General features: G+C 69.2%; 52 protein-coding genes, 1 tRNA gene and 3 pseudogenes. 41 read left to right on the top strand and 15 right to left on the bottom strand.

Annotated elements, in window-relative coordinates:
* Positions 1 to 259 precede the first annotated feature (259 nt).
* A complete protein-coding gene (locus ACFVWD_RS44125) occupies positions 260 to 892 on the top strand; it encodes a DUF2461 family protein (protein WP_389603666.1) in 633 nt (210 codons plus the stop codon).
* Positions 893 to 1440: 548 nt separating this feature from the next.
* Here ACFVWD_RS44125 and ACFVWD_RS44120 read toward each other — a convergent pair.
* Positions 1441 to 1977 (bottom strand): hypothetical protein, encoded by a 537-nt coding sequence (locus ACFVWD_RS44120; RefSeq protein WP_389603664.1) that lies wholly within the window; start codon positions 1975 to 1977, stop codon positions 1441 to 1443.
* A 617-nt stretch (positions 1978 to 2594) separates the two neighbouring features.
* On the opposite strand from ACFVWD_RS44120, the gene ACFVWD_RS44115 reads away from it, so the two are divergent.
* The 5 genes from ACFVWD_RS44115 to ACFVWD_RS44095 all read left to right on the top strand — a co-directional run bounded on the left by ACFVWD_RS44115 (position 2595) and on the right by ACFVWD_RS44095 (position 7514).
* Complete coding sequence (locus ACFVWD_RS44115; protein ID WP_389603662.1) at positions 2595 to 3095, top strand: MarR family winged helix-turn-helix transcriptional regulator; 501 nt, start codon at positions 2595 to 2597, stop codon at positions 3093 to 3095.
* Positions 3086 to 4342, top strand: coding sequence for an MFS transporter (locus ACFVWD_RS44110; RefSeq protein WP_389603660.1), 1257 nt, complete (start codon positions 3086 to 3088; stop codon positions 4340 to 4342). The genes ACFVWD_RS44115 and ACFVWD_RS44110 overlap by 10 nt, the downstream gene beginning before the upstream one ends.
* Before the next feature lie 274 nt (positions 4343 to 4616).
* Positions 4617 to 5423 (top strand): S1 RNA-binding domain-containing protein, encoded by an 807-nt coding sequence (locus ACFVWD_RS44105; RefSeq protein ID WP_389603658.1) that lies wholly within the window; start codon positions 4617 to 4619, stop codon positions 5421 to 5423.
* 315 nt (positions 5424 to 5738) lie between these two features.
* The gene (locus ACFVWD_RS44100; RefSeq protein WP_389603670.1) at positions 5739 to 6413 is read left to right on the top strand and encodes a TnsA-like heteromeric transposase endonuclease subunit; all 675 of its coding nucleotides are present in this window, start codon (positions 5739 to 5741) and stop codon (positions 6411 to 6413) included.
* A gap of 663 nt (positions 6414 to 7076) precedes the next feature.
* The gene (locus ACFVWD_RS44095) at positions 7077 to 7514 is read left to right on the top strand and encodes a hypothetical protein (RefSeq protein WP_389603672.1); all 438 of its coding nucleotides are present in this window, start codon (positions 7077 to 7079) and stop codon (positions 7512 to 7514) included.
* Here the strand turns inward: ACFVWD_RS44095 and ACFVWD_RS44090 are convergent.
* Positions 7466 to 7939: pseudogene (locus ACFVWD_RS44090) on the bottom strand (hypothetical protein); the annotation flags it as partial. The gene ACFVWD_RS44095 and the pseudogene ACFVWD_RS44090 overlap by 49 nt on opposite strands.
* Positions 7940 to 8194: 255 nt before the next feature.
* Here ACFVWD_RS44090 and ACFVWD_RS44085 point away from each other — a divergent pair.
* Positions 8195 to 8268: transfer RNA gene (locus ACFVWD_RS44085), tRNA-Met, on the top strand.
* Between the two features lie 251 nt (positions 8269 to 8519).
* Here the strand turns inward: ACFVWD_RS44085 and ACFVWD_RS44080 are convergent.
* The 3 genes from ACFVWD_RS44080 to ACFVWD_RS44070 form a co-directional block, all read right to left on the bottom strand.
* Complete coding sequence (locus tag ACFVWD_RS44080) at positions 8520 to 8882, bottom strand: fic family toxin-antitoxin system, toxin component (protein ID WP_389603656.1); 363 nt, start codon at positions 8880 to 8882, stop codon at positions 8520 to 8522.
* 11 nt (positions 8883 to 8893) lie between these two features.
* On the bottom strand, positions 8894 to 9115 hold the full coding sequence (locus tag ACFVWD_RS44075) for a hypothetical protein (RefSeq protein WP_389603654.1): 222 nt from the start codon (positions 9113 to 9115) through the stop codon (positions 8894 to 8896).
* A gap of 647 nt (positions 9116 to 9762) precedes the next feature.
* Complete coding sequence (locus tag ACFVWD_RS44070; RefSeq protein WP_389603652.1) at positions 9763 to 10056, bottom strand: hypothetical protein; 294 nt, start codon at positions 10054 to 10056, stop codon at positions 9763 to 9765.
* A gap of 179 nt (positions 10057 to 10235) precedes the next feature.
* On the opposite strand from ACFVWD_RS44070, the gene ACFVWD_RS44065 reads away from it, so the two are divergent.
* The 5 genes and pseudogenes from ACFVWD_RS44065 to ACFVWD_RS44045 form a co-directional block, all read left to right on the top strand.
* Positions 10236 to 10436, top strand: a complete 201-nt coding sequence (locus ACFVWD_RS44065; RefSeq protein ID WP_389603650.1) for a transposase — start codon at positions 10236 to 10238, stop codon at positions 10434 to 10436.
* A complete protein-coding gene (locus ACFVWD_RS44060; RefSeq protein ID WP_389603649.1) occupies positions 10433 to 11113 on the top strand; it encodes an IS3 family transposase in 681 nt (226 codons plus the stop codon). Before ACFVWD_RS44065 ends, ACFVWD_RS44060 begins: the two co-directional genes overlap by 4 nt.
* A 485-nt stretch (positions 11114 to 11598) precedes the next feature.
* On the top strand, positions 11599 to 12696 hold the full coding sequence (locus ACFVWD_RS44055; protein WP_389603648.1) for an HIRAN domain-containing protein: 1098 nt from the start codon (positions 11599 to 11601) through the stop codon (positions 12694 to 12696).
* Between the two features lie 251 nt (positions 12697 to 12947).
* Complete coding sequence (locus ACFVWD_RS44050) at positions 12948 to 13112, top strand: hypothetical protein (RefSeq protein ID WP_389603647.1); 165 nt, start codon at positions 12948 to 12950, stop codon at positions 13110 to 13112.
* Positions 13085 to 13249, top strand: a pseudogene (locus ACFVWD_RS44045) (transposase); the annotation flags it as partial. The gene ACFVWD_RS44050 and the pseudogene ACFVWD_RS44045, both read left to right, overlap by 28 nt.
* Positions 13250 to 13558: 309 nt before the next feature.
* On the opposite strand, the gene ACFVWD_RS44040 reads toward ACFVWD_RS44045, so the two are convergent.
* Entirely contained in the window at positions 13559 to 13708 is a 150-nt protein-coding gene (locus ACFVWD_RS44040; protein ID WP_389603646.1) for a hypothetical protein, read from the bottom strand.
* Entirely contained in the window at positions 13705 to 16227 is a 2523-nt protein-coding gene (locus ACFVWD_RS44035) for a hypothetical protein (RefSeq protein WP_389603644.1), read from the bottom strand. Before ACFVWD_RS44035 ends, ACFVWD_RS44040 begins: the two co-directional genes overlap by 4 nt.
* 1228 nt (positions 16228 to 17455) lie before the next feature.
* Between ACFVWD_RS44035 and ACFVWD_RS44030 the strand changes: the two genes are divergently transcribed.
* Together ACFVWD_RS44030 and ACFVWD_RS44025 are read left to right on the top strand one after the other, a co-directional pair.
* The gene (locus ACFVWD_RS44030) at positions 17456 to 18103 is read left to right on the top strand and encodes an HAD family hydrolase (protein ID WP_389603643.1); all 648 of its coding nucleotides are present in this window, start codon (positions 17456 to 17458) and stop codon (positions 18101 to 18103) included.
* 4 nt (positions 18104 to 18107) lie between these two features.
* Positions 18108 to 18950 carry a DUF1932 domain-containing protein gene (locus tag ACFVWD_RS44025; protein ID WP_389603642.1) on the top strand — a complete coding sequence of 281 codons (843 nt, stop codon included), beginning with the start codon at positions 18108 to 18110 and terminating at the stop codon, positions 18948 to 18950.
* A gap of 1 nt (position 18951) precedes the next feature.
* Here the strand turns inward: ACFVWD_RS44025 and ACFVWD_RS44020 are convergent, their stop codons facing one another.
* The 4 genes from ACFVWD_RS44020 to ACFVWD_RS44005 all read right to left on the bottom strand — a co-directional run bounded on the left by ACFVWD_RS44020 (position 18952) and on the right by ACFVWD_RS44005 (position 22124).
* Entirely contained in the window at positions 18952 to 19521 is a 570-nt protein-coding gene (locus ACFVWD_RS44020) for a guanylate kinase (protein ID WP_389603640.1), read from the bottom strand.
* Complete coding sequence (locus tag ACFVWD_RS44015) at positions 19518 to 20555, bottom strand: AAA family ATPase (protein ID WP_389603638.1); 1038 nt, start codon at positions 20553 to 20555, stop codon at positions 19518 to 19520. The genes ACFVWD_RS44020 and ACFVWD_RS44015 overlap by 4 nt, the downstream gene beginning before the upstream one ends.
* Positions 20556 to 20813: 258 nt before the next feature.
* Positions 20814 to 21578, bottom strand: a complete 765-nt coding sequence (locus tag ACFVWD_RS44010; RefSeq protein ID WP_389603636.1) for a GntR family transcriptional regulator — start codon at positions 21576 to 21578, stop codon at positions 20814 to 20816.
* A 3-nt stretch (positions 21579 to 21581) separates the two neighbouring features.
* Positions 21582 to 22124 (bottom strand): GntR family transcriptional regulator, encoded by a 543-nt coding sequence (locus ACFVWD_RS44005; protein WP_389603635.1) that lies wholly within the window; start codon positions 22122 to 22124, stop codon positions 21582 to 21584.
* 341 nt (positions 22125 to 22465) lie between these two features.
* On the opposite strand from ACFVWD_RS44005, the gene ACFVWD_RS44000 reads away from it, so the two are divergent.
* From ACFVWD_RS44000 to ACFVWD_RS43910, 19 genes are all read left to right on the top strand, one after another.
* On the top strand, positions 22466 to 23266 hold the full coding sequence (locus ACFVWD_RS44000; RefSeq protein ID WP_389603633.1) for a hypothetical protein: 801 nt from the start codon (positions 22466 to 22468) through the stop codon (positions 23264 to 23266).
* 211 nt (positions 23267 to 23477) lie between these two features.
* Positions 23478 to 23981 (top strand): ATP-binding protein, encoded by a 504-nt coding sequence (locus ACFVWD_RS43995; RefSeq protein ID WP_389603631.1) that lies wholly within the window; start codon positions 23478 to 23480, stop codon positions 23979 to 23981.
* Entirely contained in the window at positions 23978 to 24166 is a 189-nt protein-coding gene (locus ACFVWD_RS43990; protein WP_389603629.1) for a hypothetical protein, read from the top strand. Before ACFVWD_RS43995 ends, ACFVWD_RS43990 begins: the two co-directional genes overlap by 4 nt.
* Before the next feature lie 165 nt (positions 24167 to 24331).
* Positions 24332 to 24643, top strand: a complete 312-nt coding sequence (locus ACFVWD_RS43985; protein WP_389603627.1) for a WhiB family transcriptional regulator — start codon at positions 24332 to 24334, stop codon at positions 24641 to 24643.
* Positions 24644 to 24824: 181 nt separating this feature from the next.
* Positions 24825 to 25016 (top strand): DUF5999 family protein, encoded by a 192-nt coding sequence (locus ACFVWD_RS43980; RefSeq protein WP_389603669.1) that lies wholly within the window; start codon positions 24825 to 24827, stop codon positions 25014 to 25016.
* A 128-nt stretch (positions 25017 to 25144) separates the two neighbouring features.
* Positions 25145 to 25342, top strand: a complete 198-nt coding sequence (locus tag ACFVWD_RS43975) for a hypothetical protein (RefSeq protein ID WP_389603626.1) — start codon at positions 25145 to 25147, stop codon at positions 25340 to 25342.
* 223 nt (positions 25343 to 25565) lie between these two features.
* On the top strand, positions 25566 to 25835 hold the full coding sequence (locus ACFVWD_RS43970) for a hypothetical protein (protein ID WP_389603624.1): 270 nt from the start codon (positions 25566 to 25568) through the stop codon (positions 25833 to 25835).
* Complete coding sequence (locus ACFVWD_RS43965) at positions 25832 to 27577, top strand: DUF2637 domain-containing protein (protein WP_389603622.1); 1746 nt, start codon at positions 25832 to 25834, stop codon at positions 27575 to 27577. The genes ACFVWD_RS43970 and ACFVWD_RS43965 overlap by 4 nt, the downstream gene beginning before the upstream one ends.
* Before the next feature lie 357 nt (positions 27578 to 27934).
* On the top strand, positions 27935 to 29959 hold the full coding sequence (locus tag ACFVWD_RS43960) for a hypothetical protein (RefSeq protein ID WP_389603620.1): 2025 nt from the start codon (positions 27935 to 27937) through the stop codon (positions 29957 to 29959).
* A gap of 133 nt (positions 29960 to 30092) precedes the next feature.
* A complete protein-coding gene (locus tag ACFVWD_RS43955; protein ID WP_389603619.1) occupies positions 30093 to 32534 on the top strand; it encodes a DNA translocase FtsK in 2442 nt (813 codons plus the stop codon).
* An 11-nt stretch (positions 32535 to 32545) separates the two neighbouring features.
* Entirely contained in the window at positions 32546 to 32854 is a 309-nt protein-coding gene (locus ACFVWD_RS43950; protein ID WP_389603617.1) for a hypothetical protein, read from the top strand.
* A 119-nt stretch (positions 32855 to 32973) separates the two neighbouring features.
* Positions 32974 to 33621 carry a hypothetical protein gene (locus ACFVWD_RS43945; RefSeq protein WP_389603616.1) on the top strand — a complete coding sequence of 216 codons (648 nt, stop codon included), beginning with the start codon at positions 32974 to 32976 and terminating at the stop codon, positions 33619 to 33621.
* Positions 33622 to 33731: 110 nt separating this feature from the next.
* Positions 33732 to 34478 (top strand): hypothetical protein, encoded by a 747-nt coding sequence (locus ACFVWD_RS43940; protein WP_389603614.1) that lies wholly within the window; start codon positions 33732 to 33734, stop codon positions 34476 to 34478.
* Between the two features lie 914 nt (positions 34479 to 35392).
* Positions 35393 to 35968 carry an RRQRL motif-containing zinc-binding protein gene (locus ACFVWD_RS43935; protein WP_389603668.1) on the top strand — a complete coding sequence of 192 codons (576 nt, stop codon included), beginning with the start codon at positions 35393 to 35395 and terminating at the stop codon, positions 35966 to 35968.
* An 18-nt stretch (positions 35969 to 35986) separates the two neighbouring features.
* A complete protein-coding gene (locus ACFVWD_RS43930) occupies positions 35987 to 36235 on the top strand; it encodes a hypothetical protein (RefSeq protein ID WP_389603612.1) in 249 nt (82 codons plus the stop codon).
* Positions 36232 to 36525, top strand: a complete 294-nt coding sequence (locus ACFVWD_RS43925; RefSeq protein WP_389603610.1) for a hypothetical protein — start codon at positions 36232 to 36234, stop codon at positions 36523 to 36525. Before ACFVWD_RS43930 ends, ACFVWD_RS43925 begins: the two co-directional genes overlap by 4 nt.
* A 97-nt stretch (positions 36526 to 36622) precedes the next feature.
* Positions 36623 to 37114, top strand: a complete 492-nt coding sequence (locus ACFVWD_RS43920) for a hypothetical protein (protein ID WP_382274948.1) — start codon at positions 36623 to 36625, stop codon at positions 37112 to 37114.
* A gap of 130 nt (positions 37115 to 37244) precedes the next feature.
* Positions 37245 to 37580: a hypothetical protein gene (locus ACFVWD_RS43915; RefSeq protein WP_389603608.1), complete on the top strand. Its 336-nt coding sequence runs from the start codon at positions 37245 to 37247 to the stop codon at positions 37578 to 37580.
* Positions 37581 to 37946: 366 nt separating this feature from the next.
* Positions 37947 to 38411, top strand: a complete 465-nt coding sequence (locus ACFVWD_RS43910) for a Pycsar system effector family protein (protein WP_389603607.1) — start codon at positions 37947 to 37949, stop codon at positions 38409 to 38411.
* A 231-nt stretch (positions 38412 to 38642) separates the two neighbouring features.
* On the opposite strand, the gene ACFVWD_RS43905 is transcribed toward ACFVWD_RS43910, so the two are convergent.
* From ACFVWD_RS43905 to ACFVWD_RS43895, 3 genes are all read right to left on the bottom strand, one after another.
* Positions 38643 to 39635 (bottom strand): hypothetical protein, encoded by a 993-nt coding sequence (locus ACFVWD_RS43905; protein ID WP_389603605.1) that lies wholly within the window; start codon positions 39633 to 39635, stop codon positions 38643 to 38645.
* Positions 39636 to 40126: 491 nt separating this feature from the next.
* The gene (locus ACFVWD_RS43900) at positions 40127 to 40627 is read right to left on the bottom strand and encodes an RNA polymerase sigma factor (protein ID WP_389603604.1); all 501 of its coding nucleotides are present in this window, start codon (positions 40625 to 40627) and stop codon (positions 40127 to 40129) included.
* A gap of 431 nt (positions 40628 to 41058) precedes the next feature.
* A complete protein-coding gene (locus ACFVWD_RS43895) occupies positions 41059 to 41415 on the bottom strand; it encodes a hypothetical protein (RefSeq protein ID WP_389603603.1) in 357 nt (118 codons plus the stop codon).
* Between ACFVWD_RS43895 and ACFVWD_RS43890 the strand changes: the two genes are divergently transcribed.
* The 8 genes from ACFVWD_RS43890 (at position 41402) to ACFVWD_RS43855 (ending at position 44976) form a co-directional block, all read left to right on the top strand.
* Entirely contained in the window at positions 41402 to 41587 is a 186-nt protein-coding gene (locus ACFVWD_RS43890; RefSeq protein ID WP_389603601.1) for a hypothetical protein, read from the top strand. The two genes, ACFVWD_RS43895 and ACFVWD_RS43890, sit on opposite strands and share 14 nt — an antisense overlap.
* 170 nt (positions 41588 to 41757) lie before the next feature.
* Positions 41758 to 42009, top strand: a complete 252-nt coding sequence (locus tag ACFVWD_RS43885) for a hypothetical protein (protein ID WP_389603599.1) — start codon at positions 41758 to 41760, stop codon at positions 42007 to 42009.
* Positions 42010 to 42111: 102 nt separating this feature from the next.
* Complete coding sequence (locus ACFVWD_RS43880; protein WP_389603597.1) at positions 42112 to 42414, top strand: hypothetical protein; 303 nt, start codon at positions 42112 to 42114, stop codon at positions 42412 to 42414.
* 94 nt (positions 42415 to 42508) lie between these two features.
* Positions 42509 to 43186 carry a GGDEF domain-containing protein gene (locus ACFVWD_RS43875; protein WP_389603596.1) on the top strand — a complete coding sequence of 226 codons (678 nt, stop codon included), beginning with the start codon at positions 42509 to 42511 and terminating at the stop codon, positions 43184 to 43186.
* Entirely contained in the window at positions 43183 to 43623 is a 441-nt protein-coding gene (locus ACFVWD_RS43870; protein WP_389603595.1) for a hypothetical protein, read from the top strand. Before ACFVWD_RS43875 ends, ACFVWD_RS43870 begins: the two co-directional genes overlap by 4 nt.
* Positions 43620 to 43907, top strand: a complete 288-nt coding sequence (locus ACFVWD_RS43865; RefSeq protein WP_389603593.1) for a hypothetical protein — start codon at positions 43620 to 43622, stop codon at positions 43905 to 43907. The genes ACFVWD_RS43870 and ACFVWD_RS43865 overlap by 4 nt, the downstream gene beginning before the upstream one ends.
* A 23-nt stretch (positions 43908 to 43930) precedes the next feature.
* Positions 43931 to 44110, top strand: a complete 180-nt coding sequence (locus tag ACFVWD_RS43860) for a hypothetical protein (RefSeq protein WP_389603591.1) — start codon at positions 43931 to 43933, stop codon at positions 44108 to 44110.
* A gap of 11 nt (positions 44111 to 44121) precedes the next feature.
* Positions 44122 to 44976: a histone-like nucleoid-structuring protein Lsr2 gene (locus tag ACFVWD_RS43855; RefSeq protein WP_389603590.1), complete on the top strand. Its 855-nt coding sequence runs from the start codon at positions 44122 to 44124 to the stop codon at positions 44974 to 44976.
* A gap of 20 nt (positions 44977 to 44996) precedes the next feature.
* Here the strand turns inward: ACFVWD_RS43855 and ACFVWD_RS43850 are convergent.
* Positions 44997 to 45107 (bottom strand): annotated as a pseudogene (locus ACFVWD_RS43850) (GNAT family N-acetyltransferase); the annotation flags it as partial.

The following is a 45107-nucleotide window of genomic DNA, read 5'->3' as shown; positions in this document are numbered from 1 at the left end:
GCTTCACCGGAATGGTCACCAGGCCAAAGGAAATGGCGCCGCTCCACAGCGGTCGGGGCATCACAGACCTCCACGACAACCCCGAGCCCCACCAGTGTGGGATCTCAAGTTCGGCTGCACAATCTCACCGCCCGCTTCATATCGACGGCACTCTCGACTGGCCGACGAACCCCGCCGCAGCACCTCCCACCTTGTCTGAGGTCACGGCTCCCTACCCGTCTCACTCTCCGCGCGCGGATGGGTGAGCTAGCCTGCCCGCATGCGCGGACAGTTCACCGGCTGGCCGGAGCAGGCCATGGACGTGTTGTGGCAGCTCCAGGGCGAACCGACCCACGCGACCCGCGAGCGCTGTCGCGCGGACCGCGAACGCCTGGTCCGGCAGCCGATGATCGCCCTGCTCAACGCGGTCGCGGACACCGACCCCCGATACGAGGACTTCTCCGTCTGGCACTACCGCACCGACTCCTGGTGGTGGCAGCACCAGAGCGCGGTGATCCGGCTCGGCCGCAAGATCGAGATCGGTCTCCGGTTCGCCCTGGACGGCCTGCGGGTCCAGGGCGCCTGGTGGTACCCCGATCCCGGCCAGGTGGACATGTTCCGCAAAGCCGTGGCCTCCGAAGGGAGCGGCCGCGAACTGTCCGCCATCGTCGACGACGTGCGGAAGAAGGGCTACGACATCTCCGGGGACCTGATGAAACGCCCCCCACGCGGCTATCCGACGAACCACACCCGTACGAACCTGCTGCGCCACCGTTCGCTGATAGCCGCCCGTCCCCTCGGCTGCGAGGAATGGCTGCACACCCCCGAGGCGGTCGACCGGGTCCTCTCGGCAGCCGCCGACCTGGACGCCCTGCTGATGTGGCTGGTCCGCCACGTGAAACGCGCCCCCTGACATCACGAGGGCGCCGCGCGGCACGGGAGGAACCACACCCGTGCCGCCAAACCAGGCGGGGATGCACCGAGAGCCGAGACAACCGCAGATGAAGCAGCGTGAGGCACCGCGAGAAGCCACAGGTCACAGCCTTGGTGGATCTCGACGGCGAGGCCGTCATCACTTCTCCGGCCTCTGAAGAGAGTCACTTCTTCCCCTCCCGCACTGAAAACCCCCACCCCGGGGAAACTGCCTGATTGTGGCAGGCCCTGCACAGGGCAGTGACCCTGAGCCCCCCTTCAGCTGCCCCTGACCTGTTACTCAGCGTCATGGAGCGGCGGGCGTCAGCCCCGAATACGCGATACCTCGAGATGCGACCTCGCCAGTCCCGAGGACGGATCCAGGCCTCGCCCCTCTGGGGGAGTTCGGCCTCGAGGTCCCGGTGAGCCGGGACACGATAGTTGGAACCGATGTCGCTATGGGTGGGGCAGGCCCAGCCGATGTCCCGCCCCGGAGCCCGGCGCGGGACGGATCACTTCGCGGTGCGGTTAGAACTTACCGCCGCATGGTCAACAGGGCTTCACCCACCAGACCCAGGTCCAGTCGGCGGAGTCATCGGCGCTGAAGGCGCCCGAGTCGCGCCAGCGCGTCACCCCGTCCGGGCCACTCTTGAACTGCGCCACCGTCCCAGGTGTTTGGTTGTTGACCCATGAACCGTAGCCGGACCAGGGCATAGACTGGTCGATGCAGCTCGTCCACGCCTTGACGTCGCCGTCGTAGGACACCGACTGGTACGCACAGAAGTATTTGTAGGGGCAGTTGTACCCAGCTGCCGTTGACGACGAGATGTCTCGTGCCTTCTTCTCGCCGGGCAGTGCCAGCAGGATGAAGCTCCCTTGATCGTCGACGCGGATCTTGTTCACGGCTACCTGCGACCCACCGACTTGCTTCAGGTATGAGTTGACACGCGATTGCAGTGACTGCGCCTGCGTTGCCGTCAGCCCAAGCTCTTCGGCCTGCTGGTTGAAACGCGCGTGCTGCACGCCCTCTGTGTCGGCACGTGAAGTTCCCGCCACCGCGATGACGACGAGAAAACTCGACACCATCGCGACCAGGATCCTACGAAGCACGGATGAATCTGAGAAAGTTCGCTCGGACACGAAAGAACCTTTCCACTCTGCTGCATACGGTGACTCAATCGGTATTGCTGCTACCGCGGCACACTCCGGTCGCCAGACAAGAGGTATGGGCCTCTTGTGGAGAACCAGGCATAGTCAGCATTTGGGTAACGAGCACCACCGGCAAGCCTTTCGATGACCGTCGAAGTGTCAGGCCGGACGCGACCTCCAGCAGCTCAGACTGAGACAGGGCCATCGTGCACTCCCACCGCATGAACTGGCGTTTTAGCAGGGAGAGTTGCACGATGGCCCGCCTTTGGTCAGGGAGCGGCCACCCGCATCAGGTGTGCGCCCCGGGCAGACGCCCGCGCACTCCCACACCTTGATCGGCTACACCACGACAAGGGGCACGATCATGTGGCGAGGTGACCTGGTGGTCTTGACCTACGGGGACACGCTTGTTGGAACCATCTGGTCACGCTTCTTGCGACGTTCGGCGCATCGCCATTCATGTTGGAACCAGTTCCGGACATCTCGGGCCTGAGGCGTCCGCGGTCCGCCTCCAAAGCAACAGCACTTATATAAGCACTGTTATGATGCCTCTCATGGCCGACCCTCATGCACTCGACCCGACGCGACAGAGCCTCTGGCGACCCCTGCGCCTGCTCCAGGCGTCAATGGACGCCGACATTGCCCAGGTCTACTCCGAGCAGCAGATCGACGGGCTCAAGCCCAGCTATGTGATGGAGTTGCTCCGGCTTCACGCCTGCGGCCCCATGACCATCGCGGAACTGGCCGAGTCGGTCCAGCGCACGCATTCGGCACTCAGTCAGAAGGTCGCCGCGATGCGCACGGCCGGCTGGGTCCAGACCGTCGTGGGCGACGACGCGCGCACCAGGAAGGTGACGCTCACCGACAAGGCCCGCGGCGTCGTGGATCGCCTGGCGGCGGAATGGCGGGCCACCGAGGCTGCGGTCGCTGAGTTGGAGGCGGAGATTCCCTACCCGCTCTCCCAGATCGTCACCGATATCGAACGGGCTCTTGAGCGTAGGAGTTTCCACGACCGGATCGCTGAGAAGCTGGCGGAGGATCCTGCGTGGGGTTGAAGCGCACGCTGATCGACGTGACTCCGTTACGGTCGGCACCACCGTTCCGGCGGTTGTGGATCGGGCAGACCCTGTCCGGTTTCGGCGGCCAGATGACGCTCGTCGCCGTCATGTTCCAGGTCTGGCAGATGACGGAGAGCACCACGTGGACGGGTGCCGTCGGGCTGGCCCAGGCGGTTCCGCTCGTCGCGCTCGGGCTGTTCGCCGGCTCGCTCGTCGACCGGGTGGACCGCCGGAAGTTCTACCTGCTCACGATCAGCGGACAGGCCGTGTGTTCGCTCCTCCTCGCATTCCAGGGCTTCCTTGGGCACGTTCCTGCCGCCGGTGTTCTGGGGCTGGTCGCACTCCAGTCCTGCTTCGGCGCAGGCAGCGGCCCCGCCTCGCGCACCTTCATTCCGCACCTCCTGCCCAAGCACCAACTGGCCGCGGGTCTGGCGCTGAGACGAATCGCCTTCCAGGGCGCCATGCTCCTCGGTCCCGCACTGAGCGGACTGATCGTGGGCGGGCTGGGAGTCGGCGCCTGCTACCTGATCGACGCCCTGACCTTCGTCGCCGCGCTCTACGGTGCGTTCGGCCTGCCGAAGATGGACCCCGGGGACGAGCCCGCACGGCCCGGCCTGCGCGGAGTACTGGACGGTCTGGCCTTCCTGGCACGCACCCCCGTCATTCGCGGGGCCCTGCTCACAGACCTGGCCACCACCGTGCTGTCCATGCCCATCAGCCTGTTCCCCTTGATCAATACCGAACGGTTCGGCGGCAACCCACGCACTCTCGGGCTGTTCCTCACAGCCATCGCCGTCGGCGGCGTTGCAGCGTCGCTCTTCTCCGGGACCTTCACACGGTTCCCCCGCCCCGGCCTGGCCATGCTTGGCGGATCCGCCACCTGGGGCGCAGCGTTGACATTGTTCGGCTTCTCGCCCAACCCATGGGCCGGTTTGGCCTTCCTCGTCATAGCCGGCGCCGCCGACACCGTCTCCGTCCTCTCCCGGAGCACCGTCGTCCAGATGCACACCCCGCACGAACTACTCGGCCGCGTCAGCGCTGCCGAACAGATCGTCGGGCAAGCGGGACCCGACATCGGCAACATGCGCGGCGGTCTCGTCGCAGACGCCACCTCGGGAGCAGCAGCCCTCGTCAGCGGTGGCCTGCTATGCCTCGGCGCCGTCGTTGTGGTGGGCGCCACCACGGCAGACCTGCGCAGATCCTCCGCACCGCCCCATCCACATACAGCCGCAGCTAGCCCATGAGTCTTGCTCCGAGGCGCGCAGTCACTGATTCCAACTCTCGTGACCAGGTTCCAACTAACGTGTCACGGCTCACCCGGACCTACCACCAGGGCGCCTTTGTGGCCAAGTAGCACTGCGACTGGCCAACTATCGCTGCTGTGACGGAGCACGACAGATTGCGAGTGGAGCACGCCAACCTGCGAGTCGTACGGCCGTCGCACTCCGTAATTCCGGGTCGCGGGATGGCCGCTGGGAATCCGCCGTGGAAGGTCCGTGCAGAAGTTAGGCTCCACCCATGTCCGAGTCCGTCCCCGATCCTCGTCTGCAGTCTCTGATCGACAAGCTCCGGCCGGGTCCCGTGAGGAGCGTGACGGTCGCAGGGTTCGACGGAGCGGACGTCCTTGTCCTCCTTGGGGAGTCGGGCGAGGAGGACAGCGAAGTCGCCCGCATTCCCCGAAATGAGGTGTCGACCCGTCGCGCCGATCACCCGTCCGAGGTCTTCACGGTGGGCCAGCAGATCGAAGCCGAGGAGATCGGACGCTGGCGAGGGCAGCTGAATCTCTCGGCCCGTGCCTGCGAGAACCCCGAGCTACGCGCCTTCCTGGTGGCCATTCTGCCTGGACAGATCGTCTCCGGGACCGTGTCAGGGGTTCACAATTTCGGGGTCTTCGTTCATCTCGACGGCGAGCCCCAAGGGCTCTGCACTGGGTTCATTCGCGTGCCCGATCTGACGTGGGACTGGATCAATCACCCCTCGGAAGCAGCTGAGGTCGGCCAGCGGATCACCGGTGAGGTGATCATGTCTGAGACGCGCAGCGCCCAAGTCACGATCTCCCTGAAGGCCCTCCTGGAAGACCCCCTCGTGCGGTTCGCTGATCAGACAGGTCATGTCCTCACCGGGATTGTCACGAAGATCGTCCCGTTCGGCGTGTTCGTGCGACTCGCCCCCGGCATCGAGGGGCTTCTGCACGTCTCCGAGATGACCGACTCGCCAGTCGAAAGCCCGGACCAGCTCGTGAGCGAGGGCGACCAGATCACGGTGCGGGTTGCGGAAGTCGACCTTCAGCGACACCGCGTCAGGCTCTGTGCCCACGACTCCTGAGTTCGGGTCGCTGGGTGACGTTGGTCAGTGACCGGGGCTGACGACCTCTGGGCAGAATCGGTCGGAGTGGGGTAATCGGCTGGTCAGTTCGCGTCGATTCTCTGGCAGTTGCAGTGTTTCGCCCGCCAGGGGGAGAAGACATGGTGATCTGGTGGGGTGGGCAGCTCTGCGGCGGCTTTGATTAGGTCCGATTCATGCGGCCTGGAGGAGTTGATCATCCCCTTCGAGGGTGGATCTGGCATGCGGGCTCGCCTGAGGCTGGACGGGGACTGGTCACGGCGGTGGAGTGGGTCCTGGCTGATCGGCGAGGGGCTGGTGGCCTGGCCGATCAGCGACATGGCCACGGTTCCTTTCGGGTCAGCGAAGCCGGTCCGGCGCTTCACCTGGCGGGCCCGGCAGGGACACCGACCGGGCCTGCTGTTCATGGTCTCGACCGGGCGGCATCACGGGTTCGAATCGCTGGAGGAGATGCGGCTCCTGCTGGCGCTCGACTTCCTCGCGGTCGTGGATGTTCTGGCCCAGCCGTTCGAGCTCGACTTCGAGCACACTGCAGGCCGCGGCCGACATACCCCGGACTTCCTGGCAGTGCTGCCCGGTGGCGTGTGGTTGTTCGATGTTCGGCCCGGAGATCGGATCGAGGAGTCAGACGCCCTGAAGTTCGCCGCCGCCGCGGAGACGGCGGCGGTCTGCGGCTGGCGGTATTCGGTGGTGACTGGCTGGTGGCCGCACGTCTGGAGTGGGGTGGACCATCTGTCGTCGCAGCGGCGTTCGCTGCAGGATCAGGTGGGATTGGCACCGGAGCTTATGGCTGCGGCCCGCCAGGGTCCGACCAGCTTCGGAGACTTGGCCGCCACTACGAGGCTGCCGGTGGTCGCCCGCGCCCACGCGGTCCATCTGCTCTGGCACCGTCGGCTCGGGATGGACTTCGGGACACCATTCACGGATGCCTCGTTGGTCTGGGCAGCCGCCGACGCAAGGGCGCGCGAATGACGACGGGCAGGAGGTTGAGCAAGCTCGCGGTGGGAAGCCGGCTCGCGCTGAATGGGGTTGAGTGGACCGTCGAGTCGATCGAGCCGCAGTTCGGCCTGCTCCGCCTGGTCCATGAGGACGGACGGGTCGACGAGCGGTCGATCCGCTGGCTGGTGCACCACCCGGATGTCCGGCCGCTCGGGGCCCGGCAGCCGGAACAGCGGCAGCAGCAGGCCGGGCAGATGCGGTCCCAGGAGGACCTGACCGACATCCAGTTGCAGCGGGCCATGATCAGGGCCGAGCACGTCCGGGAGGCTGCGACCGGCTTCCGGGATGGCCATCCGTCGCGGGCCCGGCCGGGAGAACCGAGGTCGGCCTACGATCCGGACCGGACGACGTTGACCCAGCGGCGGCAGGCGAAGGTTGACGAGCTCAGCGCGATTCCCCCGCACGAGGCGGAGTTGCTCGGGCTGAAGGGCCTGGGCCTGGGCACGCTGCAGGGCTTGACCGCCCTGGAGGGCGAGAGCCTGCTTCTGGCCTGCGCGGACGGCCGGTGGACCCGTCGACGCGGCGGGCATCCGAGTATCACGCAGGAGATCCGCGAGGCGATTTTCGCAGTCAAGAGGGAGTGCGGGCCCCGGGCCCGGATCGGGATGCCGGCCAAGCACCGCCTGCTGCATCAGTATGTTCGCGAGACCTTCCCCGAGTTCCCGGTCGAGAAGATCCCGTCGCGCTGGACACTGGCCCGGGTCTGGCAGGAGTGGTTCGGGCCGGGCGGCAGCCGTCAGCGCTACCTGCGGACCGCCGAAGCCGCGGCGGAGGCCGGGGTCGGGCGGCGGTTGGTGGTCCACCGACCGGGGCAAGTCCAAGTACGACCGCATCCACGGCTGTCTGCAGGCCGGTCTCACCGAGGACCTCACCGAGACCGAGCTGCTGGCCGGCCTGCTCGTCGTCCGCGCGCTGCGCGACAAACTCCTCGAGGACGAGGCGCGGCTCATCGCCGCCGCCCGCCGGCGGTTGGCCTCCGCGGCCGAGCCGGTCATCTGGTGCAGCCACAACCCGTACGCCACCGACTCCATCTGCTCCGGCGTCAGATACAGCCGCCACCGCTTGATCCCGTGATCACACGAGGCCGTACGGACCTGCTCCGCCAGCCCGTCGACCGGCGGCACCTGGAGCTGGCCGGTGAGGCCGACGAACACACGCAGTGCCGCCATCTGCGACGGGATCAGCTCCACCGCCTGCCGGTCTGCTTCCTGCTCGCCGGGCGGGGGCTCGGCGCGGGGGCGGGACTGGCCGTAGGTGAGGGTGTCGTGGCCGTACGGCGTCGGCCGGGCCGCCCACCGCACGGGCCGACCCTCCAGCTCCGACAGCTCCGCACGGTCCTCCCTGGAGGCGAGCTCCACCAGGCCCTGGTTCTCCAGGGCGTTCACCTGCTGCTGATGCGGCGGAAGGAGCTCCGTGTCCAGCGTCCAGCCGTGCCCGGCCGCCTGCCCGCGCTCACGCAGCGCCTCCAGCACCGACAGCGCCCTCTCCCAACTCCTCATCCCACTCCCCCGCCGTGTGCGCCGCGCCCGTACGCGTTAGCCGACCGTAGACGTCGATGCCGGTCCACGCGGCGCCAAGGCGGGGATGGCCAGCCCATCGCGGGAATCCGTCCGACGCTCGGTACACGCTCGGTCGAAGCCCGCAGAATCACGGCCTGGCCGCCGAGGCGGGAGCATGACGGCCGACCACCCTGCGCCAGGTAGGCGATCATGGTCTCCGGGGCGGGATGGTTGGCGTAGGGTGGGGGAATCCGACGCGGGGTGGAGCAGCTCGGTAGCTCGCTGGGCTCATAACCCAGAGGTCGCAGGTTCAAATCCTGTCCCCGCTACTGATGCCTGAGGGGCTGGCACGATGTGCCGGCCCCTCAGGCATGTCCAGACGCGAGTCACGCGGCGGTACGGCACGTACGTCAGGCGAGCCGACTCGCGCCGTGGGCGTGAAGGGGCGCCGGCAAACAGGACGTCACGCGCTTTGCACCACCGACCGGCACACACAGGCGGCCCCGAAATGCCACTGCTGTGGTGCGGGCCCGGCTGGCCCCGTGGTCTGAGGGCCGATCCTCTGCGGCGTCTTGGCTGATCAGCCCCAGTTCTTCAGCGCATCGGCGACCTGACGCACATCGCGGCGTCCCTCGATGACGTCGCTGACCACCGCGATCGCCTCCTGGCTGCCGACCTTCACCTGGATACCGCTGGCGTGGAGGTAGGCGTAGGCAACCTGCGCGGCGAACAGCTCGTTCGAATGCTCGAGGGCCGGAATCCGCGCGAGGGCATGCAGGAGCGCAGCGGCTCGGTGGTGCACAGCCGGGTAAACCAGGGTCCCCATGACCTCGTGCCGATGGCGGGCGACGGCGGCGGCCAGCGCGCCGTAGTCCGTGACATCGGGGTCCCCGGGCACGAGGTTCTGCGCGATATCAAGCAGCCACCGCTCGTCGATGAGCACGACGGGCGGCATCAGGCGGCGTGGCTGCTGGAACCGGTCCCGAAGCGGTCAGCGAAGGCCTGCCCGTGCTCCTCGACGAAGGCCTTCGCACCCTCGAGGAACCGGGTGCGCGCAAGGTCGGTGGTCAGCCGCCGGCTCGCGTACTCATCTGGGTCCTCATGGTCGCCTGCGGCGAGACGCTGCAGCTCCTGGTACGTCTCGTCGTCGACCTTGATGCGGATTTCCTTCGACATGCCCCCACGGTAGCCCGGCACGGCCACCGGCGGGGAGGGTTGATCTGGAGTGGTCCACCACGAAGACCAGCCCACGACCACGCGTCGGCGATGTCTTCGTACTCTGTGGGGTCGGCGGGATCCGGCAGGTAGCACATCCGGTCATCGACACCGGGAAGCTTGTCGTACAACTCCCGCATCAGGAATGGCCGCGGCGTGCCCGATACGCAGGGTGCCCATACTATGACAAACTGCGACAGGTCAGTGGGTTCCGGGACACCGTACGGCGCCCGAAACGCGCTGGTCCCGCGGACGAGGGACCAGGCGGAACTGGTCAGCCCCGGCCACTGCTGGCCGGACCGGTCGTGCCCAGGGCACAGCCCCTTCCCGAAGCGCTCAGCGCGGGTCGTGTGCCGACGGCAGCACTTCGCGCAGTGGGTCGGCAACCGAGCGGCTGTGCCCGGTCGTCCTTCGAACGTGTCACACCCGAGCCCGACCCCGTCCTCAACTCCGCCGGACTGGCCTCACTGCGCCCATGGCGCCACCCCGGAGGCACCGGTGGGCTGCCGCGGCATCCGTGTGGCCAGCTACACCGCGTGTCTCGCACACCTGTCTGCCTCCGACCGCGACGCCTATCTAGCCAGCCTGGCCCCCGGTACCGACATCGATCACCGCGGCACCAGCTTCACCCAACGTCTCCTCAACGACCTCCTCGATGCGCTTCGCGACCCCACCACCAGGTATCCCTGCTTTGGCGCCGCCTCGTTCGGGTCGGCGATCTTCACGACCCCCGCCACGTTCGGGTCGGCGACCTTCACGGCCCACACCGACTTCAGGGCGGCGACCTTCCAGCACGATGCCCATTTCGGGCGGGCGATCTTCCAGAGCTCCGTCGGATTCGTCTCAGCGACCTTCCAGGGCCACGCCGCCTTCGAGGCGGCGACTTTCACCGACAGCGTCACATTGAGGTTCCCCCGAGATGCGGAGTGTGTTGACAGAGGGTCAGATGGGACTCATGAGAGGAACATCGACCATGGCTGCTCCCAGGAAGTACTCGCTGGAGTTGCGTGAGCGCGCGGTACGGATGTATCGCACCTCCGACCCCAAGCCGCAGATCTAGAAGCTCGCGGTCGATCTCGGAGTGCATCCGGAGGCCCTGCGCGGCTGGATCCGTCAGGCCGAGGCGGACGCCGGCGAGCGGGATGACCGGCTGACCACCGAGGAGCGAGCGGAGCTCGCCGCGCTGCGCAAGGAGAATGTCCAGCTCAAGCGGGCGAACGAGGTCCTGCGGACGGCTTCGGCGTTTTTCGCGGCGCAGCTCGACCCGACCCGGCCCAGGTGACTGCGCTCGTTGACGAGCACCCGCACCTGGGGGTCGAGTGCGTACTCCGGGAACTTTCCATCGCCTCCTCGACGTACTACCGCTGGCGTCGTGCCGAGCGCGAGCCGTGCGAACGCCGGCGCCGGGACGTGGAACTCACCGAGCAGATCAAGGAGATCCACGCCGACTCGGGCGGGATCTACGGCTCACCGCGTGTGCACGCCGTGCTCAAGCGCGAGGGCGTCCACGTGGGGCGCAAGCGGGTCGAGCGGCTGATGCGCGAGGCCGAGATCGCGGGGATCAGCCCGCGCCGGGGCGGCTTCACGCGCCGCGATCCCAAGGCCACACTCGCCCTGGACCTGGTCGAGCGGGACTTCACCGCACAGGCGCCGAACCGGCTGTGGGTCACCGACCTCACCATGATCACCACCGGTGAGGGGCCCTTGTGGCTCTCGGCGATCCTGGACGCGTTCTCCCGCCGGGTGGTCGCCTGGGAGACCTCCGCCCGCGCGGACGCCGACCTGGTCCTGACCACCCTCGAGTACGCGCTCGCGAGCCGGGAAGTCGAACCGGGCAAGCTGATCCACCATGCGGATCACGGCTGTCAATACACATCCGTGAAGCTGACAACTCGACTGCTGCGAGCGGGAGTTGACCTTCCGCTCCAGCCGAGCAGCCATCCGCGCAGCTGTCCATGAGTTGTCCGACGCCGACCTGCCCGGCGTCGGTGATCTGCTCGCGGAACGCGACGCATCACCGAGGAGGCCGGACTGCCGCACGGCATCTGGAACACGGCCGGGCGGGCCGGCCGCGCCGGACGGGAGACCGAAGGCCACGTCATCCTGATCGCCAAGAACGCTGACGCCGCCCGGGAACTCCGCAGCCGCTACCTGAACCGGGACAAGATCGAAAACGTCACTTCTACGATCGCCTCCCTCTACTTCATGCTGGTCATCGCCCGCCTGGGTAGACGGCCCGTGGCCGGCCGGGACCTTGCTGCGCTGGACCTGCCTGACCCCAACCCCGGTGGAAAACTTGCCGAGTGGGCGGAGGGATTGGACATCCAGCTCCTAGCCCTGCTCGCCGAAGAGGTCGTCGACACCCCCGACCAGCACCTCCTCGAGCAGGCCGCCCAGGCACTCCTCGCCGACACCCTCGCCGGACACCAACTCGGGTCCCAGGAATGGTCCCTGGCCCTCTGGCCCGCTTCTCCGCTCGCCGCGTTGCCGCCATCGCCCAGCGCCTGCCCGACCGCCGAGCGCGCGCCGCGATCGTCCGCACCGGCCTCAGCGTTCAGGGCGGCATGGACGCACTCGCTGCCGCCGAGCAGATCTACGCAGCTATCAACGACCGCCCCGAACTGCTCACCTCCGACAACTGGCCTCACCTGAAGCGCCTAATCCTGCGCCTCGCGGTCAACGTGCAAGAAGTCCAGCGCAGCATCCGCCAGAAGGAGGTCGCGGATCACGCGCTCGTTCCGGTGGCTTCCGACTGGATCGCCGGTATGTCGGCAACCGACCTCCACCAAACGCACCAGGGGGAGCTGCTCACCCGCGACATAACCGCGACGATCAGTGCGATCGACAAGATCATTGTCCAAGACCTCGCCTGGGTCGTCTCCGCGCTGCTCCAGTTCTTGGAACTCCGGCGCGGTATCCCCGCCGAGGGGCACCTGTCCGCTCTCCCCGCCATGTTCAAATATGGGGTTGGCAGCCCCGCTGCCTGCTACGCCTCCAGTATCGGCATCCAGGACCGCGCCGCAGCGACCGCCCTCGCTGCCAACTGCCCATACCCGGAGCCGACCTTCGGGCAGTTCCTCGACTGGCTCAGCCAGCTCATCGCCGAAGAGATCACCAGGTTCACCGACCCCGACACCGCGCGCCTCCTCATCCGCAGCACCGAACGCCGCAGCCCCCGCGCCGCGCAGGCCACGATCCTCGGCGGCACCGGGACCTTCACCTGTCCCCTACGCGGCGTCCGCCATGCCGGCAACGCCACCTACCTCGCTCAGCTGCCGACCGGCACCCCCCTCGAACTCGTCCGCGACCACAGCAACAAGGCTGACCCGAACGCCGTCCAAGTCCAGCACCAAGGCATGTTCCTCGGATGGATCGCTCGAGAGATCGCCCGCCCGCTCGCCCTCGTCCTCGCCGACGACTCCGCACCCCACACGTATACGCAGCTGAGCACCGCCCCTCGCTCCCTTGCACTTCAGAACGGAACCGACCACTTCTCCGTCCACAACGCGATCACTCTGACCATCATGCTCACCCCGCAGTGACCACCCTCGCTGTACGCTCCGTCGGCCGCATCACCAACGGTCTGGCCCTGCCCGGCATCAAGGCCTGATCAGTACAAGGACTCGAAGTAGTTCTCGGCCGCGATCTGCCACCGGATCTCCTCGTTCTTGAGTTGCGGCGAACAGTCCCGGCAGGCGGTCTGGGCTCCAACGGGGTGTGTCCTGGGCTTTATGTTTGGCTTGATGTGAACCGTGTTGGCATGAGATGAGGTCTCTGCCAGGAAGGATCACAGATGGGCAGCATGGATGAGCAGGGCGGCCCCCGCGAGAGCGAGCACCAGGTACGAACGGGGGCCGAGTTGGCACGAGTGGTCGAGCAGAACCGTGAACTGGCCGAGGAGTTGGTGGAGCGCGCCCGCCGGGACGGGCTCCAGCTGATGGGCGAGACGGCCTGCTGACCGGGCTGGTGAAGCCGGTCCTGGAAGGCGCCCTGGAAGCAGAGATGGCCGAACACCTCGGCTACGAGAAGGGCGACCGGGCCGGTGCTGGCTCGGGGAACTCCCGCAACGGCACGAGCCGCAAGACCGTGCTCTCCCCCTCGTCGTCGTCCCCTCCGCGGGGTTGTCAGTATTGGTGCAGCGCTTCTTCTAGATCGTGGCCGTCGCCTGCGAACGGCGGCCAGCTCACCGACCACATCAAGTCGGCGATTGACCGCTCTCCTGGCCACGTAACTGCGAAGCAGGTAAAGGAAAATGGGCACTCTTGCTAGCATCACCGCAGGTCAAGAAGTGTCGTCCCCGCGCCCGCGGGGGTAGCTCTGTTCACTACTTGCAACCGGTTCACGCAGATCCGTCGTCCCCGCGCCCGCGGGGGGAAGCTCGCCCGCTGCTGGCTGCGTCGAAAGTCACCACCTGCGCGTGGTCGGCCAGTTCGGGCGCAGTCGCAGCCAGGATGCGTCGAAGCCCGATTGCCTCCCCGAGCGCGAGCGGATCCGCCCGTCGCGCCGGGCTACCCGGGCCAGGTCGAGGCCGGTCGGCTCAGCCTGCTGGGTCACGTGACCACCCTCACGTGGTCGTCGCTGATTGGCAGGGCAGCCAGCGGAGCGAGGCGCTCAGCCCACCGCCCGCGCGGCTTCGGAACGGCCGCCTCGGTCGCTTTGGAGGTAGCTGCTTCGGCAGTGGCGCGTAGCTGCTGAAGCCGTGTGTCCAGCAGGTACTGGGAGGTGCGCTCGCGTGCCGCGTCGGTCGCGTCGCGAGCGGCGGTGGGCGTGGTCTCCCCGTCGGGGTTCCAGTGGTGGCGGCGCTTGCGGAGCTCGGCTGTGTGCGCCAGCTCGGCCTCGGTCTGGGCCTGGGGCGAGCGGGCCAGGAACCTCAGCGCGCTGCTGCGGTACTCATCGGCGGCCTGGCGTACGGCTTGCAGGGCGGTGAATGCGAGGGCGGAGGTCAGCTGCTCGGGGGTGTTGTGCACTGCGTGGTGCGTGTTGATCAGGTCCAGCAACTGCTGGCGGGCGGCCGCGATCTCGTGCTCCAGCTGGCCACGCACGTGCTCGGTCACCGCCTGGACGTCGGCCGCGTCGTCAGTGTCCGCCGCTCCCGCCACCGCGACCAGCACGGTTTTCTCCACCAGGGCCTGCGTCTGGCGCTGGTATCCGCACGCCTCGCACAGCCCGGCCGACCTTGCCGTCCCGCAGTCCGCACACGGGCGAGCCCGACGTACGGCCTCGGCGGCGGCCGCAGCCTCCCGCTCGGCCTGGACACGGGCCTCGGCCGCGGCGCGGACAGCCTGGCGGCGGGCCCGCTCGGCCTCGGCCTGCTGGCGGCTCCGCATCAGGTCCTCCGCCTCAAGCTCGGCCCGGTGGCGCAGGCGCTCCTCGATGGCGGCCTTCCGCTCCGTCGGATCGGCGCTGGGCATGGCCGCATCGACCTCAGCGGTGATCCGGGCCCGCCAGGCACGCCGGATGTGGAGCACATTGGCGCAGTTCTCGCAGTCGGCGCCAGTGTCGAGCCGGATGCCGTCGTCACAGCGGCGATCCGAGCACGCCTGGCGCTGGACCAGGCCCCTCCTCAGCAGCCAGCCCATCGGCTCACGCACCAGGGCCTCGCCGCGGACCTCCTGCAGCCGGTCGGTAAGCCGGTCGGCAAGCAGTTGCGGAGCAGCCTGCGGGGAGGAGATTCCCTCCAGCACGTCCAGTGCCCGGCTGACGGCCCGGCTCGCGACCTTCTGCTGCCCGCGGCTGAGCTGAGACCACAACCACAACACCGGTGCCAACGCCACCCGCAGCCGCAAATCGGGCAGGTCAGCGACTCCCCGCCCCTGCTGCTGCCTGCCACCGTCCACGACGGTCAGACGAGCCCGGCTAGCAGCAGCCACCTCAGCCTGTACTCCCACCTCAGCAGCCGGGGACTCCTTCGGCTGTTCCCCGCGAAGCGGGCCACCCTCGCCACTGCTGGCGGGCAACTGGTCACCGGCAACGGAGTCCGGGGCCTGGTCCTCGCCCGTACACGCGCGCTCCGGCCGACGACCGTTCCCCCTACGGCCTTCGCCGGAAAAGCCACCAGCAACAGCAACTCCACCGATTTCACTAGCCACAGAAGTGTGATCAGTGTGAAGGGCTATCGGAACGTCGGGCTCTGCCATCTCCGCCCCGACCTCCTCCTGAACCTCACTGACCTGGGCATCCGCGGCCGCGCCAGGAGCGTCAATACGCCCTGCCGCAACATCGGGCTCTGAGGGATCGGGATCCACAGTCGTCGCGCGATCCTCCTCGCCGTTGGCAACACCGCCACGACCGTGCGCAGCGGTCACCGCTGGCACCATCAACCGCGAGCGATGCGCCAGACCCGACGCCGTCCGCAGACGGATCCGCCGGACCAGACCCCGCTCCTCCAGCCGCTCCAGCACCCGCTCCCCCGTCGACGCCCGGCAACCCAGCAGCCGTGCCACCGTCGCGGCCGCACGACCGCGCTTGGTGTCGACCAGGCCGCCGCACTGCCGCACCCGTCCCGTCTCCGTCGCCTCCAACACCAGCAGCAGCAGTGCCAGCCGGTCGGTCGCGGCCCCGCACCCCGTGCGCGACCCGAGCAGCCCGGCCGGGGTCACTGACCCGTCACGGTGCATCCAGCCGGGTGCCATCACGGCCTCCAACAGCCTTAGCAGCGTCGCGAGTTCCGCCTTCCGCAATGCCAGTGGGTGCCCGGCATCGCCCCTCGCCGCCCACATCGGCAGCACCTTGCACTCCAGACCCCGGTCCTCCCCATACTCGCCGTGCGCTGTCGCAACCTCCACCACACCCGAGCGGCGCAGCCCCGGCACAACCGAAGAGGCAACGGACGACACCGACATCCCCAGCCACCGGCCCAGCTCCCCCGACCGGATTTCCACCACTCCCGTCGCCGACGGCGTCCGCGCAGCCAGCACGATCACCGCCAGCCGCACCGGGTCCTTCGCACCCTCCAGTCCCGGCGCCTCCAGCATCGCGCGCACCGCACCACCCAGCCGGCCTCGAGCATCACGGCCCAGCGCCAGCGGACGCCCCGGACCACGAACCGGTGCCGGACCCGCCTGCTCCGGCACCGACCGCAGCACACGATGCCGCGGTCGCGGCACCTGAGGCCTTACCGCGGTGGCCGCCGCCACCCCGGTCATCGGACCACCCGGCACGGAACGCGAGGCGGCATGCTGCCGTCGCGGACCGCTCCGCGATCCAGTGGCCACGACACGACACCGAGTGCCCGGAAATCGTCGCGAACAGCGGGACATACCAGATGAATCGGGCTGTGAGATTGCTCGAGATGGGACATCGCAGGTCCGCAAATGCGGATGAAACGGGCATAAGTGGGCTGGCGAAAGCCCAAGACGTCGTGCAGAATAGCGACGACCCCCTTCTCTGAAGGTGGGCACAACGAAGCCCCCTCGGGGTGCTTCGGGTTCTGGGAGAACCAAGTTCGAACCGCTCGCAGCCGGCTGGCACCGGGGCGAGCAGCTCCTCCAGCAAGGCCCTGGCAGGCCTCACGGAGAGCAGGTGGGGACTGATCGAGGCGACTGGCATCACCTCGGAGTCAGGCCCAGGGCGGCTAGAAGTCCTGCACTTGCAGGCGCCGCCCTCTGACGGTCTACGTCATCGCGGCCCCCTCGACATCAGAGGTGCGGGCTGCGGCAGAAAACACGAACACCCCGCCGAAGGGCCAGCGTGCGATCACTCGCTGCTGGCACCACGGCGGGGTGCTGTATGTCTGAGGCAGAGTACGGGTACCCTGATCCACGTCGATCATCTTGCTCTTGCTGAAAAGGGTGGTCGGCTGGCCGTCGGACTCCTTCCACAAAGTCCGTTGGCCCGCCCCCTCGACTTGTTCAAGGTCGTGGGGGCCATTTTTCTTTTGATCAAGCTCGGGGACACGATACTCCCCCAGTGCGCCCTGTGGGGCAGTCGGGGCGGACGTTTCGTCAGGGAGCTTAAGCAGCGGCCCGACTGGCACGGAACCAATCCCAAGACCACGTCGCCGTACGGTCATTTGCTGCACCTCCCGTTGTCTTGTCGCGAAGCCACCCGCAAAGGATCGCCAGTGACTCAGGAAATCGTATATGCGCAGGTCGAATTGATAGAAGCCCCAAAGCAATCACGCGCAAGAGAGAAAACAAAGAGGGTCCACGTGAACCATTTCTCCGTTCCCGTCGGACGGGCAGCTCTCCATCTTGGTATCCCGTCTGACGGCACCGAAGGGGCAGAGTTCATGATCCCAAGTGATCCATCACCACACCTCCCGCGAAGTGGTGTGGTGGGCGCCGGATAGAGTCGGTGATCGTGCGACGACTCGCGATCTTCGACTTGGACGGCACGCTGGTCGACCGGCAGGAAGCGTTCAGCGAAGCCGTGGCCGCCCTGTGCCGAACACGCGGCCTCGGGACTGTTGCCGAGCAGTGGCTGCTCACTGAGCTGGCCGAGCGGGCCAACGCCGCAGACTTCGTCCGATTCCGAGAAGCCTTCGGTCTGGACGAATCCGCGGGGCAATTGTGGCGGGCGTACACCGACGCGATGGCGGCCACCGTCCGGTGTCGTCCTGCAGTCCTCGACGGCCTGGCTCAACTCCGCGCCACAGGCTGGACGATCGGCATTGCAACCAACGGCGCTTCCGAGATTCAGCGTGCCAAACTGGCAGCCACCGGTATCCGTGCCCTGACCGACGGCATTGCAGTCTCCGGCGATATTGAAATTCGCAAGCCGGATGTGCGGCTCTTCGAGCTCGCGGCGGCCCGCTGCGGCCGGAAACTCTCCGAAGGCGGCTGGATGATCGGCGACAATCCCGAAGGCGACATCGAGGGCGGCCGACGGGCCGGCCTGCGCACCATCTGGCTGCGCGGCCGCCCCTGGCCCGACACGATCCCCGCGCCCCACCATGCGGTCGACGACGTCACCGACGCCATCTCCCTCCTGCTCAACAACTCGGAGTAACCCCGTGAGCCAGCAGACCGTCGGCATCCTCCACCCCGGCAGCATGGGCGCGGCCGTCGCCGCGTGTGCCGCAGCTAACGCAGCCCGCGTCCTGTGGTGCACGGAAGGGCGAAGCCCAGCGAGCGCCGCGCGCGCCGAGCAGTTCGGCCTGGAGCCGGTCGCCACACTGCCGGAGCTCCTGGACCAGGCCGACACGGTGATCAGCCTCTGCCCGCCCGCAGCAGCCGAAGAGCTCGCAGCCGAAGTCGCCTCGCACGGCTTCGGCGGCTGGTACGTCGACGCCAACGCCATCAATCCCGAACGGATGCGGCGCATCGAAGACCTGCTCACCCCACACGCCAAAGCCGTCATCGACGGCGGCGTCGTGGGCTCGCCGCCGATCGGCAGCAAGACACCCACGCTGTACCTGTCCGGGCCGGCCGCCGCGGCCGAGCGCGTCGAAGCACTCTTCACCAGCACGGCCGTACGCACCAAGACGCTGGGCAGCGAGATCGGACAGGCATCCGCGCTGAAACTCGCATACGCCTCGTTCCAGAAGACGTCGCGGGTACTCGTGGCGCTCGCGACCGGATTGGCCCGCGAGCACGGAGTCGACCAGGAACTCATCACCATCGCCGCGCAGCGCAGCGACTCATACCTCTCCGAGACCGAGTACATCGCGAAGACGGCGGCGCGCGCCTGGCGGTGGGGGCCAGAGCTGGAAGAAGCAGCGGACAGTCTCGAGGCCGCAGGGCTCCCCCCGGAGATGCTGCGCGCGGCTGCGGCGACGCTGGCACGGTGGGACGACGCGAAGGACGACGGCGAGCTCACGCTCACCGACGCCCTCAACCGCCTCGCCCAGCCGTAGGTCATGCCGTCGCCACTCCCGCCCGCTGGACCAGCAGCCGGTCGATGAGGCGGGCCGACTGGTCGGGCTTCGTCGTGACCGTTTCCACCGTGAGGTCCCACACCATGTCCGGGTGCGCCTCCAGGTCCGCGCGGGTCGCCTCCCACGCCGCAAGGCGCGCCGCGGTATCTGCGTCGCCCCGGCCTTCGGACCGATCTGCGGTCACCGCCCGCGGGCACCACAGCAGCACCACAGTCCAGTCGGCCGGGTAGCCGTCGACCAGGGCACGGACGCCGTCGATCTGACCGAGGTGCACCACGGGCACCCCGGCCGCGAACGCGCCGTCCAGACCCGGCTGGTCGATGACATACGTGCTGCTGTACCGGCTGTTCGCGTACACGACGTCGCCCGCGGCCTCCAGCTGCCGCAGTTGCTCCGCCGTGCCCATCCGGTAGCCGGCGGTCTTGCCCGAGCCGATCTTGAGCCGTGCGAACAGCCGGTAGCGCGAGTCGAGGTCCGCCAGAGACTGGGTGACGGTGTCCTTGCCCGAGGCCGGCGGCCCGTACAGAACCACGCCTTGTCGGCGACTCATCCGTACACCGCCCCAAGGGCATGCCGGGCCTGGTCAGCCAGCGAAATCGCTGTGCCCATGCGGTTGTCGACCACCAGGTGCGGCACCGCCGGGCGTAGATCCATGTCCACGGTGGACATGTACTCATCCCACCGCTGAAGCTTCCAGGCGTCACGGGCGGCCGACCTGAAACTGATGTACTCCCGCATGGAGTCGCGGTCGCACTGCACCCAGATCGGCGACACAGCCACGCCCAGGGCGCTGCACCTGTTCGTCAGCCGGCTCATCCAGGCCTCGGAGGTCATCTCCGCGATGAACGGCGCGGTGAGCACCGTCGATATGCCGCAGTTGATGTTGGCGTACGCGGCCTGCATCAAGCAGTCGTACTCCACCGGCCGCACCCGCTCGCGGTACAGATCGGTGTGCCGGTCGTTCGCGTCACCGCCCAACGCGATCAGCAACTGTTCCACCAGCGGCCTTGTCAACGGGTCTTTGTCCAGCAGTGGCCAGCCGGTGAGCTGGGTGAGGAAGCGCGCGAACTCAGTTTTGCCCGAGCCGGCGAACCCTCCGACCAGCACCACCTGCGGACGGTTCGGGTCGCCACCGGTGTGCCTCCGCTTCCACGCGTCCAGGATCCGCTGCTGCAGCCCCATCGCATCCGCTTCCGAAGAGCCAGCGCCGATCCGCAGCAGGGCGCGCTCCACGGCCAGGACATGCGACCCGTTGCGCTGGTCGTTCATCGGGGTGAGCTTGAACTGAGTGTCTTCACCCGGCAACGGATTACGGAACCCCAGCTCAGGGTCGGTCGCCCGGTACAGCAGGCAGTAGGCGCGACGGTAGTGCGGACCGGGATAGACCTCACCCTGCTCGTGCTGCCACAAGGTCTGAGGATTCGCAGCCGGGATGCCCTTGAGCTCGGCCTGCTCAGCAACTTCACGGAGCCTCTCGCCAGCTTTCTCCAGGGTCAGGCCGTGGGCTTCACGCTGTTCGCGTAGTCGGTCCGGCCGCCACCCCGCACGCTGCTTTCCCACCCTCTGCCCCTCCGTCATCGTCATGGCCGCGAGCCTAGAGCGCGGGCCTCAAATCCCATGTGTACGCGGATGTTGAAAACCCGTGAATGAAAGTGCGTACGGGCTTCGACAAGGCGTTGTGATGTTCCGTTTCCTCCGTCGCGAGTGTGATGGCCCCTACAAGACGAACAGATCGAGGGGCGGAGCACGGTGACGGGTGGATGCAAGCGCGGTGGTCTCGGTGAGTGCTGGTCATGCCGGCCGCCGCACCGTGCCAAGAAGGGAGGCCCCCGGAACGTGCCGTCAGGTGACGGGCAGCTTGTACCGCACGCGGTACTTGTGCGCTGCTTTGGTCAGCAGGGACACCTCGATCGGCCGGTCATTGTCCGAGTAGACGACTCGGAATGTGAGCATCACCGGCATGTCTTTGGGGAGTTCAAGGGCTACCACTTCTTCCTCCGTGGGGATCTCCGAGGAGACCTCATCCACAAACTCTCGGGGCGGGTAGCCCAGTTCGCTCAGGAGAGTGGGCGTCCCCCCGCGGATCTTTCTGGGCTCCATCATGGCTGTGCCTTCAGCAAGTCCGAGCGGGTAGTACGACCTGGTGAGTTCGGCGGGTTCATCGTCCAAGAGCAGCACCTGTTCCCGGAGGATGGCCTGTCCTCCCTCCCCGAGCTCAAGGGCTGCCGCGACCTCGTGGGGCGGCGTGACAACTTCCACCCTGAGGAGCTTTGTCGAGCCGCGCTGAGAGCGCTTCCCGGCCTCGGTGATCCAGCGGTACGGCTCGCCGGCTGCTGCTGGAGGCATGTATACGGCGGGCGAGATGGCTTGCTGGGTGCTGCCCTTGACGAAGACCCCCTTCCCCGCGCGGCCTATCAAGAGGCCTTCGTCCTTCAACATCATCAACGCCTTCTGCACCGTCGTTCCCGCGACGCTGTACTGCTCCATCAGCGCTGGGGTCGACGGCAGCTGGGCCCCGGGCATGAGGTCCCCCCGAGTGATCTGCCTCCGCAGCGTGGCGGCGATCTTTTGGTGGGCCGACCGCTTGTCCTCGAACGATCTAGCCATGTCTCAGACGACCTGCTTCTGTCGATACTGGAGGTGTCGGGTCATGGTCATAACGCTGACCTCCATCGGCTCTCCCGCAGTAGACGTGGTGAATCGGGTCAGGACCAAGACGGGCGTGCCGGGCGACAGGCCCAGGGCATCGCATTGGCTGGACGTGGCTGCCGTTGCGGAGACATCTTCGAGCAGGTCGTCCGCAGGAGTGAAGCCCAGCGCGGCCAGCAGTGTGACCGCACCCCCAGGGATCTTTCCTCGCTCGGCCAGGCCGGTGCCGCGTGCGATGCGGGCCGGATAGTAAGAGTCGGCCAGTTCAACCGGCTCGTCATTGAGCAGGATCAGCCGCCGACGGACGACGACCTTCTCGTCCGGTCCTACGTTGAGGAACTCCCGTACGGGGGCCGGAGGGTCCACTTCTTCGACTGCGAGCAGACGCTGGCCGCCGCGTTGGCCGTGTGCTGCGGCTTCAGCACTCCAGGCGTCACGTTCCCCTGCCCGGCGCGGTGCGATATACGGCTGGGTTTCACCCATCCACGCGTCGTTGCTGCCCACCTTGTGTCCCCTCGGTCCGTCGTGACCTACCGCAACCCTAGTGCCCTACGACTTCAGCCAACATGGTTCGACCTTAAGCCTTGCCACCTTAAGGCGTAAGGCCTTATGGTCTCATGCATGCCGTCCCGCAAGGGACGCGCCGACTGAACGACCGCAGCAGTAGCCACCTCGGTGGCCTGGAGTCTGAGGCACTTCTAACTCCTCCGGACCGATCTGTTGTGTACACGTCGCAGCGCAGATGCGCTGTCTGTCCTGCAGGACGCCGGTTCGCCGTGCGGCCTGGAGGGCGGAGAGAGCACCCGCGACGCACCCCCCGTTACTTCGCACATGAGGAGCTCCCTATGCCTGCACCGACCCTCGAACGCACCGCTCAGAAGCGGTTACGCCGCACCCGCACCCGCGCCGTCAGCGCCCTCCCCGCCCTCGCCGTCTCCACTCTCCGGCCGCACGAGTACGACCTGCGGCCCGCCTGCATCTCGCTGGTTTGCCCGAGCTGCCGGACCTGGGTCCCGATCAACAAGCCCGGGACGCTGCGGCCGAAGCTGGTCCCGCACCACATGGAAGAGGCTGGCACCGAGGACCCGCGCCGCTGCCCCGGCAGCCACCGCCTGGTTGTCTTCGACATGGACATCGAGCGCTGGTGGCAGCGCCTGACGGAAGGCGTTGCCGAGACCGACGGCCGCCGCTCGAACCGCGTCACCAGGAAGCCGAAGGTCGCGGTCGCCCCGGCCATCACCCAGATCCTCGCCCCGCTCCTGGACGAGAAGGCCGCGGTCAAGCTGTACGAGGCCCACAACAAGGGCTGCGCGACCTGCGCCCCGTCGGGCCGTAACCGCTGCGCCGACGGCGGCCGGCTCGCCCACCTGGTCGCGCACACGAAGCGCACCGAGCCCGCCCGCTGCACGGCACTCACCATCACGGAGGAGCTTGCGGAGCAGCGAGAGCAGGGACTGTGGCGGCTCCGCCAGCTCCAGTGGGCGTTGACCGCCGACTCGGTTCGCCGGGCCGACATCCAGCGTGTCCACGACGTGTTGGAGGCGACGCTCAAGCAGCACGGCCCGAAGCTGAACGCCTGGGAGCGGGCGGACCTGATGAGCGCGATCACGATGCTCGCGACGAAGGTGGAGCAGCTGAGCCGGTAGTACCCCGCACGAACGACCACGGCCCCGGCCATCCCGAGTGATCGGGGCGGCCGGGGCCGTGGCTGCTCGTACGGCAGCCAAAAGCGATCGGCCCCGGGATTGCGCCCCGGGGCCGATCGTCGTCCCCATCCCGTCTGGGAAAGGAACCAGGTTGACCATCATCATGACATCTCCAGCGCCCCCTGGTGCACCGGGTGACAGCAGTTCGGACATGGACGAGATGCTGCGCCGGGCCCGGCTGTACGACCAGCGTCGTTCGGCGGCGCGTCCGGCACTCCCGACGTCCGTCCCCGGTCTGTACGTGCGTCCGGCGGAGGGCGGCTTCGTCACTCACCTGATCGCTTCCAAGAACTCCGTGCACGCGGTGCGCCGGCTGACCGCTCGGGTGCTCGTGGCCCAGAGCCTGCGCGCCACCGTGGTGGAGGACGTTCAGCTCGTGGTGTCGGAGCTGATCGGCAACGCGGTCCGGGCGTGCGGTGACGCGGTGCCGCTGGTCGTAGAGGTTCGTGCCGTGCCCGGTTACGTCGTGGTGGCCGTGCACGACCCGGCGGGCGACCGGCTTCCGCACCGCCGCCATGCGGCTGTGGACGGCGAGTCCGGGCGGGGCCTGGCCCTGCTGGACGTGCTCGCACCGGGGTGGGCCGTGGTGCCGACGCCGGTCGGCAAGCAGATCCGCTGCCAGGTCGCTGACACCGAGGAGAGGAACTGCCGATGACCGACCCGGCGACGGACGGCCTGTATGAGCGCTACCAGGCCGCGCACACCGCGCATCGGGGTCACCGCCTCTCCCGTACTGCGTGTACGGACACCGAGCGCTGCCCTGCCGGGCAGCAGCTGTTCGAGACGTTCACGCGGCTGCAGAACGACTACCTCAACCGTCAGCGCCAACAGCGGCGCTGATCTCGGGCATTGCCCGTCGTCCCCGCCCCTCGCCGGGCGGGGTCGGCGGAGAGCGTCGGAATTGTCACCCCGCTCAGGCCGTCCGGCCGCCGCCAAAACGCACACAGCCCCAGGGCGGCCGCCCTGGGGCTGTCTCGTACACAACGGACCTTCTGGGAGGCCCTGATGAACCGCTCCTCCATCGTACGCAGCGCCAAGTCCCCCTCCGCCGACCTGCCGGTCAACACGAATTGGCGGGTCCGCGGCGCTTGCGCCCAGGAGGACCCCGAGCTCTTCTTCCCCATCGGCAACACCGGCCCGGCGCTGCTCCAGATTGAGGAGGCCAAATCGGTCTGCCGCAGGTGCCCCGTGTTGGGGACGTGCGCCGCCTGGACGCTGGAGACCGGTCAGACGCACGGCGTGTCAGGTGGGATGAGCGAGGCCGAACGCCGCCGTATCAAGCGCCGCGCCGCCCGCCAGGCCCGCAACGCCTCCTGATCTGGTCTGGCGGCTGCCTGATCCGCCCGCACCGACCGCTTGCACCTTGGCGGCCGGGACGGGCGGTGAGGGGGAGCCGGACAGCCCGGACCGACAGCCCAGGGAGGCCCTGATGGGCACGACGACCACTCCGCTCGACACCGCGACGACCGACGTCGGCACCACTCGGCTGCCGGACTCGCTGTGCACGCACACGCCGCACTGCCCGTCGGCCGACAGCCCGGCGGCGGAGGCCGCCCGCGTCGTGGCCGGCCACCCGGAGCAGGGATGGAGCCTGCTGTGCAACGCCGTGGTGGTCTTCGACGACACCGGCGATCTGCTCCCCGACGGCCGGGTCGTCGACCCGCACCGTCCCCTCGCGATCACGGCCTGACGGCTACCCAATCCCCCGCACCCCGCACCGCACTTCCGTACAGCGGCCGCCCGCACCCCGGGCGGCCCCGTTGTCTCGCCCGCTGCTCCTGGCGACAGTCCAGGGGCGACACCACGAAGGAGCCCTTGATGCCCGGGATATTCGCCCGCTTGACCAGTCCGCTGCGCCACATCGACGCCGACCCGGACCGCCTGGTCCTGGAGGCGCACCAGCTGCTGCGGCGTGCTGAGGAGAACCACGGCGTGTGGGCGGCGATGACCGCGTACGCGGGGATGGCGAGCGTGAAGATCCAGATCGCCCAGTACCTCAAGGAGCATCGCGACTGACCGTCGCCTCGAACCGCCCGACGGGGCCCCGGCCGGAGTTGTCCTCCGTCCGGGGCCGGCGGTTCTCCCGCTTCGCCACGACCGACCAGGCCGTGGCGGGGTCGGAGAGCCGGAACGGCTCGGCAAAGCGAAGAGGCCCCGTGCGAGGGGGCCTCTTCTTTGTTCTCGCGATCCGCTGACAAGGAGCGATTCGCATGGTCAACGCTACCAGCGGGGGTGCCCGGTGAGTACTACCGCAGCCCCGGCCCCCGACAAGACGACGGACGACACGTATGTGGCGCGCAGCCCGCTGTCGGCCCTGTTGGCCACGCTTACCGCGTTGGTCGCCACCGTCCTGGCCTTGTTCGACCTGTTCATGAACGGCCTGTGGCCCACCTGCCTGCACCTGGCCGTCGGCCTCGCCGTGTTCGGCGCGGTCCGACTGTGTGTCGGCCTGGCCCTGGACCCGTACTTCCCGACCGACTCGTACGACGACCCGGAGAGCAGCACATGAGCGCCCCCGTCGACATCCGCAAGCCCAACGTGGTCAGCCCGGCCGACGACGACCAGCGCTCCTGGGACGTCCCCGCCCGGGCCGACCACCACCACAACGACGACCAGGAGCCGGAACAGAACGACGGCCCGGAGGCGACCGACTCCGAGCCGGACGGCGACCCGCGCACCATGCGGCTGCTCGCCGTCATCGCCGGAGTCGGCGGCCTGGTGCTCGCCGGGATCGGCTTCACCGGCTCCTACAACACTCTGCGGCACCTCGCGGAGAGCAAGAACTTCGGCAGCTTCTCCTACGCGTTCCCCATCGGGATCGACGCGGGCATCCTCGTGCTCCTGGCGCTCGATCTCTACATGATGCGCAAGCGGATGCCGCTGCCGATCCTGCGCTGGGCGGCCCACGGACTGACCGCCGCCACGGTGGCGTTCAACGCGGCCGCTGCGGGACCGGTGATGGACGACCCGCTCGCGGCGTCCATGCACGGCGTGATCCCGGTGCTGTTCATCATCGCCGTGGAGGCCGCCCGTCACTACATCAGCCGGATGGCCGACCTGCTGGCCGGCGCCACCCCGCTCGGGTCGGTCCCGCTGATCCGGTGGATCCTCGCTCCGCTGTCCACACCCCGCCTCGCCCGCCGGATGCGGCTCTACAACCTCCCCTACACGGAGGTCGCAGCGCAGCATCAGCAGTTGCGGATCTACCGCGAGGGTCTGCGCCAGAAGTACGAGGGCCGCAAGGAGGGCTGGCGCGGGGCGGCATCGGCGAACGAGATGCTGCCGTTCAAGCTCGCGCCCTTCGGGTTCAGCGTGGAGCGCGCGCTGGCCGTGCCGCTGGAGGAGGAGACCAAGCGGATCAAAAGGGAGGCAGACGCGGCTGTTCAGCGTGCCGAGGCCGAGATTCAGCGAGTCAAGACCGATGTTCAACTCGGCGCCGCTCGCATTCAAGCGGAGGTCGACAAGATCCGCGCCGAAGGTCAGCTGAAGATCGCCAGGGCCGAAGCGGAACGCGAGGCTCAGGCGGAGATTCAGGCAGCCGAGGCCGATGCTCAACTCCGTGAGGCCAAGCGTCAGCACGCGCTCAAGCTCGCTGAGGACAAGGCCGCAGCCGAGGCCCAGGAGCTCGCCGACGAGACCGAGAAGCGCCGCACCCTCGCCCGCATCGACCGGGAGAAGGTGCAGGCCAGTTGGGGTCTGGAGCAGCAGCAGATGGCCTCAGAGGCCACCGAGTCGGAGCGCCGGATCCAGGCCGATGCCGCCGCTCGCGCCCAGCGTGACGAGGTCGCCCGCAAGGCCGACATCGCGGAGCAGGAGCAGCGGCGCGCTGAGGCGGAAGCGGCCCGCACGAAGGCGCTCGAAGAGGTGGCTGAACACGAGCGGAAGGAGGCTGAACACCGCGCCGCAACGGTGAACATGGACCTGGAGGCGCAGCGCGGCTGTGAGGAGATCGCCGCCTCCGCCGCCCGTGAGGAGTCCGCGAAGGAAGAGGTGGCTGAACGCCGGGCGCGCGCCGCTGAACACGAGGCGCGTGCGGTTGAAGCCGCGGCCCTCGCCCGCATGGGCCAGGTCGACTGGGATGTGCAGCGGGTCGTCGCGATGGTCCAGGCCCGGGGCGAGAGCGCGGTCACCGTCCGCGTCATCGCCGACGAACTGGGCATCTCCACCGGCTCCGCGCAGGACCGCAAGACCCGCGCCGTCGAACTCCTCAAGGAGGGCGGCACGCAGGCTCCGCGGCAGGCAGCAGCCTGAAAGCGGAATCCGATCTGAGGGTTCTCCTGGCCCCTACGGTCGCCCCTCGCAGCACGTCTCCGGCTTCCCGTCGGCGGCGCTGCTGCGGGGGTCGGCCGCGGCTGCCAGGCCGACCGCGTCACCCGCTCCACCAGGCACGCTCCGGCCCGACCAGCGGCCCGGAAAGAATCCTTTTGTACCCCCGACCCCGACGTCTACGGAAAGTAGCGGCGAGGCGAGGCGACGCGAGGCGAGGCGAGGGGGAAACCCCCTCCCAGCCCCCTGCCGAGCCCTCAAACCGGGGGCGATGGGGGTCTCTGTCCTCACCTCGCGTCGCCGCGCCTCGCCTCTCCACTACGCAAAGTGAGGAGATTCGTCGTGGCAGACACCGCGACCGCGCCCCCCGACAGCACCACCAGCGAGGGCACCGACACCGCTGAATACACCGTCGTCACCGAGCCTTCGGAGGCCGCCGACCCGGCCCCGGAGCCGAAGAAGACCAGCCGTGGACGCCCCCAGGCGCTGCCGCTCCTCGTCCACGGAACCAACGCAACCGGAATCGCCGTGGGCATCGCCTACGGGGTCGCCGGGGTGCCCGGACTCATCGCCGCCGGCGCGGCCGGAGCAGCTGTCGGCGCCGCTGCGCTGGCCGGCAGGAAGAAGCGCTCGAAGGCCTCCGCCGCCCGCAAGGCCGCCGCCGCGAACCGTTCCGGCGGCGGCTCCGGCCGGGCTGGAGGGGGCGCGGGCAAGGGCGGCCTACTCGGTCGTGGTGGCGGTGGTCGTGGCGCGGGCGGGGCCGGCTCCGGACGACGTCCTGGCGGTGGCCGTCACACCGGGGGCGGGTCCGGCCGGGGCTCCGGAGGCAGCGGCGGGTCCGGGTCCCAGAAGAACGGGCGCGGCCCAGGCGGTCTGCTCAGCAAGGGCGGCGGCCGCGGCAAGGGCGGCCTGGGCGGCGGGGCTGCCAGTCCCGGCGCCAACACGCCCAAGGACGCCGGCGGCAAGAACAACCCCGGCGGGAACGGCGGCGGGAAGGCCGGCGCCGGTCAGCAGTCCCGCACCGGCAAGGCGTGGCAGACCCTCAAGGGCTGGGGCAACAAGATGCGCCGCAAGAACCGCGGCGCGGGCACCGGGGCCTCCGGCAACTCGGGGAACTCCGGCGGTTCGAACGGCTCCGGGACCGGCTCCAGCGGCAAGGGCACCACCACCCCGGCGAAGTCCCGCCTCGGGCGCGCGATGCAGAAGATGCGCGGCTGGGCGGGCAAGCTGCGCCGCTCCAAGAAGGGCAACGCCGGCACGTCCGGCGGCTCCAGCGGGTCCGGGAAGACCGGTCCGACGACAAGCCGTCTCTACCGGCTGCGTCGCCTCGCCGCCCGCAAGCTCGGGCACTGGGCACGCTGCGCCGGCGCCGGATTCCTCGCCGGACTCGGAGGGCTGCTCACGCTGCCCCTCGGAATCCTGTGGGGCACCTGGCGCCTGCTCACCAAGCACCGCGACCCGCTCGCCGGGTTCAACTTCCCCGTCCGCACCGCCGGACGGATCTGGCGGTTCTTCTTCCGCCGCTCCAAGGCCCGCCACGACAAGGAAGCCAAGGCGGACCAGCTCAACCTCACCGTCAACGACCCCCGGAAGGACACCGACCCCGTGACCGGACCCTCTCTGGCCGCCAGCAGCAGCGTGCTGGACGGCAACAACTCCAAGTTCGCCCTCGCGATGCGCGCGACGCACTCCGCCTACACCGGCTACAGCCCGACCAGCATGATGGAGGTCGCCGCCGAGTACGCGGGCCTGCCCAACGGCATCCGCGCCGCGGCGATGGCCGTGCAGCAGATGGCCGTCAACTCCGACCAGAAGTACCCCTGCAGCAAGCGGGCCATCGCCAAGCTCACCGAGGCGTACCAGCGGATGGTCGCCGCAGCCGCCAGGGCGGACAACATGGTCGCCCTGTTCCGTTACGCCCACAAGTTCGACATCGAGCGGATCGTCGCTCCCAGGACGAACGAGTGGATGTGGAACGTCACCCCGACCGGGTCGTCCGCGTCCGAGGCCGCGATGTTCCAGCCGGGCCGGATCGAGTCCGGCTGCGTCCTGATGGCCGTGCTCTACCGCACCTTCGAGCCGGTCCACATGATGCAGGTCGGAGCCGAGTACCAGGGCATCGGCTACGGGCTGACCGCCCTGGCGGATGCGATCCAGGCCCTGCACCAGCGCACCCGCGACCAGTACCCGGTCGACGACCGCGTCACCGACGAACTCGGCACGCTGGTCCAGATGATCCGGGCGGCGGCCGACGACGCCGACATGGCCGCGAAGCTGTTCCTCGAGGACCACCGCCTGGAGATCAGCCACAACGTCAACCCCCGCAAGGGCCCGGCTGCCGAGTCCATGTGGAACACCCCCCGCTGACCCTCCAACCCCCGCTCCACCTGGAGCCGGTGGCCGTCCCCGAACCGAGGGGCCGGCCACCGGCTCCCTTGCTGCCTATCGACCTTGTTGCTGCCCCCGCCCCGCCTTCCTGACCAGGACGGAGAACCTCCCCATGCCGATGCGTCACTGGGACTGGTCGCTGCCCAGCGGCCACACCACCTTCCTCGGATACGCCAGCGAGACCGCCGCCTCGATGGTGATGCTCGCCCCGATCACCGGACTGCCCTGGCAGGCCGCCGCCGTCACCCTCGGGGGCGCGGCCGCCGCCGGAGCCGTCCACGACCTGCGCGAGGGCACCACGGCCGGCACCCTCACCACCCGCGCCCTGTCCTGGATCACCGCTGCCGGGTGGGCGTCCTGGGCGCTGGCGACCGCGCCCCTCACCTCCACCGGCTGGGCAACCGGCCTGGGCCTGGCGGCCGTCGGCATCGCCGCGAACGCCTCCGCGACCCGTTCGGAGTCCACCCGCTCCGAGCGCAAGCGGCTGCTCAAGCTGCGCCGCGAGTCGGTCGGCATCCTGCGTGACTGGGAAGACCGCATGAAGCGCGTCGCCCGGGTGGAGAACTGCGTCGGCAAGGACGTGCAGCACTGGCCCGGGAAGGTCGGCTACACCGTCGAACTCGACCTGCCCTCCGGCGGCACGACCGCCGACGACCTGAACGGCTACGGACCGAAGTTCGCCGCCGACCTGCGCCTCGCCGACGGCTGCGGTGTCGAGATCTTCCCCGGCGCCAACCGCGGCACCATCCTGATCGAGGTCACTCTCCAGGACGTCATCAGCCAGGACGTCAACTACCCGGAGGACTTCTCCGAGCTCACCCTCACAGAGCGGTTCCCCTTCGGCCTGCACCGCAACGGCCAGCAGGCGCTCGGCAGCCTGTGCAACGACTGCGGCATCCTCATCGGCGAGACCGACGCGGGCAAGACGAACACCCTGCGCGTCGTCACCGCCCAGCTCGCCCGGATGCCCGACGCGCTGATCTGGGCGATCGACATCACCGGCGGCGGCGTCGCCCTCTCGTGGATCACCCCGTGGGCCACCGAGGGCCTCGCGTCCGCGCCGGTTGTCGACTGGATCGCGCACACCGAGGACGAAGCCCGGCTCATGCTCAAGATGGCCGGGGAGATCATCGCCGCCCGCAAGGCCGGATACCAGCAGCTGATGCGGGAGAAGAAGACCGACAACAAGCTGCCGATCTCCCACGAGATCCCCGGCATCGTCATCATCTGCGACGAAACCGCCTCCCTGCCGTTCGACATCAAGGAGGGCCTGGACAAGGTCGCCGAAGAAGGCCGCGCGATGCGCGTACGGCAGCTGGTCTGCGGCCTGCGCGCCACCCAGGACGTCGTCACCGCCACCATGAAAATCCAGGCGAAGTGGCGCGTCGGCATGACCGTCTCCGACGCGGAAGAGCTCGCGTACCTCTTCCCCGGCTACATCAAGATCGACCCGAAGGACGCGCCCGTCGCGGGCGCCGGCTGGACGATGCACACCCGGCTGGGGCCCAAGAAGCCCACCGCGATGAAGGTGTGGCGCCTGGTCGACGAACTCACCGACAAGATCTGCGCCGCCACCGCCGCCCGCCGCCCCAAGCTGGATGAGCTGTCGGCGTCGGTGGAGAGCGGCGGCTTCTACCCGCAGCGGTGGGCGCGCACCCTGCCGGACCTCTACAAGGGCCAGAAGCTCACCGAGTCCGCGCAGCACGCCATCGACAACGCCGGGGAGATCATCGCCGCCTCCACCCTGCTCGCCTCCGACCCGGCCCCGGCCAAGCCGGCCGGCACCACCCAGGCGGCCCCGGCCGCCGCGGCGGTGCCGGGGTTCGAGGGCTTCGGCGGCGCGGCGGAACTGTTCGCCGCCGTCACCGCCAGCCTCGACCCCACCGCCGGGCCGATCGCCGTCCCCGCAGGCCCGGCCCCGGCCGCAGGCCCGGCCCCGGCCGCAGCCCCGGCGCCGGCATCGCTCCCCCGCCCCGCCCGCCCGGTCGACCCGCGCGAGAAGGGCTGGGAGGTCCTGGTCGCCGCTGGCGAAACCGGCTACACGCCCAAGGCACTGCACGAGGCGCTCAAGCAGCTGCTGGGCGACGACACTCCGGCGCCGCGCACGGTCAGCGGCTGGCTCAGCAAGTGGGCGGAGGAAGGTATGGCCCTCAAGGACGACTCCGGGCAGTACAGCCGCTACGTCGCCCGTGAGTTCGCCGCCCAGCAAGCCAGCACCGCCCCGGCCCCGGCCAGGCCGGTGCTGCCCGAGGGCATCGACGGCGCTCTGGTCCTCCAGGCCGTCGAACTGCTCGTGGCCACCCAGTTCGGGTCGGCGTCGATGCTCCAGCGCAAGCTGCGCATCGGCTTCGCCCTCACGGAGAAGCTGCTGGACTTCCTCCACCAGCTGGGCATTGTCGGCCCCTCCGACGGCTCCAAGGCACGCGAAATCCGGGTCTCGACTGACGACCTGGAGGCGGTAATGATGAAGCTGGCCGACGAACTCGGCTTCAGCGTCCGCGACTTGGGCGCGCTGGGGCTCGCGGCCGCCGCCGCTTCGCACACCAAGGAGTAGGAGTGACCGCCATGTCTGTCGAGACAGCGGATGAGGAGATCGAGCGCCTGGAGGCCGAACGACACTCCTACAGCGAGACGTTCAAGAACACAGACCCGGCCGACGCTGTCACCCGCGCGCACCTCCAGGAAGAGATGAACCGGCGCACCAACCGGATCCAGGAACTCCAGCAGCACCAGCCGCTGGGGTTCTTCGCCCGCTGGGGCCTGCGCGCCGCCTCCCTCGCCCTGCTCTGGGGCGCATGGGAGGTCGGCCCGTGGTGGGCCAAGACCGGCTGCGTTCTCCTCGCCGCGTTCCTCGCCTTCTACAGCCTCGGCTGACCCCACCGCCCCGTCTCACGGCCCGACCCGGGCCACCAAGGACCCGCCCAGCCATCCCGGCCGGGCGGGTCCTTCGCGTTGCCCACCACCCTCTCCCCCCTTGCGCCAAGGAGCACCCCGTGGAACCCCGCGACCTCACCCTCACCGAACACCAGCCCACCGAGCACACCCCGTCGGCCACCGGCATGCCGACTGTCGCCCTGCCGGTGGAGGGCCTGGAGCAGATCTGGGCCCTGTTCCCCGAGGCCCGCCCCGGCGCGCGGCCCGGATACCTCCCGGCCGCGCCCGCCCACGCCGCGGCCGGCCTCTACACCGACGAGGCGTACATGGCGCGCGTCTACGACCTGGTCCGCCGGGAGGAAGCCCTCAACTTCCTCCGGGCGCAGTACGAGCGCGCCGCCCTCACCCCGGCGGCGGTCCACCAGCCGCTGGCGGCCCCGGCCCCCGCGCCCGTGCTGGCGCCCGTCCAACCGGCCGTGCCGCAGCGGGCGGTGCCGGTCTTCGTGTGGAAGTACAGCGCCATCGCCCTGTCCACCGGCGGCGGCATCGCCCTGGCGGGGGTCGGCGTCGGCGCAGCCGCCCCCACCCTCGCCCAGCTGCCCGCCATCCTCACCGCGACCGGCCAGGCCGTGATGAGCCTGACGGGCCTGTTCGTGCTGATCTTCCTCGCGCTCGCCGCACGCGGATCCTCGCGCGGCAACAGCGGGGGCGGCACGACGGTCAACATCCGCAAGGCGGTCTTTCGGCGCAACAAATTCCACGGATGAGCCGGACTGCCTGCCTCGCCCCCGCCCCGCCCCTCTTTCGGGCGCCGGGGACGGGACAGGCCGCCCGGCCCGCACCACCCACACCCTCCCGGACAAGGAGCAGCCTCACCTTGGCACCCAACGACCCCACCCCGACCGCCGACAACGACCGCCCGACGACGAAGACGGCGACGAAGTCCCGGTTCGCCGAAGCCCGCGCCTGGTGGACCGAGGCGTGGGACAAGGACGGCATCCTCCACCAGCAGTGGGAGGACCTGCGGCGCGCACCCGACGCCGGATGGCACGGCATGGCCAACTGGATCAAGGCCGTGTCCGCCGTCGCCGTGTTCTCGTTCGTCGTCCTGCTCTTCAACGGCGCCGTCGACGTCCTGCTGGACGCCGTGCACCACATCCTCACGGCCGTCCCGGACGTCCAGGTCGGCGACAACACCTCCACCGGCGTGTGGGCCACGATCGACAACCCGGTCCGCTCCTACCTCGCCGCCCACTCCACCGGCCTGCCGATCAGCGCCTCCACCGTCTACACGATCTGGCAGGTCACCGGCCTGTTCTCCCTCATCGCCGGGTTCATCACCCGCAGCAACGGCGTGAGGCTGACGTGGGCGGCCTGGGGCGGCGCGGGCATGGCGATGGTCTGGACGACCACGCCGGACACCTCGCGCACCGTCGCCACCGCCATCGCCGTCCTCGCCTGGACGTTCGCCAGCGCCTTCGCGCTGCGCGGACTCAACCTGCGCCCGCGGGTGTTCACCACCGTCCACACCGGCGCCCCGCAGATCACCGTCCAGCCCCAGATCCACGTTCCCGCCCAGCCCAACGGCCCCGGCCCGGACAACGTCCGCCAGCTGGGCCGCTGATCCGGTCGCTCCGCCTGGCCACCGGCACCGCCGCCCGCACCCGGGCGGCCGGCTGCCGGTGACCGGCCAGGCCGACCGGCCCGCCCTGCCCGCGCCCCGCTGACGAACACCGTCAGCGGAGCGCGGCGCGTGCTGCCCACCGACGTCTGGAGGAGATCGCCTGTGCTCATCCCCCGCCCGCGCCGCCGGATCGGCCGGCCCCGACCGTCCCGCCCCGGCCCCCGCTACCCGCGCCGCCCCCACCGGCTGCCCGGCGCCTGGAGCAGGTGATGGCTGGGAAGCGCAGTAAGCGGCGCCGCGAGAAGAAGCGCGTGCCCCGTACTGACGCGAGCCTCCCAACTGGAGTTCACGCGGGTTCCGTGAGGACTTCGGTACGGGGAATCACCGCAAGTGAGCAGGTGAGGGCCTTCTCGCTGCTTGTCATCCGTGCGTTTCAACTTCTCCGAGTTACTGGCAGATTGTGCTAGTTCGGCCAGTAACTTGCGAGGCTATGCGGAATTCAGGAAGCCGCCGCCGTCTGACGTTGCTCACCGGGCAGCCGGACGACGGCGATGCACACGGCGCCGACGAGCCTGAAAGCGCCGCTGCTTACTCGGCTCCGTTCCTGCTCAGGGCAGTGAGTACGTGATCCAACTCATTCGGCATCACGGCAATGAGAACAGCGCCTTCGGAGGAGTTGCACTCAACGATCCTGGACCCACCGTTGATCTTCATTGCTTCGCGCAGCGAAGGTGAACGCAGGCTGACCTGCCGCAATCCTGCCGGAAGTGATATTGCCGCCCCGGCCCTGGTGCGGGACTCCCAGGCCATCGTGGAGGGGCCAATCAACATCCGCCCCCGGAGCCACCGGCCTGCAAGCGAGGGATGCCTGAGCATGCAGGGAACCTTGATCACATTTCCCTGAGCGGCACTGTCTGCACGTTGCCTCGCCTTCCGGCGAAACAGCCACGCCGTCAGCCCGGCCGCTACGAGGAGACCCACTAGTTCGATCACTGGAGCATTCAAGCAGCGCTCAACCCGAGTGCCCACCCCGTCAACGGCTGGCCACGACCAGCAGGTTCGCTTCCGGTCGACCTTCAGAATCCGCGAACCCGCTGGTTTCGGAGTTCGACCGCACCGCTGTCCCCGAGAACCTGCTTACCCGGCGGCAGTTACGGGACCAGGGGCTGAGCCCCGGCGGGCAGGACCCGGTCGCGGTCCTGCGCTGCAAATACTGCTCCTACCGGCCCGACCAGTTGTGCAACCACCCCACCCGGGCCTGGCTCTGGCGGCGTGACCTGGCCAAGCCCAAGCGCGTCCCGACGCTCGCCCAGGAGTGGGCCCTGGACCGCGCGATGGCCGCTCGACAGACGTGCCCTCTCTGCCTGAGGCGCTACTTCGTCTGTCTCCCGCTGCGCACCAAGGGCTCGTGCGACCCCTGCTTCGAGGGCTACGAGCCCAGCTCGGACACCTACATCACTCCCCCGGCCAAGCACTTGCTGGCCGCCTGATCAGAGAGGACACAGCCCATGCGCACCGCACCCATCGCCTCCGCCTTCACCGAGCCCGAGAGGCCCAAGGGCCTGCAGATCCGGTTCATCACGGTCGGCGGTTCGTACGTCGACGTCACAGGCGCCGGCCACGACTCCGACAAGCACCGCTGGGACTGCCACGGCTGCAAGGACACCTCACGGTTCCCGGAGAAGGACTACCTGTTCAGCATCCGGGAGAAGGCCAACGAGCACGCCGGCCTCTGCCGCGCGATCCCGCTGACGTGAGTGCCCGCCGCCTGCGCACCGCCGTCCTGCTGCTGGCCGCCGTGCCGCTCACGGCCACGGCGGCCGCCGCGCTCAAGGCCGGCCACTGGAGGCTGACCTGCTCCCGGCACGGCATCTGGCTGGAGCCCCGTCCGCGTCCTCGCTGCCCCGACTGCCACGGCGCCGGCGGCTGGTGGACCAACGGCCGTTACCCGGAGATGGAGGCCTGCTGGTGCTGGGCAGAGCGGCGCGAGCTGTCGCTGCGGCTCCTGCCCCGCCTCGCGGTCCCCTACGACGAACCCTCGTTCTGACGGCTCCCCGTGCCACCCCGGCCAGATGACAAGCGCTGGCCGGGGCGGTGCGGAGGACCGGACAGCCCGGTCGCCCGGAACTCCGAAGGAGCTGTACATGACCGAGACCCTCACACCGCCCACCATCGCCGCCGGCGCGGACTCGCCGCTCGCCCTCCTCTTCGACATCGCCCTTGAGATCGGTGTGCAGGGCGAGGACGAACAGCGCGACGACGCCGAAACGGCAGCCCTGGACCACGTCTGGAACGCCTACCCCGACACCCTCGGCAAGGCCCTGAAGGACGACGACTGGAGCGGCCGGCCCGCCCTGGCCGGAGCCGGACTGGAGCCGTGCGCCGTCGCCTACCTGGACGGCGGCCTGTGGCTGCACCACTCCAGCGACGGCGACCAGGAGCAGGGCGTCCTCACCCTCATCGCGCCCTGCACCTGCGGAAACGGCTACGTCGACACCGCCCTGGACGGCGAGCAGGACTTACTGCAGGTCCTCAACGACCTGCGCGCCACCGGCGGCCGTTTCCCCCACGACAGCGGCTGGCCCGACTGCGACAGCCAGCGCCGTCTGCGCGCCTGGGGCGACGCCCGGCCGTGACAGCACAAAGGGGCGGCCGGCGCGCTCGAACCGCGCCAGCCGCCCCAACTCCCCTCGGCCTCACACCAGGCCACCGCCCCAGTTCAGGCCGTCCAACACGGCGGTCCCGCCCACCAGTAGGAGAACCCACATGACCACCACCACGATCACCGCCGACGACATCATCCGCCGCTACGCCGACGACATCGCCTACGTAGCCGAGAAGGACAGGGACCAGGCCACCGACATCGGCACCCTCGCCGATCAGCTGGACACCGCGGCCCGCAACTTCTCGATGGCCGGCATCAACGGTCACGAGGACCTGGAGACCGCTTCGACCTTCCTCGCCGAGGCCCACCAGTCGACCGACGACGTCGAGCGCACCGTCTTCCTCCGTAAGGCCGACAAACTCCTCCACCCCATCCTCTGGGACATGACCCAGGAGTACCGCGACATGGTCGGAGACGACGACAAGGACGACGACTGACGATCAGCCCGCAGAAGAGCCACGGCCTTCCCAGGCCGGGGCTTTCGCTTCGGGTACGGCGCGGGCGACGCAGCCGGTTCCGGCTGCATCTGTCGGCAGCGTCGACCGCATGCCGGACGACAGCGGCTGGCCCGACTGCATCAGCATCTGTCGCATCCGCGCCAGGAGCGGCAGCCGCCGTGACAGCCCGGGCGGCGAGATGTGCTGGTGCTGGGACCGCCCCGCGCGGACCTTCCGGGCTTCTGCCCGTCCGTGACCCCTGGCCGGACGAACCGCCGTTCTGACACCCGACGCACCGAAGCCACCCCGGGCGGCCCGCACATCACGGGGGCCGCCCTCTCACGTTCGCCAAGGAGAACCCCGCTCATGCCGACCTTCACGGCTCCAGACTTCGTCATCGACAAGAATCTGGACACTGCCTGCGCCTCCGTCGTCAGTGAGATCGGACGCACGGACGGCAAGGCGTCCTTACTGCTCGCCTTCAACGGCGCCGCCCTCGCCGGCCTCGCGTCCGTCACCGACAAGGACCTGCCGACCGCGACGAAGGTCTTCGGCGCGCTCGCCGTCCTCGCCCTGGGCACGGCCGCCGTGCTGCTGCTCCTAGTCGTCAGGCCCCGCCTGCGCGGCGACGACCGGGCGTCCTTCCCGCACTGGGCACGCCTGGACGAAGACGAGATCCGCGCCTGCATGGACGGGGACACCCGCGCCGCCCGCATCCGGGTCCTGTCCGCCCTCGCCGTACGGAAGTTCATCCACCTGCGGCGCGCGGTCGACCTGTCCCTCGCCGCCCTGGCCCTGCTCGCACTGGCCGCCGCCAGCCTCGCGCTGTGACGGCGGCCGCGCAGGCCCCCACCCGTCTGGAACGCATCCGCGCCTCGGCCGTCGCGCAGCTGCTCACCGCCGCCGGGCGCCGGGCAGAGCAGATCGAACCCACAGAGTGTTGAGCGAGATGAGGCTGGCACGTACCTCTGATCTGACGACGGCCCTGCTCCCGAATCCGTCCCGCCGCTCTGTATTCCCGTAGCCCCGGCTTCCCCTCAGGCGGAGCGGCGGGACCTCCTTCTATTCCACCGGGTCACCCGGGCGAGCTCCGGTCGCAGCCCGGTCAATCCCGGTCGCGATGCGCTCGACGAGCGCCGCCTCCTCGGGGGCGCGCACCACGAAGTGGACGTCCCACTGCGCCCCGCGCGCCAACTCTGCCTCGACAGCGGCCCATACGGCGGCGAGACTGACGTGGTACGGCAGCTCGCCGGGCTCCGAGCCGAGCAGGGGGAAGCACACCGAACGCAGCGGCGGCGCATGGCGGTCGCGCTCCTCGGCCAGCAGAGCGAGGGCCCGGGACACCGCCCGGGTGACGTCGGCCGGCAGCACGTCGTAGTCGTTGGTTCCCGCCCGGGGAACGGCGATCGCGGCATGGTAGATCCGCCGCACACCTCGTCCGGCCAGGGCGCCCGAGGCGGTGGCGGCCACTGTGCCGGGCAGCACCGCGCGTCCCGCGGTTCTGTGCAGGGCAGCCCACTTGCGCAGTTCGTCGTGGAGCGGGTCGTCCACCACGTCACCGGCCACGCCCCGAACGGAGGCCGCCCGGCGGAGCGACGCGGCGACCGACGACTTGTACGGCTCCGGCAGCGCGAGATGGACGTCGACCGGGGAGACCACCACGTCCACGTCCTGCAAGAGGTCCACGGGGTGCACATGGACGGTGAGCTCCACCTGCCGACCGCCGGCAAGGACCTGCACGGACCGGTGCGTGCCGGCGCTCCACTCGCCCTCTCCGGCGCCGGGCGTCCCGTTCTCCTGCGACACCAGCCGCCGGATGTGGATGGCGACCTCCCCGAGGACCATCAACTCGTGGCCCTTGCGAAAACGCTCGACGCTCACGCCGTGCACCGATGCTGCCTTGGCGCGACGCGAGGACGCCGGCCAGTCCCGGGTACCCTGCGCCAGACCCAGGGTGTACTCGGCGGCAGTGCGCAGCGCGCCCGCGTCCAGGCGTGACACGGCGAGCCGCAGCAGCGCCTCGACGGCCGCGCCCGGACTCCGGGCAGCGGTCACGGTCACCGCTTCCGCGGCCGACTCTAGAGCCGGCAGTGAGCGCCCGCGCAGCCGGACCAGCCCCGCTCGCCTGACTTCCTTGAGTTCAGCCAGAAGTGACGCATAATCAGGAAGGGGCGATGCCATGCCTTCACCATGGCTCACGCTTGGGTAGGCAGCCTGAAGATCACAGGTCCCCGTCCTCTGTCCACTCCCCCGACTCCCCGTCTCAGTCCGAGCTTTGCCCCGCCCTGCCGAGGCGGGGGGCGGCTGGAAGCGTGGGGCAGGCCGTGCGGACACGTTCGGTGTCGTTTTGCGCCGTTCCTGCGTCAGGAGTTCGTCGGCATCGGAGTCGTCCCTGGCAGACTGCTCGTCTTGCTGGGCTTGCCGCTGGACTGCGCTGAGGGCTTCCTGCGTCGTCAGGGGGTCGGCCAGCAGTGTCGTGATCTCCTCAGCGACACGCGCTTCCCACGCATCAAATGCGTTCTCTTCTTGGCCGTACTCGTCATCGTTCATGTTGCCTCCCCTCGCCTGTCGCTCCAGACCTGTCTCAGCTTGCGCCGCGCATGGCGAAGATTCGAATCCACCGTGGCTCTCTCCGTCCCGAGGAACTTCGCTATCTCCTCAGGCCGGTAACCGTCGAAATGCCATGCCATAGTCTCCCGCTGCCGGTCGGACAGCCCCCGGAGAACTTGCAGGACCTCGGCGGCTTCGCTCTGCTCCTCCACCACAGCGTCTGGCCGTGCTGGTCCGGGGGCTGGCCGCTCAGCTTCATGCCGTGCAAGAAGGTCGCGTTTGGCATCGCGTTTGCAGATGTCCGACGCTATACGGCGCGCAGTCTGACGTACCCATGCCTTGGGCTGTGACACATTGTCCCGCTCCTTGAGTAGGCGCAGCATCGCCTCCTGCGCCGCGTCCGCCACTAGGTCACGGGGGAAGCCCTGGAGTGTGAGATGCCGGATCAAGTTCGGGTAGTCCTTCTGGAAGAAGGCTTCGAACTCGTCGTTCGTCAACGCCGGGGCCTCCTTCCGTGCGGAACTCCAACTGCGAAGCGGGGTAGGGCCATTTCAAGGACGACGATCCCTCTGCAGACAGCTCAAGCAGAGCAGGACTGCCCCTCCGACCACTGTCGCGGCAATCGAGTTCGTCGTGGCGAAGACGGCGGCCAATGTTGCTCCTACCTCCCTGAACAGCATCATCCGCTTGTCCGGATACCTAGATCGGCTCGGAGCTGGCAGCGGCTGGTCGGTGGACCCTTCGCTGCCGTGCCCGCCGACCGACGGCCCTTGCGTGTCTGACGTTGCCTCGTTGATATCCGTCATACCGACTAGAGCGACGATCTCCTCTGGATCTGCAAAACCTGGCAGGAAAAGTTGTGGCATGGCCGCGGCGTTGGACGGCCGGTGGTCAGGTTGTCGAGCAGACCATGAGTCTCGGTGTCGCCTCAGCTCGGACGTATGGGCTGGCCCGGTGATTCGCTCCCCGGTTGAGGCCCACAGCGTTCCCGCAGTGCAGGACGAGGCTGCGCTGGCAGCGTGCGGAGCACGGCCGTACGTTCTGCCAGCTGCTGGTGCAGGAGCTGGTTCTCGGTCGTCGTCTGGTGCAGGGCGCCGATGAGGCCTTCGACATCGGTCTTGAGCTGGGCGATCTCCTCCGCGTCGGCAGCCCGTAGTTCCTTGAGCCTGCGGATCTGCTTGCGCAGGCGTTGCTCACTGTCCGGGGTGCCACCCTTGGCGCGAACCTTGTTGTAGAACTCGTTCTTCAGCCCGAGGCCCGCCAACCGGGCCGTGCCGGACGACACGGTCCTCGCGCAGCACAAGGCGCTGGTCCGCTCCCACCCGCAGCTCAAGGCGGAGGGCTTCAACGAGGTCGTCTTCTCCGACAGCCTCTACCGGCTGCTGCCGTACCTGGAGCGGCTGAGCGAAACCCGGACCGCCGACCTCGGGCTGGACGGCGGCGACGGGCCGGGGTGACCTGCTGCTCGTACGCCGCACCTTCGGACCGGAGATCGTGCCGCTGTGGCGGTGGAAGCCCGGCTCGAACGTCGCTGGCGGCGACCGCGTCGCGGAGATCCGCCTCGGTCAGATGTACCTCACCCTCGCGCTCCGGCGGAACGTCGACGGCGAGGGGGACATCGTTCGACGTGATGCTGCCGTGCCCGCACGACGACGAATGCTCCGGCTACGCGTGGGCGCCCGCCTACAGCATCACCAGCCTCTTTCGGGCGCTGAACGGCGACCTGGACGGTCACGAGGACATCGTCTGCACCGTCCACGGCAGCTGCGACGACGTCGACCAGGAGGCTGACGCCCCCGCCAACAACAGCGACCAGGAGGAGGACCACGAAGGCCGCGCAAAACTCGAAGCGCAGGCCCTGGAAGCGATCCACGGATGAGCTGACGGACGCTCCGTGCTGCCCCGACCCCGGCCACCGCGCCGGGGCCGGGGCGGTCGCGGTGGCCCCTCACCACCGCGATCACGAAAGGAGATGGACGTCATGACCCACCCGTACTACGAGGTCGACGTCCCGACACGGAACACCGAGAGGCCCGGCCTGGAAGGCGTGCAGGTCTTCACCGGTCGGGCCGACAGCCGAAGCGCCGCCGTGAAGGCCGCGTACGAGGTCTACGACGCGGCGCGCGCTGCGGCGGAGACCGGACTCGAGATTCCCCACGGGCGGCCGGACAGCTGGGGCGCCTGCGGATATCGGCCTGGCTGGGAGCTCGAGTGGCCCGCCGCGAAGGCCGGCCCCTGGAGGAGTCCGTACAGCTGGCTCAACTCCAAGACCTTCGACCTGTAGCTCTGCCCCGGGACAGACGACCGCGCGTCTCAAACCCAACCGCCTGTCCCGGGCCCACCCAACCCGTACAAGACGAGAGAGGGAGATCCTCATTATGGGCTCCGTCCTGCGCGTGCAGGCCCGGTTCGGGCAGCGCGCACTCTTACTGACCACCGCCGCCGTGCCGTTGACCGGCTGGACCGTGCACGCCCTCGCGCTGCACCGGCGGCTCGCCGTCGCGAAGAAGGACCCGCTCACCGGCCTCTTTCGGCGCGACGCGTACACCGCCCGGGCCCGGCAGGTCCTGCGCCGCCACGGCGACGACACCGTCGTAGTCCTGGTCGACCAGGACCACTTCAAGGACGTCAACGACAGCCTGAGCCATGCGGCCGGGGACATGGTGCTGCGGGCGACCGCCGACCGGCTCACCGCCTGGGCGGGCCCGGGCGCGGCCGTCGGCCGGCTCGGTGGAGACGAGTTCGCCATCGTGCTGCACCTGCCCCGCGGCCGCCGCGAGGTCCGCCTCGCGCAGCTGGTGCGGATGCTGCGCATCCCGGTGATCCTCGACGACGGCCAGGCTGTCGACGTCGCCGCGTCCGTCGGCGCCGCGGCCCTGGACGTGATCGGCACCCGCGACCTGTCCGTGGCGCAGCGCGCCGCCGACGCCGCCCTCTACGACGGAAAGCATTCCGGCCGCGCGGTCCTCGCCACCCAGGAGCACGCGACGGTGCCGTTCATCAACGGCAGGCGCGCGGGCCGACCGGGCACCGCTGTGTGGGGGCGAGCCGCATGAGCATCGCCACCCTGCCCGAGGGCGACTGGATCCGCGGCATCACGATCCGCCAGCCCTGGGCGACCTGCATCCTCGCCGGGAAGAACCCGGAAAACAGGCCCGTGCACTGGCCGTGGCGTGGCTGGATCCTGATCCACGCCGGGCAGAAGCTGGAGCGCCCCGCCCTGCGTGACCCGCTGGTCGCCACCGCGATCCGCGGCCGCGAACTGCACCTGGGCGCGGTCATCGGCGTGGCCCGCCTCACCGGCTGCCACCCCGACCAGGGGCCCGAGCAGTGCACCAGCCCCTGGGCGCAGCGCGGCGCGCACCACCTGGTCCTCGCCGACGTCCAGGAGCTCGCCCTGCCCGTGACGGCCACGGGCGCGCTCCCGGCCTGGAAGCCGACCCCGGATCTGGTGGCGCAGGTGTTCCAGCAGTTGCCCGACTTCCGGCCGTGACCCGCACGGGACGCAAGAAGGAGAAGCCGCCGTTTGAGCCGAGCCTGATCCCGGCTCCTGGCGCACTTCTCGACTGGCGCGACAGCCAGCACTTCGACCGCTGGCAGGACCGCCCCTGCGCACTGTGCGGCCGGCCCACGTCCATGCGCTCCCACTCCGGGGAGCCCGTGCACAAGGCATGCGCTGAGGACTGGATCACCGCCAACCCCGTTGAGGCCCGCCTCGGGCGGTTCGCCTCCGACGCCAAGCCCAAGTCCAAGGGCCAAGGCGACGTCCACGCCTGAACTCCCTCCATCTGGAGGCTCCTTTGAGCAGCACCCAACGCGAGGTCGACCACGCCCTCGCCTACCCTGAGCCGCCCGCGTCCCCGCTCTGGCACCGCCACGGCGCGAAGGCCCGGCCGCTCACCGACGCCCAGAAGAAGCGCAACCGCGAGCTCCTGGACCTCGCGCAGCGCAAGCCCCGCACCACCACCGCCGCTGCGTAGGAGGGCCGGCCATGTTCACCGACATGAAAGAGGCCCTCGAAGCCGAGGCCCTCGAACTCACCCCGCTCGGCAGCGGCCAGAGCGCCGCAGCCTCCCTGGTGGTCGCCCACCAGGCCCGCGACAAGGACGACCTCGCCGACCTCCTGGGCGCGCTCGGACTGCCCTGCGGCGAGGACGACCTCGTACGCCTGCTCCCCCACCTCACCACCGCCGACACCCCGACGACCGGAGACTCCATGTCCGGCAATGCCTTCACTGCCACCGCCGTCTCCATGCTGAACAACGGCGACAGCCCCGAGCACGTCCGCGAGACTCTCGGCCTGTCGGAGAGCGAACTCGCCGACGCCCTCCAGCGCGCCGGACTGCCCGTCTCCGACGCGGACACGGAGGACAGCACCAGCACCCCGGAGGCGGCCGCCTCGGCACCGGCCAGCACGACGGACGCCGACCAGATCGAGGCCTTGCTCGCCTGGGCAGAGAAGCACTCCGCCGCCACCATCCGCAACAGGGCCGCCCGTGTCCGCAGCGACGTCACCGAACTGACCGATCGCCGTGCTTCCGACGCAGCCCAGAGCGCAGCAGAGGACCGGGTCGCCAAGGCCAGGGCCGAACTGGAGGCTGCACAGGCAGAGCTGCGCCAGGCGAAGGCCGGCGGCCGCATCACCACAGAGGACCCCGCCACCACCTCCTTTGCGCCCGTGCAGGGTCCGGGCGGCAAGCGCAGCTCGGAGGAGCTGGCCGCGATCCGGACCTGGGCACGGGCCAACGGTCACCAGGTCGCCGACCGGGGCAACCCGGCGAAGACCGTCCTGGACGCGTACGACGCCGCCCACCGCACCACCGCCCTGGCGGAGGCTTCCCAATAACGTTGTCAAACGGCGCTGGTTCAGCGCTGGATGGTCACGACCATCTGCGGCAGCACCCTGCCAGCAATGGAACCAGAGGGGACGTTTCCTATGCGTACAGCGCCCATCGCACGGTAGAAAGGCTCGGCATT

It is taken from the genome of Streptomyces sp. NPDC058086, from assembly GCF_042885015.1.
Classification (GTDB): domain Bacteria; phylum Actinomycetota; class Actinomycetes; order Streptomycetales; family Streptomycetaceae; genus Streptomyces.
This window is presented reverse-complemented; position numbering and strand designations above follow the sequence as displayed.

Coding starts and splice junctions, on each gene's coding strand:
- ACFVWD_RS44125 (WP_389603666.1), top strand. CDS start 260: ATGCGCGGACAGTTCACCGGCTGGCCGGAGCAGGCCATGGACGTGTTG.
- ACFVWD_RS44120 (WP_389603664.1), bottom strand. CDS start 1,977: ATGGTGTCGAGTTTTCTCGTCGTCATCGCGGTGGCGGGAACTTCACGT.
- ACFVWD_RS44115 (WP_389603662.1), top strand. CDS start 2,595: ATGGCCGACCCTCATGCACTCGACCCGACGCGACAGAGCCTCTGGCGA.
- ACFVWD_RS44105 (WP_389603658.1), top strand. CDS start 4,617: ATGTCCGAGTCCGTCCCCGATCCTCGTCTGCAGTCTCTGATCGACAAG.
- ACFVWD_RS44095 (WP_389603672.1), top strand. CDS start 7,077: ATGTTCGCGAGACCTTCCCCGAGTTCCCGGTCGAGAAGATCCCGTCGC.
- ACFVWD_RS44075 (WP_389603654.1), bottom strand. CDS start 9,115: ATGTCGAAGGAAATCCGCATCAAGGTCGACGACGAGACGTACCAGGAG.
- ACFVWD_RS44055 (WP_389603648.1), top strand. CDS start 11,599: ATGGTCCCTGGCCCTCTGGCCCGCTTCTCCGCTCGCCGCGTTGCCGCC.
- ACFVWD_RS44050 (WP_389603647.1), top strand. CDS start 12,948: ATGGGCAGCATGGATGAGCAGGGCGGCCCCCGCGAGAGCGAGCACCAG.
- ACFVWD_RS44020 (WP_389603640.1), bottom strand. CDS start 19,521: ATGAGTCGCCGACAAGGCGTGGTTCTGTACGGGCCGCCGGCCTCGGGC.
- ACFVWD_RS44015 (WP_389603638.1), bottom strand. CDS start 20,555: ATGACGATGACGGAGGGGCAGAGGGTGGGAAAGCAGCGTGCGGGGTGG.
- ACFVWD_RS44010 (WP_389603636.1), bottom strand. CDS start 21,578: ATGGCTAGATCGTTCGAGGACAAGCGGTCGGCCCACCAAAAGATCGCC.
- ACFVWD_RS44000 (WP_389603633.1), top strand. CDS start 22,466: ATGCCTGCACCGACCCTCGAACGCACCGCTCAGAAGCGGTTACGCCGC.
- ACFVWD_RS43995 (WP_389603631.1), top strand. CDS start 23,478: ATGGACGAGATGCTGCGCCGGGCCCGGCTGTACGACCAGCGTCGTTCG.
- ACFVWD_RS43990 (WP_389603629.1), top strand. CDS start 23,978: ATGACCGACCCGGCGACGGACGGCCTGTATGAGCGCTACCAGGCCGCG.
- ACFVWD_RS43985 (WP_389603627.1), top strand. CDS start 24,332: ATGAACCGCTCCTCCATCGTACGCAGCGCCAAGTCCCCCTCCGCCGAC.
- ACFVWD_RS43975 (WP_389603626.1), top strand. CDS start 25,145: ATGCCCGGGATATTCGCCCGCTTGACCAGTCCGCTGCGCCACATCGAC.
- ACFVWD_RS43965 (WP_389603622.1), top strand. CDS start 25,832: ATGAGCGCCCCCGTCGACATCCGCAAGCCCAACGTGGTCAGCCCGGCC.
- ACFVWD_RS43955 (WP_389603619.1), top strand. CDS start 30,093: ATGCCGATGCGTCACTGGGACTGGTCGCTGCCCAGCGGCCACACCACC.
- ACFVWD_RS43950 (WP_389603617.1), top strand. CDS start 32,546: ATGTCTGTCGAGACAGCGGATGAGGAGATCGAGCGCCTGGAGGCCGAA.
- ACFVWD_RS43930 (WP_389603612.1), top strand. CDS start 35,987: ATGCGCACCGCACCCATCGCCTCCGCCTTCACCGAGCCCGAGAGGCCC.
- ACFVWD_RS43920 (WP_382274948.1), top strand. CDS start 36,623: ATGACCGAGACCCTCACACCGCCCACCATCGCCGCCGGCGCGGACTCG.
- ACFVWD_RS43915 (WP_389603608.1), top strand. CDS start 37,245: ATGACCACCACCACGATCACCGCCGACGACATCATCCGCCGCTACGCC.
- ACFVWD_RS43910 (WP_389603607.1), top strand. CDS start 37,947: ATGCCGACCTTCACGGCTCCAGACTTCGTCATCGACAAGAATCTGGAC.
- ACFVWD_RS43880 (WP_389603597.1), top strand. CDS start 42,112: ATGACCCACCCGTACTACGAGGTCGACGTCCCGACACGGAACACCGAG.
- ACFVWD_RS43875 (WP_389603596.1), top strand. CDS start 42,509: ATGGGCTCCGTCCTGCGCGTGCAGGCCCGGTTCGGGCAGCGCGCACTC.
- ACFVWD_RS43870 (WP_389603595.1), top strand. CDS start 43,183: ATGAGCATCGCCACCCTGCCCGAGGGCGACTGGATCCGCGGCATCACG.
- ACFVWD_RS43855 (WP_389603590.1), top strand. CDS start 44,122: ATGTTCACCGACATGAAAGAGGCCCTCGAAGCCGAGGCCCTCGAACTC.